The 54428-nt window shown below is 61.1% G+C and carries 60 protein-coding genes, 1 pseudogene and 1 riboswitch (2 of these 62 cut by a window edge); of the genes and pseudogenes, 34 read left to right on the top strand and 27 right to left on the bottom strand.

The window, feature by feature from the left end:
• The 3 genes from AC244_RS24485 to AC244_RS24475 form a co-directional block, all read right to left on the bottom strand.
• A protein-coding gene (locus AC244_RS24485; RefSeq protein WP_234717019.1) for a hypothetical protein crosses the window boundary here: on the bottom strand, positions 1–301 show its 5' portion. It extends 251 nt beyond the left edge of the window; only the first 301 of its 552 coding nucleotides appear in the window; the start codon lies at positions 299–301; the stop codon falls past the left edge of the window.
• A 487-nt stretch (positions 302–788) separates the two neighbouring features.
• The gene (locus AC244_RS24480) at positions 789–1427 is read right to left on the bottom strand and encodes an NrsF family protein (RefSeq protein ID WP_053251427.1); all 639 of its coding nucleotides are present in this window, start codon (positions 1425–1427) and stop codon (positions 789–791) included.
• Between the two features lies 1 nt (position 1428).
• Complete coding sequence (locus AC244_RS24475; protein WP_053251440.1) at positions 1429–1965, bottom strand: sigma-70 family RNA polymerase sigma factor; 537 nt, start codon at positions 1963–1965, stop codon at positions 1429–1431.
• A gap of 297 nt (positions 1966–2262) precedes the next feature.
• On the opposite strand from AC244_RS24475, the gene AC244_RS24470 reads away from it, so the two are divergent.
• The 5 genes from AC244_RS24470 to AC244_RS38290 all read left to right on the top strand — a co-directional run bounded on the left by AC244_RS24470 (position 2263) and on the right by AC244_RS38290 (position 5584).
• On the top strand, positions 2263–2586 hold the full coding sequence (locus tag AC244_RS24470; RefSeq protein ID WP_053251426.1) for a DUF2282 domain-containing protein: 324 nt from the start codon (positions 2263–2265) through the stop codon (positions 2584–2586).
• A 32-nt stretch (positions 2587–2618) separates the two neighbouring features.
• Complete coding sequence (locus AC244_RS24465) at positions 2619–3545, top strand: DUF692 domain-containing protein (RefSeq protein ID WP_053251425.1); 927 nt, start codon at positions 2619–2621, stop codon at positions 3543–3545.
• Positions 3532–4332 carry a DNA-binding domain-containing protein gene (locus AC244_RS24460; RefSeq protein WP_053251424.1) on the top strand — a complete coding sequence of 267 codons (801 nt, stop codon included), beginning with the start codon at positions 3532–3534 and terminating at the stop codon, positions 4330–4332. Before AC244_RS24465 ends, AC244_RS24460 begins: the two co-directional genes overlap by 14 nt.
• Before the next feature lies 1 nt (position 4333).
• Positions 4334–4852 (top strand): DoxX family protein, encoded by a 519-nt coding sequence (locus tag AC244_RS24455; protein WP_234717018.1) that lies wholly within the window; start codon positions 4334–4336, stop codon positions 4850–4852.
• 462 nt (positions 4853–5314) lie between these two features.
• The gene (locus AC244_RS38290) at positions 5315–5584 is read left to right on the top strand and encodes a hypothetical protein (RefSeq protein ID WP_234717017.1); all 270 of its coding nucleotides are present in this window, start codon (positions 5315–5317) and stop codon (positions 5582–5584) included.
• 356 nt (positions 5585–5940) lie between these two features.
• Here AC244_RS38290 and AC244_RS36685 read toward each other — a convergent pair whose 3' ends face one another.
• Positions 5941–6183, bottom strand: a complete 243-nt coding sequence (locus AC244_RS36685; protein WP_152976083.1) for a hypothetical protein — start codon at positions 6181–6183, stop codon at positions 5941–5943.
• Positions 6184–6245: 62 nt separating this feature from the next.
• On the opposite strand from AC244_RS36685, the gene AC244_RS37240 reads away from it, so the two are divergent.
• Entirely contained in the window at positions 6246–6752 is a 507-nt protein-coding gene (locus AC244_RS37240) for a hypothetical protein (protein ID WP_161807896.1), read from the top strand.
• Here the strand turns inward: AC244_RS37240 and AC244_RS38905 are convergent.
• Positions 6701–7077 (bottom strand): annotated as a pseudogene (locus AC244_RS38905) (chloride channel protein); the annotation flags it as partial. The gene AC244_RS37240 and the pseudogene AC244_RS38905 overlap by 52 nt on opposite strands.
• A 198-nt stretch (positions 7078–7275) precedes the next feature.
• Here AC244_RS38905 and AC244_RS24435 point away from each other — a divergent pair.
• Positions 7276–7752 carry a HupE/UreJ family protein gene (locus AC244_RS24435; protein WP_234717016.1) on the top strand — a complete coding sequence of 159 codons (477 nt, stop codon included), beginning with the start codon at positions 7276–7278 and terminating at the stop codon, positions 7750–7752.
• Between the two features lie 72 nt (positions 7753–7824).
• Here AC244_RS24435 and AC244_RS24430 read toward each other — a convergent pair whose 3' ends face one another.
• A complete protein-coding gene (locus tag AC244_RS24430; protein WP_053251420.1) occupies positions 7825–8196 on the bottom strand; it encodes a hypothetical protein in 372 nt (123 codons plus the stop codon).
• Between the two features lie 247 nt (positions 8197–8443).
• On the opposite strand from AC244_RS24430, the gene AC244_RS24425 reads away from it, so the two are divergent.
• From AC244_RS24425 to AC244_RS24380, 9 genes are all read left to right on the top strand, one after another.
• A complete protein-coding gene (locus tag AC244_RS24425) occupies positions 8444–8764 on the top strand; it encodes a helix-turn-helix domain-containing protein (protein ID WP_053251419.1) in 321 nt (106 codons plus the stop codon).
• Positions 8761–10782: a hydrogenase 4 subunit B gene (gene hyfB, locus AC244_RS24420; RefSeq protein ID WP_053251418.1), complete on the top strand. Its 2022-nt coding sequence runs from the start codon at positions 8761–8763 to the stop codon at positions 10780–10782. Before AC244_RS24425 ends, hyfB begins: the two co-directional genes overlap by 4 nt.
• Complete coding sequence (locus AC244_RS24415; RefSeq protein WP_053251417.1) at positions 10773–11729, top strand: respiratory chain complex I subunit 1 family protein; 957 nt, start codon at positions 10773–10775, stop codon at positions 11727–11729. Before hyfB ends, AC244_RS24415 begins: the two co-directional genes overlap by 10 nt.
• Complete coding sequence (locus tag AC244_RS24410; protein WP_053251416.1) at positions 11729–12394, top strand: hydrogenase-4 component E; 666 nt, start codon at positions 11729–11731, stop codon at positions 12392–12394. The genes AC244_RS24415 and AC244_RS24410 overlap by 1 nt, the downstream gene beginning before the upstream one ends.
• The gene (locus AC244_RS24405) at positions 12391–13854 is read left to right on the top strand and encodes a hydrogenase 4 subunit F (protein WP_053251415.1); all 1464 of its coding nucleotides are present in this window, start codon (positions 12391–12393) and stop codon (positions 13852–13854) included. Before AC244_RS24410 ends, AC244_RS24405 begins: the two co-directional genes overlap by 4 nt.
• A 16-nt stretch (positions 13855–13870) precedes the next feature.
• On the top strand, positions 13871–15385 hold the full coding sequence (locus AC244_RS24400; protein ID WP_053251414.1) for an NADH-quinone oxidoreductase subunit C: 1515 nt from the start codon (positions 13871–13873) through the stop codon (positions 15383–15385).
• Between the two features lie 12 nt (positions 15386–15397).
• Positions 15398–15931: an NADH-quinone oxidoreductase subunit B family protein gene (locus AC244_RS24395; protein WP_053251413.1), complete on the top strand. Its 534-nt coding sequence runs from the start codon at positions 15398–15400 to the stop codon at positions 15929–15931.
• 13 nt (positions 15932–15944) lie between these two features.
• A complete protein-coding gene (locus tag AC244_RS24390) occupies positions 15945–16991 on the top strand; it encodes a DUF4365 domain-containing protein (RefSeq protein ID WP_053251412.1) in 1047 nt (348 codons plus the stop codon).
• 163 nt (positions 16992–17154) lie between these two features.
• The gene (locus AC244_RS24380) at positions 17155–17820 is read left to right on the top strand and encodes a YbgC/FadM family acyl-CoA thioesterase (protein WP_414735947.1); all 666 of its coding nucleotides are present in this window, start codon (positions 17155–17157) and stop codon (positions 17818–17820) included.
• A gap of 324 nt (positions 17821–18144) precedes the next feature.
• Here AC244_RS24380 and AC244_RS24375 read toward each other — a convergent pair whose 3' ends face one another.
• Together AC244_RS24375 and AC244_RS24370 are read right to left on the bottom strand one after the other, a co-directional pair.
• On the bottom strand, positions 18145–18357 hold the full coding sequence (locus AC244_RS24375) for an alkylphosphonate utilization protein (RefSeq protein ID WP_053251410.1): 213 nt from the start codon (positions 18355–18357) through the stop codon (positions 18145–18147).
• Positions 18354–18563: a hypothetical protein gene (locus tag AC244_RS24370; protein ID WP_053251409.1), complete on the bottom strand. Its 210-nt coding sequence runs from the start codon at positions 18561–18563 to the stop codon at positions 18354–18356. The genes AC244_RS24375 and AC244_RS24370 overlap by 4 nt, the downstream gene beginning before the upstream one ends.
• Before the next feature lie 103 nt (positions 18564–18666).
• Between AC244_RS24370 and AC244_RS35645 the strand changes: the two genes are divergently transcribed.
• Positions 18667–18939 (top strand): helix-turn-helix domain-containing protein, encoded by a 273-nt coding sequence (locus AC244_RS35645; RefSeq protein WP_082367088.1) that lies wholly within the window; start codon positions 18667–18669, stop codon positions 18937–18939.
• A 378-nt stretch (positions 18940–19317) separates the two neighbouring features.
• Entirely contained in the window at positions 19318–20520 is a 1203-nt protein-coding gene (locus tag AC244_RS24360; RefSeq protein WP_053251407.1) for a sensor histidine kinase, read from the top strand.
• 167 nt (positions 20521–20687) lie between these two features.
• On the opposite strand, the gene AC244_RS38280 is transcribed toward AC244_RS24360, so the two are convergent.
• The gene (locus AC244_RS38280) at positions 20688–20891 is read right to left on the bottom strand and encodes a hypothetical protein (RefSeq protein ID WP_082367086.1); all 204 of its coding nucleotides are present in this window, start codon (positions 20889–20891) and stop codon (positions 20688–20690) included.
• A 238-nt stretch (positions 20892–21129) separates the two neighbouring features.
• On the opposite strand from AC244_RS38280, the gene AC244_RS24350 reads away from it, so the two are divergent.
• The 5 genes from AC244_RS24350 (at position 21130) to AC244_RS36680 (ending at position 23452) form a co-directional block, all read left to right on the top strand.
• On the top strand, positions 21130–21393 hold the full coding sequence (locus AC244_RS24350) for a hypothetical protein (protein WP_234717015.1): 264 nt from the start codon (positions 21130–21132) through the stop codon (positions 21391–21393).
• A 381-nt stretch (positions 21394–21774) separates the two neighbouring features.
• A complete protein-coding gene (locus AC244_RS24345; RefSeq protein ID WP_053251405.1) occupies positions 21775–22113 on the top strand; it encodes a helix-turn-helix domain-containing protein in 339 nt (112 codons plus the stop codon).
• Positions 22114–22240: 127 nt separating this feature from the next.
• The gene (locus AC244_RS35635; RefSeq protein WP_082367085.1) at positions 22241–22669 is read left to right on the top strand and encodes a hypothetical protein; all 429 of its coding nucleotides are present in this window, start codon (positions 22241–22243) and stop codon (positions 22667–22669) included.
• A 202-nt stretch (positions 22670–22871) separates the two neighbouring features.
• On the top strand, positions 22872–23144 hold the full coding sequence (locus AC244_RS24340) for a DUF5334 family protein (RefSeq protein ID WP_053251404.1): 273 nt from the start codon (positions 22872–22874) through the stop codon (positions 23142–23144).
• 119 nt (positions 23145–23263) lie between these two features.
• Complete coding sequence (locus tag AC244_RS36680; RefSeq protein ID WP_234717014.1) at positions 23264–23452, top strand: outer membrane protein; 189 nt, start codon at positions 23264–23266, stop codon at positions 23450–23452.
• 161 nt (positions 23453–23613) lie between these two features.
• Here the strand turns inward: AC244_RS36680 and AC244_RS24335 are convergent, their stop codons facing one another.
• The 8 genes from AC244_RS24335 to AC244_RS24300 all read right to left on the bottom strand — a co-directional run bounded on the left by AC244_RS24335 (position 23614) and on the right by AC244_RS24300 (position 33441).
• The gene (locus AC244_RS24335) at positions 23614–25146 is read right to left on the bottom strand and encodes an FGGY-family carbohydrate kinase (RefSeq protein WP_053251403.1); all 1533 of its coding nucleotides are present in this window, start codon (positions 25144–25146) and stop codon (positions 23614–23616) included.
• A 54-nt stretch (positions 25147–25200) separates the two neighbouring features.
• Positions 25201–26019, bottom strand: a complete 819-nt coding sequence (locus AC244_RS24330) for a class I fructose-bisphosphate aldolase (protein WP_202596113.1) — start codon at positions 26017–26019, stop codon at positions 25201–25203.
• Positions 26016–27764, bottom strand: a complete 1749-nt coding sequence (locus AC244_RS24325) for a glycerol-3-phosphate dehydrogenase/oxidase (protein WP_053251401.1) — start codon at positions 27762–27764, stop codon at positions 26016–26018. The genes AC244_RS24330 and AC244_RS24325 overlap by 4 nt, the downstream gene beginning before the upstream one ends.
• A 12-nt stretch (positions 27765–27776) precedes the next feature.
• A complete protein-coding gene (locus AC244_RS24320; RefSeq protein WP_053251400.1) occupies positions 27777–28772 on the bottom strand; it encodes an aldo/keto reductase in 996 nt (331 codons plus the stop codon).
• The gene (locus tag AC244_RS24315) at positions 28769–29779 is read right to left on the bottom strand and encodes a sugar-binding transcriptional regulator (RefSeq protein WP_053251399.1); all 1011 of its coding nucleotides are present in this window, start codon (positions 29777–29779) and stop codon (positions 28769–28771) included. Before AC244_RS24315 ends, AC244_RS24320 begins: the two co-directional genes overlap by 4 nt.
• 2 nt (positions 29780–29781) lie before the next feature.
• Positions 29782–30771: an ABC transporter permease gene (locus tag AC244_RS24310; RefSeq protein WP_053251398.1), complete on the bottom strand. Its 990-nt coding sequence runs from the start codon at positions 30769–30771 to the stop codon at positions 29782–29784.
• A 28-nt stretch (positions 30772–30799) separates the two neighbouring features.
• On the bottom strand, positions 30800–32347 hold the full coding sequence (locus AC244_RS24305) for a sugar ABC transporter ATP-binding protein (protein WP_053251397.1): 1548 nt from the start codon (positions 32345–32347) through the stop codon (positions 30800–30802).
• A gap of 65 nt (positions 32348–32412) precedes the next feature.
• On the bottom strand, positions 32413–33441 hold the full coding sequence (locus tag AC244_RS24300; RefSeq protein ID WP_053251396.1) for a substrate-binding domain-containing protein: 1029 nt from the start codon (positions 33439–33441) through the stop codon (positions 32413–32415).
• Positions 33442–33674: 233 nt separating this feature from the next.
• On the opposite strand from AC244_RS24300, the gene AC244_RS24295 reads away from it, so the two are divergent.
• Entirely contained in the window at positions 33675–34661 is a 987-nt protein-coding gene (locus AC244_RS24295) for a LacI family DNA-binding transcriptional regulator (protein WP_053251395.1), read from the top strand.
• A 79-nt stretch (positions 34662–34740) separates the two neighbouring features.
• Here the strand turns inward: AC244_RS24295 and AC244_RS24290 are convergent, their stop codons facing one another.
• The 5 genes from AC244_RS24290 to AC244_RS24270 are packed head-to-tail and all read right to left on the bottom strand — an operon-like array spanning position 34741 to position 39768.
• A complete protein-coding gene (locus AC244_RS24290) occupies positions 34741–36006 on the bottom strand; it encodes an ABC transporter substrate-binding protein (protein WP_053251394.1) in 1266 nt (421 codons plus the stop codon).
• A gap of 22 nt (positions 36007–36028) precedes the next feature.
• Positions 36029–36865 carry a carbohydrate ABC transporter permease gene (locus AC244_RS24285; protein ID WP_053251393.1) on the bottom strand — a complete coding sequence of 279 codons (837 nt, stop codon included), beginning with the start codon at positions 36863–36865 and terminating at the stop codon, positions 36029–36031.
• Positions 36862–37776, bottom strand: a complete 915-nt coding sequence (locus tag AC244_RS24280) for a carbohydrate ABC transporter permease (protein WP_053251392.1) — start codon at positions 37774–37776, stop codon at positions 36862–36864. The genes AC244_RS24285 and AC244_RS24280 overlap by 4 nt, the downstream gene beginning before the upstream one ends.
• Complete coding sequence (locus tag AC244_RS24275) at positions 37769–38935, bottom strand: ABC transporter ATP-binding protein (protein ID WP_053251391.1); 1167 nt, start codon at positions 38933–38935, stop codon at positions 37769–37771. The genes AC244_RS24280 and AC244_RS24275 overlap by 8 nt, the downstream gene beginning before the upstream one ends.
• Positions 38932–39768, bottom strand: coding sequence for a metallophosphoesterase family protein (locus AC244_RS24270; RefSeq protein ID WP_053251436.1), 837 nt, complete (start codon positions 39766–39768; stop codon positions 38932–38934). Before AC244_RS24270 ends, AC244_RS24275 begins: the two co-directional genes overlap by 4 nt.
• Positions 39769–40203: 435 nt before the next feature.
• Here AC244_RS24270 and AC244_RS24265 point away from each other — a divergent pair, with 435 nt between their 5' ends.
• From AC244_RS24265 to AC244_RS24245, 5 genes are all read left to right on the top strand, one after another.
• Positions 40204–41292, top strand: coding sequence for an ABC transporter ATP-binding protein (locus tag AC244_RS24265; protein ID WP_053251390.1), 1089 nt, complete (start codon positions 40204–40206; stop codon positions 41290–41292).
• 31 nt (positions 41293–41323) lie between these two features.
• The gene (locus AC244_RS24260) at positions 41324–42622 is read left to right on the top strand and encodes an ABC transporter substrate-binding protein (protein ID WP_053251389.1); all 1299 of its coding nucleotides are present in this window, start codon (positions 41324–41326) and stop codon (positions 42620–42622) included.
• Between the two features lie 89 nt (positions 42623–42711).
• Positions 42712–43626 carry an ABC transporter permease gene (locus AC244_RS24255; protein WP_053251388.1) on the top strand — a complete coding sequence of 305 codons (915 nt, stop codon included), beginning with the start codon at positions 42712–42714 and terminating at the stop codon, positions 43624–43626.
• A 1-nt stretch (position 43627) separates the two neighbouring features.
• Complete coding sequence (locus AC244_RS24250) at positions 43628–44449, top strand: ABC transporter permease (protein WP_053251387.1); 822 nt, start codon at positions 43628–43630, stop codon at positions 44447–44449.
• Between the two features lie 5 nt (positions 44450–44454).
• The gene (locus AC244_RS24245) at positions 44455–45192 is read left to right on the top strand and encodes an aspartate/glutamate racemase family protein (RefSeq protein ID WP_053251386.1); all 738 of its coding nucleotides are present in this window, start codon (positions 44455–44457) and stop codon (positions 45190–45192) included.
• On the opposite strand, the gene AC244_RS24240 is transcribed toward AC244_RS24245, so the two are convergent.
• Positions 45150–46094, bottom strand: a complete 945-nt coding sequence (locus AC244_RS24240) for a LysR substrate-binding domain-containing protein (protein WP_053251385.1) — start codon at positions 46092–46094, stop codon at positions 45150–45152. The genes AC244_RS24245 and AC244_RS24240 overlap by 43 nt on opposite strands.
• 773 nt (positions 46095–46867) lie before the next feature.
• A riboswitch (cobalamin riboswitch) is annotated at positions 46868–47093 on the top strand.
• A 301-nt stretch (positions 47094–47394) separates the two neighbouring features.
• Here AC244_RS24240 and nrdH point away from each other — a divergent pair.
• From nrdH to nrdF, 4 genes are read left to right on the top strand one after another with little or no spacing between them, the layout of a single operon-like run.
• Positions 47395–47616, top strand: coding sequence for a glutaredoxin-like protein NrdH (gene nrdH / locus AC244_RS24230; protein ID WP_053251383.1), 222 nt, complete (start codon positions 47395–47397; stop codon positions 47614–47616).
• 17 nt (positions 47617–47633) lie between these two features.
• Positions 47634–48050, top strand: coding sequence for a class Ib ribonucleoside-diphosphate reductase assembly flavoprotein NrdI (gene nrdI / locus AC244_RS24225; protein WP_053251382.1), 417 nt, complete (start codon positions 47634–47636; stop codon positions 48048–48050).
• The gene (nrdE, locus tag AC244_RS24220; protein ID WP_053251381.1) at positions 48020–50173 is read left to right on the top strand and encodes a class 1b ribonucleoside-diphosphate reductase subunit alpha; all 2154 of its coding nucleotides are present in this window, start codon (positions 48020–48022) and stop codon (positions 50171–50173) included. Before nrdI ends, nrdE begins: the two co-directional genes overlap by 31 nt.
• Before the next feature lie 16 nt (positions 50174–50189).
• Complete coding sequence (gene nrdF, locus AC244_RS24215) at positions 50190–51179, top strand: class 1b ribonucleoside-diphosphate reductase subunit beta (RefSeq protein ID WP_053251380.1); 990 nt, start codon at positions 50190–50192, stop codon at positions 51177–51179.
• A 104-nt stretch (positions 51180–51283) separates the two neighbouring features.
• On the opposite strand, the gene AC244_RS24210 is transcribed toward nrdF, so the two are convergent.
• The gene (locus tag AC244_RS24210; RefSeq protein ID WP_053251379.1) at positions 51284–52480 is read right to left on the bottom strand and encodes a multidrug effflux MFS transporter; all 1197 of its coding nucleotides are present in this window, start codon (positions 52478–52480) and stop codon (positions 51284–51286) included.
• A gap of 208 nt (positions 52481–52688) precedes the next feature.
• Between AC244_RS24210 and AC244_RS24205 the strand changes: the two genes are divergently transcribed.
• Positions 52689–53393, top strand: coding sequence for a TetR/AcrR family transcriptional regulator (locus tag AC244_RS24205; RefSeq protein WP_053251435.1), 705 nt, complete (start codon positions 52689–52691; stop codon positions 53391–53393).
• Between the two features lie 89 nt (positions 53394–53482).
• Here AC244_RS24205 and AC244_RS24200 read toward each other — a convergent pair whose 3' ends face one another.
• From AC244_RS24200 to AC244_RS24190, 3 genes are all read right to left on the bottom strand, one after another.
• Complete coding sequence (locus AC244_RS24200) at positions 53483–53767, bottom strand: acylphosphatase (RefSeq protein ID WP_053251378.1); 285 nt, start codon at positions 53765–53767, stop codon at positions 53483–53485.
• Between the two features lie 86 nt (positions 53768–53853).
• The gene (locus AC244_RS24195; protein ID WP_053251377.1) at positions 53854–54174 is read right to left on the bottom strand and encodes a cupredoxin family copper-binding protein; all 321 of its coding nucleotides are present in this window, start codon (positions 54172–54174) and stop codon (positions 53854–53856) included.
• Positions 54175–54182: 8 nt separating this feature from the next.
• Positions 54183–54428 carry the end of a DUF4142 domain-containing protein gene (locus AC244_RS24190; protein ID WP_053251376.1) on the bottom strand. The gene runs 279 nt beyond the window's last position, so 246 of the gene's 525 nt are visible here — the last part of the coding sequence; its start codon lies beyond the right edge, outside the window; the stop codon is at positions 54183–54185.

The raw sequence follows: 54428 nt of genomic DNA, 5'->3' as shown, positions 1-54428 counted from the left end.
TCAGAAGTTGACGTAACTCGCGACGAGCCCGCTTGCTGCGGCTTTCGAAATTGTAGCGCATCGCGTCCTGAACGACACGCGTGACCGCCGGGTCGGCTTCCCCCGGAGGCAACTGCACGACGATTACAATTGGCCGATCTTTGGGAGCCTCTTCAGCCCACTCGACAATGAACCGCTCCGCATCCTCGTCCAGATCCCGCTCACGGAAGGGTGTGGGATCAAGCGAATTGAACAGCCGCGCCAACTGATCGATGCGGATCAGGATCGTATGGTGGTCGCCGGTTGATGGTATCGCGTCCAACGTGCCTACTCCACGCCGCATTCCATGGTCGTTGGCCGGCGAAGGTGGCTCAAGCGTCCTCGTTCAGTGCCCGCCGCATGCGGCGGATGACCACGCCTCGGCCCCTATCGTCGGCAGCATTGGCCAATTCCTCGTGCAAGCGAGTACGAGCGATTGAAAATCGTTGTTCCAGTCCATCTGCCCTGCGCGAAGCGGATCGATACGTGGTCGGGACACGCCCTCGGATATCGCGACCGCTCCTATGGTTCCAAGCGAAATGCAGCATCCAAACGCGGACGAACCACCTTGTCGCCCGGCAGGAACGTCTGGAGCCTTGCCTCAGCCCCTGCGGAACCCGTCGATCCGCTCCGGATCGCACCCCTGAGCTGATGCTCGAAAACCGGTTCGCTGCCGCCTGAAATCTGCAGGCGGTTGTGGAGCGATCGACGATGGCGGCACCTTCCAAATCAACGATCTATCGCGATGGAGATTCCAGTTTACCCCGGCGTCACCAGCGCACGAAACGACGCGCGCCGATAGCGCCAAGGAGCGTGAGAGCCGCAATGGCAATTGTATACCATGTCGCCACGAACAGAGGTGAATCGTCCGTGCAATGGGCGGCATAGAAGGTCGCGGCAATGCCGCCGGCCGCCAGGCCTGCCATCGCACCCGCGAGCGACGGGTAAGACGGGGCGCCGTGGCGCAGCGCCAGCAGCAGGAGCACAAGCGGACCGATGCCGATCAGCGGAATGTAGGTCAGGCACACAAGGCTGTTCGTTCCGACGAGCTGCGCCGACCATGTGCCCGGCAACGAGACGACAATTTCGGCCACGACACCCGCCACCAGCAGCGCCGGCGCAACGACGAGGCGCGGTAGCGACCGGCGTACGTCGGCATCCGGCCGTGACAGGATATGCAAGAGGCCGAAAGCGCTCGCGGCAAGGGCGGTCGTCACCACGAACTTGAAGAGGAAGCGGACGGTTTGCGCTGCATCGGCAATATCTGGTCGCGCGCCGAGCAGGGCGAAGAAGACGACCGCGGCGACGGCAACGGCGGCGAGACCCGCACCCGACCAGGCGCCGGCCATCGAAATACCGCTTCGCCTCGTGTCTGCTGCAAGAGCCTTGATGAGTTCGTCTGTTTCCATTTCAGTCACGTCCAAATCGCCGGGCAATGGCAGCAAGGCCGCGGTGAAGCGCGACACGAACTGCGGTTTCATTCATTTCGAGGCTTCTGGCTGCCTCAGCTATCGTTCGACCCTCGACCGATATTGCGGTGACCACCGAACGCTGGCCGGGGGTCAGCGTTTCAAGCGCGCGGCCGATCTCCCAGTCCCTGACCGATTCCGCCTCCTCAGCCGCGAGCCGTCCTTCCACCTCGCTGATTTCAATCCGAGGGTGGCGGCCCTGCCGCCGTAAAGCATCGACAAGCTTGTGCCTGGCGATCGCATAGAGCCATGGCGCCACCGGGCCGTCGCTGCGCCAGGTATGCCGCTTCACATGGATCGCCAGCAACGTTTCCTGGACGATGTCCTCGGGATCCAGACCGGAAAACGTTGTCCTCCGCCGCGCCCACGCGCGGATCAGACCCGCTGTTTTGTGCAGGAAGTCGCCGTAGGCCCGCTCGTCGCCTTCAAGTGCCGCGCGGAGAAGCCGGGCGATATCCCCGTCGTCCACATCGCTCAACCGTCCTTCCTCCCATTCGCTGGTCCCCGCCATTTGTTACATTTCCGCTCCGCAGATTTCGCCGCCGTCGCGGGGTGAGGGAAATGCGGCAGCGCCCGCTTCCCGCTCCACTTTACGGGAGGCCGATCACGCTCATGATCTTCGAGCGAGTCAATCCACAATCATCGTGATCCGGCACCGCAATGCGTTCACGAAACCGTGTAGCCGGGCAATGTAACATATCGTCCTTTGGCTGCGAACGAAGCTTCGTGTGGCCTTGATCACAAGCCGCACGGGACCTCAAAATGGAGAGACGTCATGTCTACGAAATCAACGATCAATGCGGCCTTTCTGGCAGGTGCCGTGGCGGCTGCCTTGTCGTCGTTTGCGATCGCCGCACCGCTCACAGAGGAACAGGTCAAGGCTGCGATGGATGCCGGCAAGGAGAAATGCTTCGGCGTCGCCCTGAAGGGCCAGAACGATTGTGCCGCCGGCCCGGGCACGACCTGCCAGGCCACCTCGACGGTCGATTACCAAGGCAACTCCTGGAAATTCGTCGATGGCGGCACCTGCGCGACGATGGAGCTGCCCGACGGCCGCAAGGGCTCGCCGGAGGTGCTGTCGCGCGACCTGCCCTCTTAAGCCTGTCGAGATACCGGAAAGTGGAGGTAACGATGCCCAAATTTGCAACTCACGCGGATCCTGCCGCGTCAGGAACTCTCCGCTTTCCGGCGCATCCGATCGACGGCCTGGCTGGCACCAGCTTCAAGCATCAGCATCTGCCGTCCATCCTTGCTGACGATGGACGGGATGGAGGCTTCTTCGAAGTCCATGCGGAAAACTATATGGGCGCGGGCGGCCCGCCGCATGCCGCGCTCACGCGCATCCGCGAGGACTATCCTGTTTCGCTCCATGGCGTGTGCATGTCGATCGGTGGGCCACAACCGCTGGACAAGGTGCACCTGGGGCGCTTCGCGGGGCTGGTCGAACGATATGAGCCTGCGCTCGTATCGGAACACCTGGCCTGGTCGACCCACAACACAACCTACTACAATGACCTGTTGCCGTTACCCTACACCGAAGCCACCTTGCGGCGCGTCATCGAACATATCGATGAGGTGCAGGAGGTGATCCACCGGCCGCTTTTGCTGGAAAATCCTTCGACCTACTTGTTGTTCAAGGATTCGACGATGAGCGAGACCGCGTTCATCCGGGAGATCGTGCAACGCACCGGCTGCGGCCTGTTGCTCGACGTCAACAACGTCTTCGTCTCGGCGACCAACCACGGCTTTTCCGCTCTCGACTATCTCTCCGACTTCCCGCTCGAACATGTCGGAGAGATTCATCTGGCCGGTCATGCGGAGCAGGAGGACGACGAGGGTGATCTCCTCCTGATCGACAGTCACGACGGACCGGTCGCCGATGCGGTCTGGAAGCTTTTCGACATCGTGATCGGCCGGTGCGGCCGCATCCCGACGCTTATCGAATGGGACAGTGCCATTCCCGACTGGCCGGTGCTGAAGGGCGAGGCGCAGGCGGCGCAGGCGATCCTCGACCGGCATGCGGTTCTGCGACAGGAGCGGATCCATGCACGCGCTTGAGGAATGTCATGCCGGTGCTGCCAAGGAGTTCGGCTATCCGGCAGGTTTCGTGCCTGGGCTGCTCGATCCCGACCGGGCAACACCCGCGCTCGTCGCCGGCCCGAACGGTAAAACTGCCGACAAGCGCTACAACGTCTACCGCAACAATGTAACCGTCAGCCTGATCGATGCGCTCGCGACCGTATTCCCCGCCACAATGCGCATCACTGGAGAGGCATTCTTTCGCGCAATGGCTCGCTTCCACGTCCGCGAGACACCGCCGACGTCGCCGCTGCTGTTCGAATATGGCCGGGATTTTCCGGATTTCATCGAGCGTTACGACTATGCGCAATCCATGCCGTGGCTCGCCGATGTCGCGCGCATCGAGCGGGCCTGGCTCGATGCCTATCATGCGGCCGACGCCGCTACGTTGCTGCCGGATGTCCTTGCCTCGATCCCGCCGGAACGGCTCTGTGACGTCGTTTTCGAGGCGCATCCGGCAAGCCGCATCGTGTGCTCCGCCTATCCGGCGGTGACGATCTTTTCGGCGAACCGGGCGAGCGGCCCGGTCGGCCGCATCGACACGACCGCGGCGGAGAGTGCATTGGTGACACGGCCGATGCTCGAGGTGGAGGTTCGCCGCCTTTCGCCGGGCGCGGATATCTTCCTCCCCCACCTCATGGCGGTCGAACCATTGGGCAAGGCTGCGGCGACAGCGAGCGAGCACTGCCCGCAATTCGATCTCGCGACCGCTATTGGCACGATGCTTGAGGCGGGTGCGCTCACGGCGATCCGCCATGGAGGATGAGATGCTGACTTCCATACAAAAATTCTTCGACAATCCCGTACCCCGGGGGGCGACAGGCTGCCCCGCCCGGATCGATGGCCTGATTGCCGCGGGGGCACCCGCCTCGCTTGCCCAGCTTGCCCTGCGCTTCGGCCTTGCGGTGCCTTTCTGGCGCTCCGGCATGAGCAAGTGGGACGGCGTCCTGCAACTGAACGATGTTGCCATTCTTCTCTTTACGTCGGAGTTCAAATTGCATCTGCCGGGCGGGCCCTATGATTTCCCGGCCCCGGCCGTGATGGCCTTTGTGGTCGCTTGCGCGGAGGTAATGTTGCCGACCCTGCTGGTCCTGGGATTGGCAACGCGGCTTGCCGCGTTCGGTCTGCTCGCGATGACGATCGTCATTCAGCTCACCGTGCCCGACGGATGGCCCATTCATCTGACCTGGGCGGCGATGGCTCTCGGTGTCATTACCGGGGGGTCGGGCAGGTTGGCGTTCGACAACTGGATCGTGGGCCGCCCCCTCTCGACGAGTAACCGCTGAAGTCTGCGATTGGCAGCGGTCGTGTGCCAAAATTCACAATAGCGGCTTTTACATGCGTCGCGCCGGACTTCTGGCTGAAAATGGGGCCTGCCTGCATCAGAACGCTGCCCGCAAGCCAAACCAAACGCCCGCGGGAGAGAAGCAAAGGCTGGGTGAAAGACGTCGACTGGATGTCGCCGCATGGCCGCGGCACGATCGTTTGGCCCAGGAACGTGCGGACCTTCTATGCCGCGCAGGACGTAAAGCTGCCGCCGATCTCGCTAAAGGCACTGATCTGCCTGCACGATCCCGTTGAGGCTCATTCGGACGCCGAGGCCGCCGCGGCGCTGCGCAGAGCCGATCTTGCTGGTCTAGTCGGCCACCTTGCCCAAGAGGGTCGGGCCAATCAAAGCTGGGACCAGCTTCGGCGGCCAAAAGCAAAAACTCATCCTATCGCGAATCTTGCTGCAGCGTCCGGGGCTCTTGCTTCTCGACGAACCGACCAGTGCGCTCGATATCGACGCGACGGTTGCGTTTCACGAGGCCATCCGGGACAATTGTCCGGGCGCGTCGGTAATCAGCGTCATGCACGACGCCACGCCCCCGAAATCCTCAAACGGTGAAGAATTCTTCGACAGCGTGCTCTCCATCACGGAGGGCACGGTGACGAAGACGTCATTGTCGAACCTCAAAAGCCGCCCCGTCGGTCCCGCGCGCGTGGAACCGCGTCCGGAAAAGCGGCCGCTCGATTGAACGCATGGCGAGGAACGTACGATGAGAGAGCCGCACGATGGGCGCAACTCCTTTGGTGGCTAATCATCAGCAAAATAGACGGCTGATTAGCCGCGAGTCGCGATAGAGCGGGCGTTGTCGCGCATCCGGGACGGCGAGTACGGGTGTTGCACCGACTGCCGGGAAGCAATCGAGGTGCGGCGGCGGGAGATCGACGCGCCATCCGAACGATGCGTGAGGGATGCACCGTGAGCCGCTCGATTCAGGGAACGCCGAAAGTCGCGGCGACCAGGAAGCGACAGACAATTTTCATCGTCATTTACCTCACGGCGCGTCAGTCGGACGAACGTTGCTGTGCCAATGGCAGAACCTGAGCTTCAGGAGACCACCGGCGACCGAATCAGAAGCGCGCTCCGGCACCCGAATTCCGGCCCATTGAAGAAGCCGAAGATGAAGGAGCAAGGCTCGTCAGCCTGATGGGTATCTACCCGCAGACTTTCTTGCCGAAGCCCGTGAGCTTGCAGGAAATATGCGACATGAACGGCGGTACCGGACCGCAAATGGATGACGACTTCATCCGATATCCCTCGTATCCGCTCGGCGGCGGTCAGCAGTGACATCAACGGGTCTGCTACCAAACAGCAGAAACTCCCGTATTTGCGTCAGGACTTTCGGTTGATGCATGTCGAACATCAACGGAAGCTGTCTCGAACGATCGCACCCTCCCGGCCACATCGAGCACCACGTTTCTCCAGAGCCCATCTATCGCCTCGGCTACGTCGATCCAGGCCTGATCGGTGCCAGCGACTTCCATATCGGTGACGAGATGCTCGAGCCTCGCGATGCAGTCGTCGATGTGACCGCGAAGTCGAGACAGCTGATCGAAGGTGACTGCTGGATGCGCCAGCATTCTGGGCACTGTCACAGCCGCTCGCTTCGCAAGATCCTCCTCGGTCAGGAGAGTTTTCTGCCACTCGTAAGTCATTTCTACCCCATTCTTCAGCCCGCGACAGCATCGCCGATGGATGCGGAATTAGTCAATGAACAAGCACGCCGAATTTGCGCGCTCCTCTGGTCGAACAGATCGGCGCGGCAAGCGGCTGTTCCATCGGTTCGCTGGCGAAACTCGGGCGCTCATCATACCTCCCCCGACAGTTCGCGCCGCCGCTTCTCAAGCTCTTCGCTGTAGCGACGTAGTGTATGACTTTCCGTCAACAGACCGATCACTCGACGTTCAATGTTGTTATTGATGACGGCGAGCTCTTCGCTCTCGGCATCGTCGAATATCGCCGAGGCCTGCTTCGCATTCATATTTGGGAGCAGGAGAGCATTCTTATGGCGGCGAGTTCGGCGATGCGCCGCTCCGGGTCGGAGTGTAGATCAGGCACTATGATAAGGCCGGCGTATTTTCCCTGCTCGTCCACGATGATGACGCGCTGGGTCGATCCGATCGGAAACGCGGCCCTGAACTCTTTCACGGTCACATTGGCATTTGCCGTCCTCACGTCGGACCTGGCAGCGTCGCCGAACCCGAGCCAGTTGGCAAAAGCCCTGCGGGAACTCGGCCGCATCGAGCGATCCTTGTTCATGAAAGCCTGTCCGGCGCGGAAACCGGCCCATGACGCAGCTTGGCGCACTGCTGGCCGTGCTCATCCCGGCGGTTGCTGGCCGCACCCGGCATGGCCCATGAGATCCGGCCGGCCTAACTCGACATGCGCGAAACAGCGAGTGACGAGTTCGCCGTCGTCTGGAAGGTGTCGGCGCAGGGCGACATGCGTCTTGGACTCTATGCAAGTCTGCCGAAGCCGTGCATCGAAAAAGCCGAACCGGCGAGGTCGATCGAGGGCGGAGCCTATCTGGAGCGATGGACCGTCGCCTGCGCGGGGGGATTGAGGGGCGGCGAGATCGGCATCAACGGCGTCAAGTCGACTATGACCGAAGCGCTCGTCCGCATCGAATACGAGAACGGCAACACGGAGGTCGTACGCCTCATGCCGGACGCGCCCTCGTTCACCGCAGCCGGCGCACAGACCAGCCTCGAGGCCGCCCAGACCTATTTCCTGCTGGGCGTCGACCACATACTCTCGGGCCTCGATCATCTGCTTTTCGTGCTTGCGCTCATGCTGCTCATTCGAGGCCGCTGGCCGCGCCGAGGGCCACCAGGAAAAGTCCGTGATTGGCCCGCTTGAGGCCGCAGGACAAATCTTTTTCCCCGATGGGCGCCGCGAAGCCGAGTTCACTGAATCCGGCGAACTATCAAACTACGAGACGGGAAACACGCAGACCGCCCTCCAGAGATCGGCCTTCCAGTCGCCCGGACTTCCCGGGTCCGACGTCCGCACCGGGTAGTCGACACCGCGGACGGAGACCCTGGCGGGATCGCCACATCTGACGAGTGCCCGATGCTTTCCTGGGTCGTTGTAGATGGTCCCGTCCGTGTCATGTTTCGATGACAGCGATATCAGGACGTCGAAATCATAGCCTGGCCGTTGCGCAGCCTGATTGCTGACGAGACCAAGGCTGACGACCGTGTCGTCGTTGAAATGTGCCGTGTGGAAGACATTTGGTTCCTCCGCCGCCGCGTCCGAGACGAAAAGCATTCCGACAGCAAGGGCGAGTACAAGACTACGCATTCCCACCTCCCATGGTTCGGCGAAGTTGACATCATATCACTTCCGCCTTGGCATGATACCGGCGTCCTGATCCATTACGCTCGCCGGGCGGTCCGGTGGGCGGGACAATTGAGCTTACATTCATGGCTTTTGCGGCGCGCCAAGCGCGCGTAATCTTCGCGACCTCGCAATATTGATTTGAAACATCAATAAGGAGGCCGTAGACTTCAAATATCAGAGCCTGAGTAACATAAGCGATGGTTGAATCGTGATTACTGCCGCTCAGTTGCGGGCCGCCAGGGCCCTTCTCGGCATCGACCAGCGCCATCTGGCCGACTTGGCCGGGGTTTCGGTGCCGACCATCCAGCGCATGGAGGCAAGCGCCCATGTGGTTCGCGGCAATGTAGATACGCTGATGCGGCTGCTTGCAGCCTTGGAGGCCGCCGGGATCGAGGTGATCAGTGAGGGAGCGGTCAGCGAGGGTGGTGGACGCGGGGTGCGGCTGAAGGCAAACGCCAACGTCGAGCCCTTGCAGCGGAAACCCTCCAAATTGCCGGGAACAGTGCGCAGACCGAGGGCGCACCCATGACGCCGGCTGTCGTCATGCTGTTATGTGCGACGGCTTTTTTGGGAACGGCGATCCTGGCGATCCTAGCTGCGCGGTCCGACCGGGCGACACAGGTGATCTACGGCACAAGCCTTGTTGTTTCGAGTATCGCCGTTGCGACCGCGCTCGTCCAACTTGTTGCGGCTATCTCTCCCACCTCGGCATCAACGCTCACCCTCCCCCTCGGTTTGCCTTGGTTGGGAGCCCATTTCCGGCTCGACGCGCTTGCCGCCTTCTTCCTCGTGGTCATCAATTTCGGGGGCGCTCTCGCCAGTCTCTACGGCCTCGGCTACGGCCATCACGAACATGCGCCGCAACGGGTGCTGCCATTTTTCCCAGCCTTTCTCGCTGGCATGAACCTCGTGGTTCTGGCGGACGATGCCTTTACCTTCCTGCTCTCGTGGGAATTCATGTCGCTGGCCTCGTGGGCACTGGTGATGGCGCACCATCGGGCCGCCGGCAACCGGAACGCAGGTTACCTCTATATCGTCATGGCGAGCTTCGGCACGCTGGCCCTGCTCCTAGCATTCGGCCTGCTTGCCGGTCCCGAAGGCAGTTACGATTTCGCCGTTATGCGCGCTACCGAGCAGACGTCGTCTACAGCCGGTATCGTGCTCGTTCTCCTGTTGCTCGGCGCCGGCTCCAAGGCAGGGCTCGTGCCATTGCATGTCTGGTTGCCGCTGGCACATCCGGCCGCGCCGAGCCATGTTTCGGCACTCATGAGCGGTGTCATGACCAAGGTCGCCGTCTACGGCTTCATCCGGGTTGTCTTCGACCTGCTCGGCACACCAGCGGCGTGGTCAAGCGTTGTCGTGCTGCTCTTCGGCGGCGCGACCGCAGTCCTGGGCATCCTGCACGCGTTGATGGAGAAGGATCTCAAGCGCCTTCTCGCCTATAGCACGATCGAGAATATCGGCGTTATCTTCGTCAGCCTCGGGCTTGCACTCGCCTTTGCCGCGAATGGCATGGGATTGGCGGCGGCATTGGCGCTCACCGCTGCTCTGTTCCACGTTCTCAACCACTCGTTCTTCAAGAGCCTACTCTTCTTCGGCGCCGGCGCCGTGCTGGTGGCGACCGGCGAACGGGACATGGAGAAACTGGGCGGTCTCATCCATCGCATGCCGTTCACCAGTTTCGCGTTTCTTGTCGGCTGCGTAGCAATCTCGGCTCTGCCGCCGCTCAACGGTTTTGCTTCGGAATGGCTGGCCTTCCAGGCCGTCCTTCAAAGCCCCGAGCTGCCGCAATGGGGGCTGAAGATCATCATACCGGCTATCGGTGGCTTGCTGGCATTGTCGGCGGCACTCACAGCTGCCTGTTTCGTCAAGGCATTCGGCGTGACCTTCCTTGGGCGCCCACGAACGCTCGTCGCCGGGCAAGCGCGGGAGGTCGACCGCCTCTCGCTTGCCGCCATGTTCGTGCTGGCTGCATTGTGCCTTCTCGCCGGCATTCTGCCTGGGATCGTCATGGACGGTCTCGCACCTGTCACTCTCTCCCTGATCGGCGCCAGGATGCCGGTGCAGATGGGGGTGCCATGGCTTTCGATCGTACCGATAACTGAGACCCGCAGTTCCTATAATGGCCTGCTCGTTTTCCTGTTCACCGCATTCTCGGCGTCGCTTACGGCCTATCTCGTCCACCGCTTCGCCTCGCGGGCTCTGCGGCGGGCGCCCGCCTGGGACTGCGGCTTCCCCGAAGCCGACCCTGCAACGCAATATACCGCCGGCAGCTTCGCCCAGCCCATCAGGCGGGTTTTCGGCACACTCGCCTTCCAAGCCCGCGAACGGGTCGACATGCCGGCGCCGGGCGATCTGCGGCCGGCGCGTCTTGCCGTCGTATCACGTGATCTGATCTGGGACGGGCTTTACGTACCGATCGCCGGCGCCGTCGGATTTATCGCAGAAAAGCTCAATCACCTGCAATTTCTCACCATCAGGCGTTATCTGAGCCTGGTCTTCCTGGCGCTCGTCGTCCTGCTCCTGGTGCTGGCGCTATGGTCGTGATCTCCGCCCTCCTCGTCCAGGCAGTCCAGATGGTAACGGTCGTGTTGCTGGCACCGCTGCTGACCGGCTTCATCCGCAAGGTCAAGTCGCGATTGCTGCGCAGGCAGGGGCCGTCCGTTATCCAGCCCTACCGCGACATCTTGCGGCTTCTGCGCAAGGAAGTGGTGCTGGCAGAGAATGCGTCCTGGCTGTTCCGGGTGACCCCTTATGTGATTTTCGCGGTCACCTGGGTTGCGGCGGCGATCATCCCCACCTTCGCTACGGGCCTTATGTTCAGCTGGACCGCAGACCTGATCGCCATCATCGCCCTGCTTGGCAGCGGTCGCTTCTTTCTGGCACTTGCCGGCATGGATGTCGGCACTAGCTTCGGCGGCATCGGCTCGAGCCGCGAAGTGATGATCGCGACGCTTGCCGAGCCGGCGATGCTGCTCATCATCTTTACGCTTGCCCTCGTCGCCGGCTCGACCCAGCTTTCCACCATCGCCGCCTTCATGACCTCTCCACAGGTGGGGTTACGCGTTTCGCTCGGGATCGCGCTGATCGCTCTCATCATGGTAGCGATTGCCGAGAATGCCCGCATCCCAGTCGACAACCCGGCGACACACCTCGAACTCACCATGGTGCATGAGGCCATGGTGCTTGAATATTCCGGGCGGCATCTCGCGATGATCGAACTGGCCGCCTCTCTCAAGCTGCAGCTCTACATCTCCCTGATCGCCTGCATGTTCGTCCCCTGGAAACTTGCTGTCCTGGAGGCCGGTCTCGCCGCCTACCTGGTCGGCCTGCTCGCCTACCTCGCCAAGCTTGCGGTCGGCGGCACGCTGCTTGCCCTGTTCGAAACCGCCACCGCCAAGATGAGGATCTTCCGGGTGCCGGAGTTCCTCGGTGCGGCACTCATGCTTGGCCTGCTCGCCACCCTCCTGCTGTTCGTCTCGAGGAGCCTGTGATGAGCGGCCTTGTTTTCGATATTGCGCACATGTTTGCCGGTGGCCTGGTCCTGGTCAGCATGATGATGCTGTATCAGGATCGCCTTTATGCGCTGCTCAACGTCTTTGCGTTGCATTCAATGGTGCTGACGCTGTCGGTGGCCTGGCAGGCTTTCGTCCAGGATGCTCCACATCTCTATGTGACGGCAGCGATTGCGCTCGTCTTCAAGGCCGTCATCATCCCCGTTGCGCTCCACCGCATGATCCGGCAGCTCGGCATCCACCGTGAGATCGAGACCGTCGTCGGTATCGGCCCGACGATGCTGGCCGGTATCGGACTTGTCGCACTGGCGATGGTGGTCATGCTGCGCGTCACGCCTGAAGCCAATCCTTTGGCGCGCGAAGATCTTGCCTTCGCGCTGTCGGTTCTGCTTCTCGGGCTCCTGGTGATGGTCACGCGCCGCAACGCCGTCAGCCAGGTCGTCGGGTTCATGTCGCTCGAGAACGGGCTCGTGCTCGCCGCGACCGGCGCAAAGGGCATGCCGCTGGTCGTCGAGATCAGCGTCGCCTTCTCGATCTTGATCGCCTTCATTGTGATCGGCGTTTTCCTGTTTCGCATCCGCGAGAGGTTTGACACCGTCGATGTTCGTGCGCTCGATGATTTCAAGGGGAGAAGGCGGAAATGAACGCTCTCTTCCCCCTCTTGGCATTCGATGCGGTCACCGCCGTTCTCCTGATACCGGTCGCCGCCGCTGTCCTGCTGGCGCTCCTGCCCGGCTATCGGCTGACGGCTCGGCTGAACGTCATCGCGAGCCTGCTGACCCTGCTTGCCGCTCTTTCGCTGCTCGTGACCGCAAGGCCGATACCGGGACTGTATCTCCTCGTCGACGATCTCAACATCGTCTTCATCGTCCTCAACGCCTTCGTAGGTTTCACCACCAGCATCTTCAGCGCCAGCTACATCGCACATGAACTGGAAACCGGCCGGCTGACGCCCGCAAACCTTCGCTTCTACCACGCCATGTATCAGATCATGATGTTCGGCATGAATCTCGCATTCGTGTCGAACAATATCGGCCTGATGTGGGTCGCTGTCGAGCTTGCGACGCTGACGACCGTGCTGATGGTCGGCATCTACCGCACGCACGAAGCGCTCGAAGCCGCGTGGAAATATTTCATTCTGGGAAGCGTCGGCATCGCGTTTGCGCTGTTCGGCACCATCCTCGTCTATATGGCCGCGCAGCCTGTCGTCGGCGAAGGCTATGATGCGATGGTCTGGACCCTCCTGATTACGCACGCTGCCGCCTTCGACCCGGCTCTCCTCAATGTCGCCTTCGTGTTTCTGCTGCTCGGCTATGGCACCAAGGTCGGGCTTGCGCCCTTGCATGCCTGGCTGCCCGACGCGCACGCCGAGGGGCCGACACCGATCTCGGCGGTGCTCTCGGGCCTCCTGCTGAATGTCGCGCTCTATGCCGTCCTGCGCTTCAAGATCCTGCTTGCCGCCAGTCCTGAGGCGATCGCCGCCGGGCCGTTGATGATGACGATGGGGCTCATATCACTCGTCTTCGCCGCGTTCATGCTCTACCGCCGCCGCGACATCAAACGCCTGTTCGCCTATTCCTCCATCGAGCATATGGGCATCATCGTTTTTGCCTTCGGCATGGGCGGGCCGGTCGCCAATTTTGCCGGACTGCTGCACATGGTCATGCACTCGCTCACCAAATCGGCGATCTTCTTTGCTGTCGGCCACATCGCACAGATCAAGGGAACGCAAAGGCTTTCCAGCATCCGCGGCCTCACCGAAACGCATCCGGGGCTTGGCTGGGGCCTGGTGATCGGTGTCGTTGCCATTGCCGGCTTGCCGCCGCTGGGGATTTTCATGAGCGAGTTCCTGGTCGTGAGCTCCACGTTCGCCCGGCAGCCCCTGCTTGCCATTCCGCTCGTCTTCGGCCTTCTGATCGCCTTCGGTGCGTTGCTGCTGCGGCTCACCGGGGTCGCCTTCGGACAGCCGCGCGGCAGCACGGCACCGGCCGAGGCTTCCTACATACCGATGTATTCCCATCTGGCGCTCGTGCTGGGCGCAGGCATCTACCTGCCGCCGCCGCTGGTCGCCTGGTTCCAGCATATAGCCACCCTTCTTCGATGATAGGGAGAGCCGTTCGATGCAAGCCCTGGCCGATCTCATTCTGGAAGGCCGTCCGGTTCAACACCATCGCCCCTGGCCGCGGACGATTGTCGATCCAATGGTCTGGACATCGGCAACTGTGGCCCTTGCGGAGGGCCACTGGACCTTGCTTGGGCTTTGGGGCGAAACCGCTGCGATCCATATGGCGCTGCTCGAAGAACCAACGGGCACGATCGGCGTCATCAGTCTGGAAGAACTGGAAGGCGGCTATCCCTCTGTCGCGCAATACCATCCCCCGGCCCTCCGTCCGGAGCGCGCCATCCACGATTTGGTCGGGCTAGTATCAAAGGATTTGCCCGATCCGCGCCCATGGCTCGATCACGGCCGCTGGGGCCTGCGGTTTCCCCTGGGCGACCGCCTGCCCCCTCCACCCGAAACCGCTCCCTATGCGTTCCTGCGCTCAGAGGGTGACAGCCTGCACCAGATCCCGGTCGGGCCGGTGCATGCCGGCATCATCGAGCCGGGGCATTTCCGCTTCACGGCCAACGGCGAGACGATCGTCCGTCTCGAGGAACGCCTCGGATATGTCCATAAGGGGATCGAGGCGCTCATGGTCGGAGCGAGCCTCGACCGGGCGGTGCAACTTGCGGGACGAACGTCCGGCGACAGCACGGTCACCTATGCCTATGCCTTTTCGCGAGCGGTCGAGGCCGCCCTGCAGCTCGAAGTCCCTTCACGTGCAGGTTGGCTGCGCGCGCTGATGGCCGAACTCGAGCGACTTGCCAACCATCTCGGCGATATCGGCGCCATCTGCAACGACGCCGCTTTTCCACTCATGCATACGCATTGCGGCGTGCTGCGCGAGCGCGCGCTGCGTGCTGCCGACACCGCGTTTGGACATCGCCTCATGCGCGACCGCATCAAGCCCGGCGGCGTCATCGCCGATCTGGATCATGAGGGAGCGGCTGCTCTGCGGGCCGTGGCCACCGAGATCGGGCAGACGTTCCCGGCATTAGTCGAGCTCTACGACAATACCGCCTCGCTTCAGGACCGAACGGTCGGCACCGGTATGCTCAGGCCGGAACTTGCCCACCAGTACGGTGCTGGCGGCTATATCGGGCGGGCCTCCGGGCGCGGTTTCGACGTCCGGCGCGCTCTTGGCTACCCGCCCTATAACAGCCTCCTCTTTGAGATCCCGGTCCTGCACGAGGGCGATGTCAATGCCCGGGTCTGGATCCGCATCCGCGAGGTTGAACAGTGCCTGTCGCTGATCGCGCAGATCCTGGATCAACTGCCGGCTGGCCCGGTATCCATCGATATTCCGGACATTGGTGAGACACGGGAAGGCATGGCGCTCGTCGAAGGCTTTCGCGGCGATGTGTTCGTCTGGCTCCGCGTTGCCGAAAGCGGCAGGATCGACCGATGCCATCTGCGCGATCCGTCCTGGTTCCAATGGCCGCTTCTGGAAGCCGCGATCGAAGACAACATCGTCGCCGACTTCCCGCTCTGTAACAAGTCGTTCAACTGCTCCTATTCCGGTCACGATCTCTGAAGGCAGGCCAACATGCGCAAGCTCCTCTTCGAAAGCATGATCCGAGTGCCCCTGACCGAACGCGCGCCTTCCCGCTCGGACGCTGCTATGGAAGAGCTCGCGTCGGCTGTCGACAACGCTGCCCGCCGGCATCTCGGCCGCAGCCTGTCGATCCGCGCCGTCGATGCAGGTTCCTGCAACGGCTGCGAACTGGAGATGCACGCGCTCAGCAATGCTTTCTACGATATTGAGCGCTTCGGGATCCGCTTTGTTGCCTCGCCGCGGCATGCCGACGTGCTTATGGTTACCGGGCCGGTAACAAGGAATATGCGCGAGGCTTTGGAGCGGACATATAACGCCACGCCCGGTCCAAAATGGGTTGTCGCGCTCGGCGGCTGCGCGCGCGACGGCGGCTGCTTTGCGGGTAGCTACGCCGTCGTGGGCGGGGTTTCGGCAGTCATACCGGTCGATCTCCATATTCCAGGCTGCCCGCCATCACCTGCAGACATCCTCAAAGGTTTGCTCGCACTGCTCGAGCATGTGACTATGGGAACCCACGCTTCGTGACGGCAATCTTTCAATGGTTCGACTTTTCCAGGCTGGACTTATCGCAATAGGTGCTCGGATCGCCGCCGCGACGACGACGGTGCTTGCAACGGTTCGACACGGGATCAATCCACTGGCCGCGCCGCGCCGGCCGCGCAAGAGCAGGCCCGATATCTCTGAGGAAGATTTGACTGCGCGCCAAGGTATAGACGCCGTCGAGAAAATATTCCGTCGAGATCCAAGGTGGTTTTTCCGCAAGCGGTGCGAGCCGGATATCGGCGTCGATGCGCAAGCGGAAATCCTAAATGCCGGCAACCCGACAGGAAGATTCATAGCGCTGCAAATCAGGTTCGGGCAGGCTTGGTTCAAGACGAGTGACGGCGACTATATCTATCACGGGGAAAACAAGCACCGGGAATACTGGACGAAGCATTCATTGCCCGTCTGCGTGGTCATCGTGAACCCCGAAACGGGGCTTATGCTGTGGCAGCGGGTTGACGAACAGCTTTGTCAGAAAACCGGAACGGGATGGTCGATTGTCATTCCTGCAACGAATGTGCTGGATGCGTCTGCCAAGCTTTCTTTCGATGAGGCCATTTCCTCGGATCCAGAGTCGTTGATACGCTCTGTTTTTGCGCTCGACCATGCGCTTATGGAGGAAATACAGGATCAGACGACGTTTTTTGTATGGGATGAGTGGCTGAACCGGAACCTGTCGTTCCGCAATCTTCGCATTTACATCGGCGAGGACGAAGAGCAGGAGCTGGTAGCAACGATTGACTACCAGCTGCGTGCGCGTAGCCTCCATGAGATCATGACCAAGCTTTTCCCTTGGGCGATCTACTCATATGCTGAGCCAATTTCAGAATATTCCGGGGTAGTCGCAGTGCATATTTTGGATGTCGAGCTCAGACCCGCAGCTCATGCGTACTTAGAGGCCGAGAGTTTCTTTGAGGCGGGCTATCCGGAGGATGACGAACCATTGCCTCCGGAACCCGAGGACTTCGTAACGGAGGAAGAGGAACAAGAATTCTGGCGCAGCCGACGTGGGTCTCGCGATCCGCATGATAGGGAAGATTAATTCGTTTCACGAAGCGGGTTCACACAGATATCGCGGAATAAAACGCGGCCGTGTTGTCAGCTTGCTTGATGTATCTCGGCGTGAAAGCGTTACGAGCGAATTTCAGGCCAATCTTGTGGTCACGGCTTTCCATTGCGGCACGGCGCGCTGGCGGTGAACATGGATGGCAAATGCTGAGCGTCTGGGATGGGACGGAACGAAGAGATTTCTGAAGGCGGAGACGATCGACACAAAGCGTTGCCGTGCCGGTGCAACATCGACCGCTTGGCCATCGATGATGAGCATTGGCATGACATGTTCTGTTGCTACGCACATGCCGCGATGGGGGATTTTGATGCCGTCGGTAACTAACGAAACGGAGGAGCCAGACGGTTTGGCGACCGGTGAAACAGCTACGCTCGCCGGAGCACTAACCGAGACAGGTCACTTGCTTGAAGCACGCGTCTATTATGCAGACACGGATTTGTCTGGCTCTGTTTATCACGCACGTTATCTTGAGTTCCTTGAGCGCGGGCGGATCGAGTATCTGCGGCTAGTGGGCGCACGCCGCGCTAACCTTACCGACCGAAAACAAGGTGATGGAGTCGTTTGGATCATCCGGCGACTGGAAATTGAGTACCGGCAGCCGGCACGATTGGACGATACTCTGACCATAGAAACAAAGACCGCCGATATTTCTGGGGCCAGGGTATTTGTGGCACAGACGATCAGGCGAAGCGGCAAAATTTTGGTCAATGCGCAGATTGAATGCGCACTCATTGATCAATACGGCCGCCCTCAGCGTTTCCCAAAAGAATGGAGGCGGCTTTTCCGCCCGCAAAATATGTAAGGCCTATCTCGCTTCACCGACAATCAGGGCATCATGCAAATCTCGAGGATATCCATTCGAAATCGCAGTAAAATACAGCGAATGGAATGGAGGGCTAGAAGATGAGATCCTCTCATATAAATACGAGAACCCAGTACTGGAGAAATGTTAGCGCAGACGCACTGCTCACGCTATGCGTCGCCATACCCATCGCAATGCTGGTCTTCATCATGTTGAGAATGTAGAGGGAGACTGAAGCGATCATCGCCACAGCACCTGGACGAGATCTCTCGGCATGAGAGGTAGTCCGCTAGCGTTCATTGCACTGGCGCGGGCGGCGTCAGTTCAGGCTTTCTTCAGGAATTCTGTCCGCAGCACCAGATTCTTCACCTTCTCTGCCCGGCACTCGATTTCTTCCTCATTGCCGGTGAGGGTGATGTTCTTGATCAACGTTCCCCGCTTAAGGGTGATGGATGTACCCTTCACCTTCAGGTCCTTGATGAGCGTGACCGAATCTCCGTCACTGAGCGGCGTGCCGTTGCTGTCTTTGACTTTCATGATCCTGTGTCCTGCTTCTGTGCATCCAGCCTACTAAAGAGTTCGGCAAACTCCTCAGCGTCCTGCTGGTTCATACCGATGACGGTGCGGCTGCCCATTTCGGCGGGCCGCTCGGAGCGAGCGTCGATGACGGTCCAAGTACCGTCCGGCTCCTTATGGGGTTTGTAGCGTTGGGTCATGCGGGCAACGATAATCGCCGACGTCATTCATGCCAAGTGTCGATCAACATTTTACTGTTTTATATTGATGTTTTTACATCAATAATAATGCTATTAATTCCATTCCTCATATGCAAACACGGACGCCTCGTTGATTACCGCCGCCCAACTTCGTGCCGCCCGCGCACTCCTCGATATCGATCAGAAAACCATGGCCGAGATGGCTGGGGTCTCCCTGCCAACAATCCAACGAATGGAAGCCAGTCGGGGCAACGTGCGAGGCATCGTCGATAGCCTGACGAAAGTCATCGAAGCGCTCAACCGCGCCGGCATCGAACTGCTTGGCGAACATATGCATAGCAACGGCTGCGGACGGGGCGTCCGGTTCCGGCATGCAGAGCCGCCCGTGGACGGGCTGAACTAGATCGAACGGTCCACCATAGGCCCTGCGATCGATCTTGCCATCCTGCAGGATGAGAGGCATCCGAGCCTTTCGGCACAAAAGAGATTGGGGCCGTGTCCGGTATAGACCGTTTGCCCGTACGATATTGATCCGCGACCAGGGATAGGGCCCGCAGGAGATTCGCAGCCACGGCGTGACCATGGAATACGAGGTTTGAGAGGAATCGCGGCGCCATTTTCCGAATCGTCGGATAGCGCTGGAGCATTTCGACGTCGCCGTCGATGACATCCGGCGCGATCAGCGTATCGACCGCTTCCACACTGGTCGTGAAGGCCGGCCACTGTATGGCACGTTCGATGGCTTTGGCGATGTCCTCGCCTTTCTCCCTGGCCTCGATGATTGCATGTACTTGATGCCAGTTCGGCTTCGATCGCCGCCGGCGCCGTTACGCCCGACCAGAAACTGGCGCTGAAAGATACGCCCGAGCTGCGGGCCGTGCTCGCCGAGACGCCCGGCTTCTGGTTCATCGTGCGCAACGAGCGCGGCGAAACCGTCCGCAGCGGTCCGGCGCCCGACGCCTATCGCAGCATTGGCGAGCATCTCGACCGCGTGACCTTTGCCGACATCCGGGACGGCATGGAGCCCTACATGCTTTCGGCGATCGTCCGCGCGATCGAGGCCGAGAACGGCACCTATACGGTTCTGACCGGGGGCGGACGCCTTTGGCGCACCTCGTTCGCCGTATTCTTCCTGACGAACCTCCTGTTGCTGCCGATCGTGCTGATCCGCGTTCTCATCCCCGCATTCGCCATTCCGATCATCGGCCGCGCCTTTTCCAGCCTTGCCGAAGTCGCCGACCACGCCAGGAGCATCGACGTCGACCGCCGGGGCGCCCGCCTGCCCGATGGCCGCGTCCCCGGCGAAGTCCGCCCGCTCGTGGAAGCGGTCAACGGTGCGCTGCAGCGCTTGGACGATAGCTACGAGCGCCGGCAGCGCTTCATCATGGATGCCGCCCACGAGCTGAGGACGCCGGTCGCGATCCTGCAGAACCGCCTTGAGGGCATGGATCTCAGCCCCTTGCGCAGCGGTCTTCTGGTCGATGCCGCCCGCATTGCCGGTCTTGCCGAGCAATTGCTGGACCTGGAACACATAGACCGCGACGGCACTCTTTTCGTTCCCCTTGATCTGGTGGCACTTGGTCGCGATGTGGCAGCCGGTCTCGCCCCTCTGGCACTTTCGGCCGGCTGCGATATCTCCTTTACCCATGGCCCCGAACAGGTCGGCGCGCACGGGGACGCAGGCGCCTTGGAGCGTGCCGTCACCAATCTGGTGCGCAACGCGATCGAGCATGCGGGCGGCATGATCTCCGTTCACGTCGAGCATGGCGGCATCATCGAGGTCAGTGACGAAGGCCCCGGCATTCCCGAAAGCGAAAGGGAACGGATCTTCGAGCCGTTTCACCGGTTGCAGCCGCGCGACCATGGCGCAGGCCTTGGCCTGCATCTGGTCAGCGAGATTGTCAGTCGCCACAAGGGCCACATATCGGTGGTCTGCGCTCCGACCGGCGGCGCCTGCTTCCGCATGACGCTACCGGCGGCTTGAGACGGTCGACGGCTGCCCGCCGCCCCATCTTCGCCGAACGCTTTCGCTTGAGCCACAGTGTCGTCCGCCTCCACGATCATGACCGGGATCATCTTCACGTATGGATTGGAGGCGGCGGCGATGGCGGTGTGTTGCTTCACGTTGGACGAAAACGAAGGGGCATAGCGCTATTTCTGCTTCCGCAAGTTGGGAAATGGGTCTCGCCCCAACGCACTGGCAACCTTCCGCCAATCACGTCCGCCCATCCCAGGTATCCGCAGCGCGTCTGTGACGGAGAGATGTTGCATATCTCCGACCGTCTCATATCCAAGCTGGTTAAGCTCGGCGAGGAGCCATGGCTTCAGTTTCAAGTCTGCGAGTTTCGTGTCCATGTCCACATAAGATCAGGCCGACTCGTAGGATGCGGCTGCAGCGCGCCCGAAAAAACCAAGCAGCCGATGATCGAGCACTCTCCGGCGGAGCCCATTGTTGGGGACATCTGCGCTGGCCCCGTCGTCACCTTTCGGGCTGTTTCTTTCGGCACCTACCCCTAAATCTTGCTAGCATTTCTGTCACTAGCGGCCCGATCGGATCTCGTCCTAGCCTGCCGGTTGTAACGGAGGACCTGACATGACCGGAAACCAAAGGCGCCTGATGAAGGCGAGCGAAATTCCTGACTTCGTGGACGAAGTGATCGCTGCTGGGTGCGACATTAGCGCCGTGGCGCACAATATGTATGTCATTGGCGATGTCGAGGAGCAGGAGCAAGCGAAAGAGGAGCTCGACCGAATAGGAGAGAAGTACGGCGACCGCGACTTTCTGAAACTGGAAATCGTCGCTTACCTCCGGTCGATCGGAACGTTCGTGGACGTCATGCCGGAAGCGCGGCACTAGCCGCGGCGTCGGCCGACCTCCTACCGCGTCATTTCCTCTTCAAAGTCACGAATTGCCTGCTCAGCCCAGGGATCATCAAAAATCGTCGCGCTGGCAGCGTCGGCTGTCCGCCTACGTCCAACCAACCACCTCCTGATAAGACGCAAGATCCACATCTGGTCGCCTCCCCCTGTACCGAGATCCAACCTTAGCCCCTCGTAGACTTCGGATGGATCTCGGCCGCCGCAAGGCGTTGCGGCGCGGCCTGATCGCATCTCCGCGGTGAACCTAACATGAATGCAGGGTACCGCAGACACTGGGGGCGCCACCCGCAGATCTGCGAGTTGCCAACAGAGGTGCATGGCACCATATAGGCCCGATCCAGCGGCGGAGGGTGTATACATGGGCAAGACGATGACCGAAAGCTCGATGGCGCTTTCCCTGCAGATTGGTGAGCGTCTGAGAGCAATTCGCCAAACGCGGGGGCTTTCCCAGGAGAAGGTCGCGACAGCTCTTGGCCTAACGTTCCAGCAGCTACAGAAATATGAACGCGGGACGAACCGCATCTCCGTGCCCACACTGATTCAAATCTGCGAAGTATTGAATGCGCACCCCATGGAGATCATCGGAAACTTTCCGGAGGATGACGGCGCCGAGAAACCGAACGTTTTGCTTCAGCGTCTAGAGGCTGCGCAGCGGAAACTGGATAAGATTCGGAAAGTGCTCGCTGATCGAGACTGACGCTGACCGGCAGCCTTTCCCGCGGCGTTTTTTTGACCGAGAAGCGCACAACAACGCTAATTTAGCGCCGAGGGCTCGACTCTTCGTTAAGTTGTGCGATGATCCCCTAGGGTATTGGGGAAAACAATTGAAATCTGATATTTTGGCGCGGCTTGGTCTAGCCGCGGCGATAGCATTTGCCTTGTCGAACTGCACAACGACACAGGCAGATTTTCGCAAGAATCCCGCGGGTGTCAGTAAGTCGGCACTCTGTCGGACTTTCATAACGAACACTGATCTTAACTTTACGCAAGAACTCACCGGCGAGCTCGCACGTCGCCGCATCGACCCAATCGAATGCGTCAACATGGTACAGCAGGAGAACCAAGCTGCGGCCGCTGTCGTCGCTGTCGCACTGGTGGGAACCGCCATTGCCGTCTGCGCAAACAATTACTGCGGTGGCGGCTACTATCCCACGCGAACTTACACCGGAAATTGCCAATACAATTGGCAGCGGGACGCCGCCGGCAACCGTTGTGGCAGAAGAAGCGCTTACTCGAAGCCAGGAGGATGGTAATGCGGTTTGAGAAGTTTCTTAGCCTCACGCGATTTGCATTGGCTATAGCGCTGGCTGTCACTCCTGCCAGCTTCGCAACGGCACACGGGGGTGGATGCCGAAAAAGCTCGCCTTCTGGTCAATGCTGCCACATGGACAGGCAAGCTGGATCTGTGCATTGCCATTGAGATTAGGCTGCAACAGGCATGAGAGGGAGAAATGGATGAACCGCGTAATTTTGATCGTACTAGCTGCTGTGCTTTCCGGGCCTGCGTACGGTTGGGACGGTACCGACACAGAAACGGGTGCGTCCATTGAGATCGGGAAGGGCAACTTGGTCCGCGAAGGACGGGATATCGAGATCTACGACAACGAGACCGGCGACTATCGTGACGTGACCATCGAAGACATCAATCGCCATGGATCGGGCGTCGAGATCGAAGTGTACGACAGCGAAAGCGGCGAGTACCGCACCTTCGAGATGGAAGACGACTGATTGTCCGCTATCTGCACTGATGTGTAATGATATTGCCTGATGCCGCTTATCAATGCCCGTCTACGGCACCGCCGGTTATGCCATGACAAACTACAAGAAGGGCGGCGGCGTCCAGAACGATGTCGGCTTCAAGGATGGTTATCTCCTACGGCGCTGGCGTCGAGCAGGCCTTCGCTGGCGGTCTCTCGGCGAAGATCGAGTACAACTACATCACCACGCCCGACGTCCGTACCAACACGGCCTTCGGATCGAGCGAAAAGGACATCAACAGCCACGTCATCAAGGCCGGCGTGAACATGCGGTTCTGATGCCTCCCCGGTGATTGCAGTGCCGTTGCCCAATCCTCCCGAGGCGGCGGCGCTCAGATCGGCGCGCAGCGATCAAGCCGATGGCCGGTCCCGGCCCTCGGCCCTACTGCTTCGGTTGTCTGGGCGACCGACGGCTACGTTGTCTGGTCGCCCTTCCAGCGCTAGGCGGCCGCCTCGGAGACTTCAACTTCGGCATTCGAAAGACGCCGCCAGATCGGCGCCATCGCCTCGGCGATATCCCGATAAAGCTCGTATCGTCGGGTGTAGTGGCGTGCCATGGCCGCGTTCGGGCGGTAATGACGTTCTGTCCTTACCATGGCAGCAGCTCCCTCCGAGAAATCGGCGAAAAGGCCTGCTCCGGTGCCCGCGGCAATTGCAGCGCCCAGCGCACCGGTTTCGCGCGAACGGGCGACCGACACCGGAACCCCAAGCACGTCGGCAAAGATCTGCGGCCAGATCAGGCTGCGCGATCCACCGCCCGAAAGCACTGCCTCGTCGAAGGTCGCTCCCGCCGCGCGCATGGTGGCGATATGCTGGCGATGGCCGAAGGCGACACCTTCGAGAACTGCGCGCACTAGGTGACCCTTCGTGTGCCAGCCGGCGACGCCGTAAAAACCGGCGCGGGCATTGCCGTCCTGCTGCGCGCCATAAAGGAACGGATGATAGATCGGGTCGTTGGCGACCGGCTCGATATCGGCTGCAAGCGAGCAGCAGACATCGAACGGCGATCGCCCGTCTTCAATACCGCTATCGGCAAAGAACTCGCGCACCAGCCATTCGAGATTGGCCGCCGACGTCGCGCTCGATTCGATTGCCATATAGCGGCCGCGATCGAAGGTGGACGACATGAACACCGGGCCGGAAAGGTCGGGGCCATCGATGATCACCTGGTTGATGCTCCAGGTCCCGGCAATGATGGAGGCAGCACCCGTGCGCGTGACGCCCGAGCCGATTGCCGAGGCGACGACATCGAAGAGACCACCGACCACCGGCGTGCCCGCAGCGAGCCCTGTCTGCGCTGCCGCCTCAGGCGTGACCGTGCCGACGACATCGGCACTTTCGGCGAGGTCAGGCAAGAGGCCGGTTGCCTCGCCGAGATCGAAGGCCGCCATCAGATCGCGATCGTAGCGGCGGTTGACGACGTTCAGCAGACCGCAGCCGGTCATATCCGAGACGTCGCTAACCCGCTTGCCGGTCAAGCGGTTGACGATGAAGTCTTTGCACAGAAACACTGTGCCGATCCTGGCGAAGGTCTCCGGCTGGTAGCGCTTGAGCCAGGCGAGCAAGGTTGGCGTCTGCGACGGCCAGGGGCGTTGCCGGCCGATGGCATAGGTGCGGTCTCCAACGCCTTGCGCCTTCCATTCCTCGACCAGTCCGGCGGCACGTGTATCGAGCGACTGAATGCCGAGAAGCGGCTCGCCGCCCTGATCGAGCGCATAAAGTCCGTTGCCGTGACCGGCGCAACCGATCGCGACGATCTCTTCAGCACGGATGCCCGCACGCTCGACGCATTGGCGGATGACTGCCCGGGCATGGGTCCACAGCTCTTCGAGCCCCCGCTCGACATGCCCGGGCCGCGGAACCCGGCTGTGCCCCTCCTGCGCAGCCGCCGCGATCTCGTTGCCCTCAAGGTCGAAAATCACCGCCTTGATGACGGTGTTTCCGGCGTCGAGTCCCAAAAGATAGTCTGCCATAAAAGAACCCCTCCCAAGGTTCGGATCGTCGTCCTCATACCAGCCTGGCTGATATTAGCCTTGCTGATACAATGCGAAGGCGGCTTCGCCATCGGCGTCTTCATGCACGATGGCCATCAATCCACGGACGACGGCGCTCGGGTTTGCATGCTGGTAGATATTGCGCCCATAGACCATGCCCACAGCACCCTGCCGCATCAAGGCTGCGGACTTGTCAAACACGGCGCGCAGGTCCTCCTTGCCGCCACCACGCACCAGAACCGGGCAGCGAGCCGCCTCCACCACGCGGTGGAAATCCTCGGCATTCGTCGTTGGATCGGCCTTGACGATGTCGGCGCCCATCTCACGGGCGAGCCTCGTAAGCGTGACGATCTTTTCCGCATCTCCATCGACCATGTAGCCGCCGCGTTCGGTGACCGGCTGCATGACCAGCGGCTCGATCATCAGCGGCATTCCGTATTTTTCGCAATCGGCGCGCACGCGCGAAATGTTCGTGACGCACTGGCGGAAGAGATCCGGCTCGTCGGGCAACATGAACAGGTTGACGACCACGCAGGCGGCATCCATCTCCAGTGCCCCGATCAGCGGCTCGGCCTCGTTTTGCAGCACCGCCCACATGTCGCGGTGGCGAATGCGATTGTAGGGGTTGCCCATGTCGATGCGCATGACGAGAGCAGGCTTGTCCTTGCCGGGAAGATCCTGGAGCAGATCGGCTTGGCCATAATTCATCTGGATCGCATCAGGCTTGGCGTCGACCAAGGCCTTGACGACGGATTGCATGTTCTCCAGACCGTCGAGGAACGACGGCTCGTTGCAGACGCCATGGTCGATGGCCACATCCAGGCAGCGCTCTGCGCCAAAAAGACGGTTCATCCGGACCTTGCGGTTGTTTCGCATAATGCACTCCTTTGTTCGTTCCGTGCGGAAAGCGTGTCTTCGTCGACGCCGTGGCGTTCGAGGAGAAGGGTGAGAAAACGGGCGCGCTCATGTGCCTGGCGGGCCACGGGCCAATGCTTTTCGGCGGCCAGCAGCGCGAGCACGACATCCGTCATTTCGAGCGAAAGCTCGCCGGTGATCGCCAGCGTCGTGCGGCGAAGCAAGAGGTCGTCGAGGTGCTCCACCTTCTCGCTGCGGATCAGCAGTTGCACTTCCCGCGTAGAATAGGCCGGATGCGGAAGCGGGGCGTCGGGGGCAGCCGCGACGAACGCGGCGACGCGCTCGGCGTCTGTCCCGTAGCGCTCGAACAGCGTAGCCACGCGTATCGGAGAAAGCGCCGTCGCCGCGGCAACCCGTGCGATCCAGGCTTCGCGGTCGGCGGGAAAGTCCCGACCGCCACCGATCGCCCGATCGACTGTCGCCACGCGGCGAGGCCGGACCAACCGTTCCAGCACGAGATCGGCCGCCAGTTCGCCGAAGGAGCGGAAGGTCGTCCATTTGCCACCGATCATGCACAGCACCGGGGGGCCGGCATCGGCGGTCTCGACGAAGGTGCAATAATGATCGCGTGGAATGCGGCCGGTAAAACTGTCCTTGCTCGCAGGCAGCGGCCGCACGCCGGAAAACTGGAAGACGATCTCGTCGGTTCGCACCTTGATCGTCGGCAGGACGAAGGCGAGCGACTGCAGGATATAGTCCCGTTCCGCCGTCTCGCAGCGAACGGTTTCCGGATCGTCGACGCGAATGTCGGTGGAGCCGACCAGAACCTTGCCGAGATAGGGAAACAGGATGCAGATGCGCCCGTCCTCGTTCTCGTAATAGATCATGTGGCCATCGAGGGCGCGCGTCAGATCGTCGTTGTCGATAATGAGATGCGACCCCTTGGTGCCACCCATTAATGGCGCCGGCCGCACTGGCCCGGAAAACAGGCTCTGATTGGCGATGTCGATCCAGCCGCCGGTGGCGTTGACGACCAAGGTCGGCTCGATCGAAATCTCCGTGCCGGAAATATTGTCTCGCACGGCGTAGCGTCCCGGGGCGGTCAACTTGAGCTCGCCATAGTTGACGGCGCGTGCATGCGCGCCGGCCGACAGACCGTCCTGAAGCAGTTCGATGCCCAGGCGCTCGGGTTGACTGACCCAGGCGTCATAATAGGTCGCGGAATTCTTGATCGCGGGATTGAGCGCCGGCCATCGGCCAAGCGTCGAGCGCCGCCCGCGAAACTCGTGACGGGGCATCAACGCGCGCTTGCGTGTCAGAAAATCGTAGATGGCGAGCCCCGCCTTGATGACGACGGCCCCGCGGCGGCTCGGCCGGCGGGAAAGCCCAAGAAACCGGACGGCGCCGTTGGCAAGGCCGGAAAACACATCGAAGACCGGAACCGTCGTCGGCAGCGGACCGACATAGTGCGGCGCGTTGCGCAGCAACCGGTCGCGCTCGACAAGCGATTCCCGCACCAGGCTGAATTCACCGTTTTCGAGATACCGCAGCCCGCCATGAACCATTCGCGACAGCGCGGCGCTGGCACCGGAACAGAAATCGTGTTTCTCGACGAGCACGACATTGACGCCCTGCAGCGCCAGTTCGCGAAAGACGCTGAGGCCGTTGATGCCGCCGCCGAGGACGCACACGTCCACCTTCGGGCTCTGGCGGAGCCCGTCAAAAATCTCTTCTCGGTTCATGATGGCGGTCCGTTACCTATCCATATCAGCGAGCTTCGCCGCTATCGCTTCGTCGATCGTCGCGAGATCCTGACCATCGAGCCGGATCGTCCCCGCGCGGGCGTTGTCGAGCGCCTGCGCCGGATTGCGCGCGCCGCAAAGGGCAAAGGTCACGCCGGGTTGGGCGAGCGTCCAGGCAATGACCGTTTGCGCGATACTGGCCGCATGCTTCTCGGCGATGGGCCGTATCGCCTCGGCAAAGGCCGTCGCCTTCTCGCGGTTATCGACGGAGAAGCGCGGATTGTCGCGGCGCTGATCGTCTCCGGAAAACACCCGGTCCGGTCCAACGGTGCCGGACAGCAGTCCCAGGGCCAACGAGGAGTAGCTCAACGTCGCAATGCCGTTGCCAGTCGTCAGCGGCAGCAGTTCTGCCTCAATCTCGCGATCAATCATGCTGAAGCGCTCCTGGATCGCATCGAGCCGGCCGGTCGCGATATAAGCCTCCAGCTCTGCCCGGTCGACGTTGCTGGCGCCGATCGCCCGGATTTTGCCGGCACTTTTGAGGTCTTCGAGCGCCCGCACCGTTTCCTCGATCGGCGTCGTCGGATCCTGCCAATGGGTGATGTAGAGATCGATATAGTCCGTCGCCAGCCGCCTCAGGCTCTCTTCGACCTCGTGAACGATGGCGTCACGGCCGAGATAGCGGTGAACCGGCTTGCCGTCCTGATCGAAGAAATGCCGGCCCTTCGTCGTGTGCCAGACGAGGCCGCATTTGGTCGCGATCACCGCCTTGTCGCGACGACCGGCCAGCGCCTTGCCGACGATTTCCTCGGAGCGCCCGAGGCCATAGGCGGGTGCCGTGTCGATCAAGGTCACGCCAGCGTCGAGCGAGGCCTGGATCGCGGCGATCGATTCGCCTTCATCCGTACCGCCCCACATCCAGCCGCCGATCGCCCAGGTACCGAGACCGACGGCGGATGCCTTGACACCGGAGCAGCCGATCTCGCGCGTCAACTGTTCACTGCTCATGCCGAAAGTCCCTTTTCGCTTGCCATGGCAAGGATGCGCTCGCCGGTCGCCTCGTCGGTCACGAGTGTATCGAGATGCCTGCCACGCAGGACGCTGAGAATGGGTCCGGCCTTGTTGGGCCCGCTCGCCACGCCGATCTTGGTCGGGATCGATGCGAACTCGTCGAGCGTCAGCGAAACGAGCGAGCGATTGAGGCTGTAGTCGCAGACCCGGCCCTGATCGTCGAGCAGGTGCGCGAGCAGTTCGCAGCTTGCGCCCGACCGCTCGATCGCGGCGCGATCGGTACTGGAAGACGGGTGCAGGTCGTAGTAGCTCGAATCGTCGGAAAGGATCGAGCCGATGCCGACGATCGCCACCTTGGCTTCCCTGGCGCGTTTGAACACGTCGGCCACCGAGCGCATGTTGATCAGCATGGCGCGCTCCGCGGCGCTGTCGGCAAAGAGCGGCGCATGGATCTGATAGGACCGTCCGCCGAGCCGATCCGCCATGAGGGTCGAGACGTGGTTGACGTCGGTATAGTGCTTGCCCTGCACGCAGCCCGTCGCCGGGATCACCTCGACGTTGAGGCGCCGTGATGGCTGCAGGCCGGCAACAACGGCGCTGACGCCCTTGCCACCGGTGATGCAGATGGTGTCGCCGTCGGCGATTTCTTCCATCAGCAGTCGGGCCGCGGCTTCCCCCACCGCCTGCAGCGCCGTCTGCGGGTTGTCGGACACGGTGGGGACGACGACGGCGCGGCTGATGCCGCCAAGCGCGAGCAACTGCTCCTCCATGTCGACGAGCGGTTCGATCGGTGACTTGATCTTGATTTCGACGAGACCGAGCTGGCGTCCGCGCTTGATCAGACGGTTGACCGTCGGCTGGGAAATGCCGAGCCGGTCGGCAATCTGCGACTGTGTCAAACCTTCGAGGAAGTGCAGCACCAGGGCCTGGTGCATCTGCCGGGCGACGACAAGTTCCTCGCGTGCGCTGGAGATGATGTTTTGCTTGGGGTTGGCGATCGGCATGTTCAGATGGCCTTCCGCTTATGCAGGAAATGATCGATGGATACGGCGGCAAGTAGAATGCAGCCTTTGATCATATCCTGCCAATAGACCGAGACGTCGAGCAGGATCAGCGAACTGGTGACGACCGACAACAGGGCGATGCCGAGGATGGCGCCGAGGATCGTGCCCGATCCGCCATTGAGCGACGCGCCGCCGATAACGGCAGCCGCAATGATGTTGAGCTCCATGCCGACCCCGAAAGTGGGGGTGGCGGCGCCGAAGCGCGACATGTAGATGACGCCGGCGACACCGGCGAGCGTCGAGCAGAGCACTGTCACCCAGAACTTCACCTGCTTGGTCTTGATCCCGGAATAGAGCGCCGCCTTTTCGTTGCTGCCGGTGTAGAACACCTTGCGAAATGCGGTCGCCCGGCGCAGCAGGAAGTCGAACAGGATGACGACGGCGACGAAGATCAGGATGACATAGGGGATGCCCTGGAACGTGCCCTGGCCGACGGCCTTGAACGATGCCGGCAGGGTGAACAGCGACAGCGGCGTGCCCTTGGTGATGACGAGGCAAAGTCCGCGCACGATCACCATTGCCGCAAGCGACGTGATGAAATGGTTGAGCCCGACCACTGTCACGAAGAAGCCCATGATGGCGCCGATGAGGCTGCTTGCGAGGATCCCGAAGAGCGAGGCCGTCCAGGGGTCGAGGCCGGCGAGGAACAGCGATCCTGCCAGCACCATGGCAAAGCAGACGACTGAGCCTACCGCCAGATCGATGCCGCCGACGATCAAGAGGATCGTCATGCCGACGACGACGATGCCTTCGACCGAGAAGCTCATCAGCATCGCGCGCATGTTGCCGAAGGTGAGGAAATGCGGCGAGGCGAAGCTCATGACGATGCCGAGCGCGAGAATGATGGCAATCAGCCCTGCCTCGCGCATCGTGCCGATCCGTCGCCAGGCCGGAACCTGCACCTGTGTTGCAACCACCGTATCGACTGCCATTTCCACCTCCCCATTCACTCTGCTTGTCTCAGGCAACATGCTCGGCCGCCTTGATTTTTTGTGGTTCGCCGCCCTGTCCGACCCCGGATGCAAGGCGGATCACCGCCTCTTCGCTCATCTCGGCCTCGCCGAGTTCGCCGGCAATGCCGCCTTCGCGCACGACCAGCACCCGGTCGCACAGCCCCAGAAGTTCGGGCAGTTCCGACGAGATGACGACGATGCCGATGCCCGAGCGCGCGAGATCACGCAGCAGGCGGTGAATTTCCGATTTCGCACCGACGTCGATGCCGCGCGTCGGTTCGTCCATAAGAATGACCTTCGGCCGGACGGCGAGCTGCTTGGCGATTGCCACCTTCTGCTGGTTGCCGCCCGAGAGCGACGATACCGGCATGGCAATGCCGCCCATGCGCACCCCGAGCCGCCGGGTGAAATCGCGGGCGAGGTCCGCCTCCGCCTTCGCATTCATCAAGCCCAGCGGCCCGGTCAGTGCCTTCAGATCCAGCACCGAGATGTTCTGGGCAATCGACATGTCGACGAACACGCCGGACCCCTTGCGATCTTCCGAGAGATAGACAATGCCGGCATCAACAGCGTTTCGGTAGTTGCCGATCGCCTGCTTCTTGCCGTGCAGCAGCACGTCGCCGCGAACCTTCCGGCGCAGGCCGCAGATGGCTTCCGCGATCTCGGTGCGGCCGGAGCCGATCAGCCCGCCGATCCCAAGAATTTCTCCCTTGCGCAGGTCGAAGCCGACATCATCGATACGTTCGCCATCGCCAAGGCCACGAACCGACAGGATGACCTCGTCGGATTGTTCGCCCTGTGCCTGCTTTGGCGGATAGAGCTGGGTGATCTCGCGGCCGACCATGCGGCGAACGACGTCATCCGGCGTCACATCCGCAACGCGCTCCGTCGAGACGTGGCGACCGTCGCGAAAGACGGTGACGCGGTCGCACAGGCTGAAGATCTCGGCCATGCGATGGCTGATATAGATGATGGAAATGCCCGCGGCCTTCAGGTCGCGGATGATGCCGAAAAGCGCCTGCGCCTCGGCCTCTGTCAGCGCCGCCGTCGGCTCGTCGAGGATCAGCACCCGGCAATCGAGCGTCAGCGCCTTGGCGATCTCGACCAGCTGCTGGCTGGAAATGGTGAGCTCGGCGACCTTGCGGCGCACGTCGATCGGCGCCAGCCGGTTCATTACCGCCTGCGCATCTCGGGCAAGCGTGGCGTAATTCATCAGCGGCGAGCGCCGCCGGTTGGTTGCGGCCATGAACATGTTTTCCGCCACCGTCGCGTCCGGGCAAAGCGCGATCTCCTGATGGACGAGACCGATGCCGAGCGACTGGGCTGCGGCCGGCGAGGAGATCTTCGTCGGCGTGCCGTCGACGAGGATTTCTCCCTCGTTCGGCTGCAGCACGCCGGCGATGATGTTCATGAGGGTGGATTTGCCGGCGCCATTCTCGCCGCAAAGCGCATGGATCTCGCCCTTCTCAAGGTTGAAATCCACATTGGTCAGCGCCTTCACCGCTCCGAAGTGCTTGGTGACGTTGCGGACCTGAAGGACCGGCTGCGATATCATCGCCTTCTCCACTCTCGATCTTTCGGCCGGCTATCCGGACACCCGGATAGCCATGTCAAAGCCCCTTACTCGTCAATGCCCTTGGTGCCGCGACGCTTCAGGTACTTGTCCCAGTAGAAGTCGTCCGCATTGGCCGCGGTGACGATAGAGAGACCGTTGTCGACGAAGGGAATGCTCATCGGGTTGAAGCCGGAACGCTTCGCGTCGTTCATCGGGTCGATGAGCTCGGGGTGCTTGGCGAGCCACAGCAGCATGAAGCCCATATAGCCCTGCATGCCCTGGTTCGGGTTGATCGAGCCGAACACTTCACCGGCCTTGATCATGTCAAGGATGTTGGCGTTGACGTCCGCGCACATCACGAGAACCTTGCCACCGCTTTCCTTGCTAGCCTGTGCGGCACCGATCGCCGAGTTGGCTTCCGGCATGAAGACGGCGCCGAGGTTCGGGTTGGCCTGGATCAGGCTCATCAGGCCCTGATAGGCCTTGTTTGGATCCTGGTTGGATGCAGCGCGGCCGACGAATTTCATGTCGGGCCACTTTTCAGCCATGCGGCCGACGAAAGCGGCGATGCGCTTGTCGTGGTTGTCCTGGCCGGGGTTTTCCAGAACAGCATACTCGCCCTTGCCGCCCATCTTCTCGGCGATCGCGTCGGCGGCGTAGACACCTTCGCGGGTATTGTCCGAGGTGATGAACGAGATGCGCTTGGAGAGCGGCGAGTCGGCGGCAAACGTGACGACCGCGGTGCCCTGGTCGATCGCCCGGTTGATCGGCTCGATGAACGGATCTGAGTTCATCGGATGAACAAGGATGCCGGCCGGGTTCTGCGCCAGCGCCTGATCGAAGGTGGCGATCTGCTTGTTGACGTCGTATTCCGGGGTGCCGGTATATTCGGTCTCGCAGCCGAACTGCTGGCCGGCCTGCTTGAACATTTCATAGACCGGGAACCAGTATTCGACGCCCGATACCATGACGTTCATGACGTATTTTTCGCCGGGTTCGCAGCGAAACGGGTTGGCCGTCTCCGCGCTGGCAGCGCCAGCCAGAAACGTCGTTGCAATGACCGCCATTGCGGTCGTGCTCAAAAAAGTGCGCAAGCGTCCTCCTCGAGGCCGAAGCCCCTCCCAAAAACCAATCGTGCCGTCAGAAATGACCGCTGATGTGTGAGTTTGCCGGAACTCCTCCTCGACTTCCGACTGTGGAGATTAAAACCATGGCCACGGCTTCTGTCAATATAATTCATAGCATGAATAATAATTCACGACAGGGCAATCCTGTAGGTGCACAATCGGTTCAATTTCCTGTCACGGACGTTCGCTAGACACCGGCGATGGCAACCCTTCAGCAAATCGCCTTTCAAGCCGGCTGCTCATTGGCAACGGTGTCGCGCGTCCTCAAGGGAGACGGCCCCGCGAGCGACGAGATGGTCCGCCGCGTGCGGCGAGCAGCGGCCGAACTCGGTTACCGATCAGCTGCATCGAACGGACGCAGCGCCGGACGCAACAGTCCGGTCGTCGGCGTGCTCGTGCCGAGCGTGACGAATCCGGTCTTTGCAGCGTCGCTGGCCGGTATCCAGCACCGCATGCAGGCGGCCGGCCACGGCGTGCTGATTGCCCAGTCCAACTATGATCCGTCGTCCGAGGCAAAAGCGGTAAGCGCATTGCTCGAGCAAAGGCCAACGGGATTGATTGTCACCCTGTGCAATGCACATAGGAGCGAGGCGCTATCGGCGGCCCTTCCGCCGACGGTGTTGCTCAACAACCTGCCGATCGCGCGGTTTCCGGCAGCGGTGACGGTCGACAATTATCGCGCGGGCCGCGACATCACCCAGCATATCCTCCAGCACGGACACAGCCGCATCCTCTACGTCTCCGGCCATTTCGTCTCCTCCGACCGGGCGCAACTGCGATATGAAGGGTATCGGGCGGCGATGAAGGACAGTGGGCTCGACCCGCTCGCCTCCGTTCAGATCCCCTTTGTCGACGGCTATGAGCACCTCGAACTCACCGCCGCGATCGAGCGGCATCGACCAACGGCGATCATCGCTTCCAACGATCTGCTGGCGCTCGGCGTCATCAGCGCCCTCAGGCGCGAGGGCCTGTCGGTGCCAGGCGACGTTTCCGTCGCCGGCTTCGACGGCATCGCTATCGGCCGGCTGATGAACCCGTCGCTGACGACGATGACCATGCCGGATGGCGACATGGGGGTGGCGGCCGCAGCCATGTTGCTCGACATCGCCGAAAACGCCTCGCAATCCCGCCATCTGCGCCTCGGCCATCGGCTCTATGTCGGCGAGACGGTGCAGCAATTGCGCTAGGCGAAATTGAGATCATCACCCCGCGAGATCTCGCGGGGTGATGTCGGTGTCAGCGACCGAGCTGGCCGGTTCGTGGGATTTAGCTGCGCGGCAGCAGACCTTCCACTTCGGCTGCGGCGTCCTCGAGCGCCTCTTGCGGCGTGGCCGTCTGCTCGACGACACGCGAGAGGTTTTCGACGATCGATTGCGTCACCTTCACGCCGTTGGTACCGGGAAAGGCATACCATGGCATCATGCGCGGCATCTGCTCGAGGCCAGCGCGAAACAGCGGGTTCTCTTTGTAGAAGTTGGCGAGATAGTCCGGCGACGTCGCGGCCAGCTCGTTGTTCGGCACGTAACCGGTGCCGGGCACCACGACCGATGCGCCGTAGGGGCCGGCTGCGAACTTCGCAAACTTCCACGCTGCGCCCTGCTTTTCGGCGTCTCGGGTCAGGATGACCACTGCGTTCCCACCCGTCGGCAGCTTGCCGTTTTCCGGATCGATCAGCGGAATATGCGCGGTGCGCAGGTCGAACTTGCTGCCGACGTTCTTGATGGTGTTGCGAAGGGCGCCCGTGGTCTGGAACGCAAAGCCCACCTTGCCGGCAACGAAAGCCTGCTCACCGGCCTGCTTGGTCAAGACCGGAAGCCCGCCCTCCTTGACCATGCGGTCAAGCACAGTGATCGCCTTCTCGCCTTCCGGGCCGTTGAACGCAACCTTGCTCTCGTCGTCGTTGAGCATGTGTCCGCCCGCACCGAAAAGCAGCGCAGAGAACATCCAGTCATCGCCCTGCCAACGGAAGTCGATGCCTTCATTGCCGTCGCCGAGCGCCTTGATCTTGCCGCCGAGCGCAATCACCTCGTCCCAGGTCTTGGGCGGGCTGTCCGGGTTGCCGCCGGCTTTGCGAACGAGATCGGCGTTGTAATACATGATCGGATTGGATGTCGCGAAAGCGAGGCCAACCTGTTTGCCGCCGACCTGGGCGAGCTTCAGGATGTTGTCCGAAAAGCCCTGCTCGGCCATGTTGCCGTCCTTGGCAACGAACGGGCCGAGGTCGACGGGAATGTCGCGCTCATTGACCATGCGCAGGCGATTGAGGCCAATGAAGGTTAGATCAGGCATCTCGGCGGTACCGGCCTGACGCATGATCGTCTGAATGCCTTCTTCATAGGTCGCGGACGGATTGGCAAAGGTGATCTTGATGTCGGGGTTTTCCTCCATGAACTTCTTGGAGATCGTGTCCATCACGTCCTTGAAGAAGCCCGGCATCGGGTAGTGCACCGTCAGCACCGTTTCGGCATGAGCCGGGACGGTGAAGGTCATCGAGATCGCAGCCGCCGCGAGAAGCTGTTTGAACTGTTGCATGACATTCTCCTGGTTGGACCGGTCAGCCTTTGAGCCCGGTCATGGTGATGCCCTCGACGAAGCGTTTCTGCGCAAGCAGGAAGGCGGTGACGAGAGGAAGGGTAATGATCAACGTGGCCGCCATCAGCGCGCCGTAGTCGTCGCCGGCTTCCGCCGCACGGAAGTAGAGAAGGCCGAGCGGCGGCGTGGCGTAATCCTGGTTGGTCACGACGATCAACGGCCAGAACAGATCGTTCCAGTGGGCGACGACCGAGAAGATCGCGAAGGCGGTGATCGCCGGCCAGGCATTGGGCACGACCACCCGCACAACGATGCCAGCTTCCGACATTCCGTCGAGCCGGGCGGCCTGGATGAGATCGTCGGGAATGGCGCGGAAGAACTGCAGGAACAGGAAGATCGCAAACACCGATATCGAGAACGGAGCAACCAGCGCCAGATAGCTGTTGAGTACCGACAACCGGTCGAAGGCGACATAGAGCGGCAACGCCGTCGCATGGATCGGCACCAGCAGACCGATCATGACGAGCAACATCATGGTGCGCGCCGCCTGGAACCTCAGCTTGGCCATGGCATAGGCGCAGGGGATGGCGACCACCACTTGCACAACGAAGATGAGGGCGCAGACGATGACCCCGTTGATGAACAACGTCGACATGGAGACCCGCGACAGCGCCTTCGAAAAGTTCTCGATGTAGGACCATTGCTGCGGGATCAGCGAGAGCGACGACGAGAAGATCTCGCTCTGCGCCTTGCCGGCGGTCGAAATCATGAAGATGTAGGGCGCGAGAAAGATGAGCGCCCCGAGCGACAGGACGGTGAGCCGCGCGACGCGACCCATGGAAAGGGAGGTCGTGATCATGCGTAGTGCACCTTCCGGTCGAGGACGCGGTATTGCAGGAACATGAGGGCAACGAGTATGGCAAGGAACACCACGGTCATCGCCGAGGCATAGCCGACACGCAGATAGACGAAGCCTTCCTGGTAGATGGTGAAGAGCAGCACTTCCGACGCCTTGTTCGGACCGCCTTCAGTCAGGGTTTTCACCGTCTCGAACACCTTGACCGAATTGATGACGCTGATCGTGGTGACAAAGAGCGTCGTCGGTCCAAGCATCGGCCAGGTCACGAGCCGAAAGCGATCGAACCACGACTTGGCGCCATCGATCTGCGCTGCCGCATAAAGCTCCCGCGGGATTGCCGTAAGACCGGCCAGGAACAACACCATGTTGAAGCCGACCGATTGCCAGACGCCGATGATGGCAAGCCCATAGAGAACCGTACCCGAGGCGCCCAGCCAGTTCGGGCCGGCGATGCCGAAGGTAGCGAGGAAGGCGTTTACCGGGCCGATCGTCGGGTGAAACAGGAACTGCCAGACGGTAGCCATGGCGACAAGCAGGGAGGCCACCGGCAGGAAGTAGACAGTGCGGAAGAACGCCCTGCCCCGTGTTTCGGCTTCGATCAGCATGGCGATCGCCAGCGCGAGAATGATCGATGCCGGAGCGACGATGATCGTATAAACGGCGGTATTCCAGAGCGACCGGAGGAAGGTACGATCACTGACAAGCTCGGCATAGTTCTCGAAGCCGACAAACCGGAACCCGGCATAGCCGAGTTCGAAATCGGTGAAGCCAAGGACGATGACGGCGAGCGTCGGCAGAAGGATGAAAAGGAACAGCAGGACGATCGCCGGCAGTGCCAGCAGCCAGGCGACGCGTGCCTCGCGTGCCGCCGGTTCGATGGCAAAACGATCCACGGTCGCAACGCTAGCCATTGGCCGTCTCCAGCACCGTCATCATGCCGATCGGCTTTGCCGCCAACCGCTCTCCGTCCCGACCGAAGAGCATCACACGCTCCGGTGTAACATCGACGCCGACCGGCATTCCTGTCGACAGAGAGGCAGCCTCGGACGGTGTCGACTTGATCGTGACGGCGCCGCCGATCGCATCGAGGCGCGTATGAACGATGACCTCTGAGCCCAGAAACTCCATCCGTTCAACACGCGCGCGCAGCATCCCGCCATTGTCGGCCCGGACCCGTACAAACTCTGGCCGCACGCCGACCATGACGGGTGTCTCTGCTGCGCTGCGATTTTCCCCAGCGAGCACCAAGCCACCGAAGCGCACGACACCGGATGCGTCCATGCGCGTTTCAAGCACATTGATTTTCGGCTGGCCGAGAAAGCGCGCGACTTCGATGTGAGCCGGGTTATCGTAGATCTCCCTGGGATCGGCCAGTTGCAGCAGATTTCCCCCGATCATCACAGCGACCCGATCGGCCATGGACAGGGCTTCCGATTGGTCGTGTGTGACGTAAAGCGTCGGCACGCCCGCACGGCGATGCAAGTCGACGATTTCGCCGCGCGCGTGAACGCGCAGGTTCGCGTCGAGATTGGACAGCGGTTCGTCCATCAAGAACACGCTCGGGCGCCTGACCATGGCGCGCGCCAGCGCCACGCGCTGCCGCTGGCCGCCCGACATCTGTCCGGGCTTGCGCCCAAGCAGGTGATCGATTTTCAGGGATGATGCCATCTCGTCGACCTGGCGCTGAATGTCGGCGCAGATCTGCCGCTGGCCCGGCAACAGGCTGCCGAGAAGCGGCAGGCGCTGCATCGCCGTCAGTCGCCGCATGGCGAGCGGAACGGCAATATTCTGGCCGGCGGTCAAATGCGGGTAGAGTGCGTAGGATTGAAAGACCATGGCGATATTGCGGTCCGCGGCCGGCACCCGCGACACATCGCGGCCGGCGATGGCGATATCGCCATGATCGGCGTGATCCAGTCCCGCCACGATCCGCAGAAGCGTGCTCTTGCCGCATCCTGACGGCCCGACAAGCGCGATGAACTCGCCCGCTTCCGCCTCGAAGGTGATACTCTTCAGGATCGTGTTCCCGCCATAGGACTTGGCGATGCCGCGAAGCGAAAGCACGGTCATCGAACCGCCTCCACGAGCGTCTTTGCAGCGCGCGGATAGACCTCCTCAATCACCGGATCAAGGATGTGTGTCGTCAGCCCAGACACGGCAACGACCTCGCTCGAAACCTGGCGACCCTCGAAACGATGCACGACGGCACCGACCAGCCGCTCGCCTGGCATCTCGCGCTCGAGGGTATCGACGATAAAGGATGTCGGCGGAGCCCAAACGAGGGACGTTCCTTCCTGCTCGCCGGTCCAGGCCCAATGAAGATGGCCGCTGGCATGAAGTGCGACGTTGCGGCCGGCCATCAGGTCGAAGAGCCGTTGGCGTTGACGGGGCCTCACGCTCCAGTAACCGGTATCACCCTCATCCGGATCATCGACGAAAAGCGGTTTGTGCGCGAAGATCGCGACTGGGCGGTCCCCGGCGGTCTGTAATTGCTCGGCGAGCCAGGCGAACTGCCGTTCGTCCTCCTCGTCGTCGAAGCCGAAGAGCTGGCTGTTCAGGCCGATGAAACGCCAATCGCCACGGTCGCAGCACCAGTAATCCTGCCCCACATGTGCTCTCCAGCGGGCAAGACGGATGGGGTCAACCGGCTGCACCGAGCCCGGCAGATGCCCGACATCATGATTGCCGGGTACCATCAGCACCGGCGCGGAAAGCTGCGCCATCAGTTCCATCGCAAAGGTGACGTCCTCGAGGTGATCGGCGCCGTCGATGGTCAGGTCGCCGGTATGGATCACCAGATCCGGCGCCATCGCCTCGATCCATTGGAGGAGAGGATTCCAGTTGTCGTTGAAATGCGGCTTCGACGGGCTGAGATGTGTATCGCTGATCTGGATGATCTTCACGGAATTCGGGCCTCCGACCATGGTCATTGCGCATGTCGTCCGGAAGCCGTGTCGCTCCCGTTCGGTGCTTAGGCCGCACTGTTTAGGGAGCTGTCTTGTCAGTTTGGTAACAGACGTTGTCAGCTGTTTTTCAGTTTCACCATGAAAGCGTCACGTTCCGACGTCCATGCGCGGCCGTGATGGCGGGTGGGGGAAAAACGAACTGGCCTCTCGCCCCAAGGCGGGCGGGGGCTGTGCTCAAAAATTCACATTATCGTATACAATAATTTGCGGATATTGACGACAAAAGCCCATTTCGTGAGCAGAAGGTTGTTGCGCCGGATACCCCGGAATTCGGCGGTGACACCAGATTCCTAAACGAAAATATAGAGTTATCGTCGCCGCACGAGATTGGCACGTTTGATGCTTCTTCCCTGTCATCAGGAGAAAGCCATCATGTCGAAAGCCGCCGAAATCGATATCGTATCTGTTTCCAAGATCTACGGCGCGACAACCGCCGTGCACGCCATCAGCCTCAAGATCCCCGCGGGCAGCTATTGCTGTTTTCTAGGGCCGTCGGGCTGCGGGAAGACATCCACGTTGCGCATGATTGCCGGCCACGAGAGCATTTCGTCCGGCGCCCCCCGTCTCGGCCATGTCGTCGTGACCGATTTCCCGCCGGCCCGCCGCAATACGGCGATGATGTTCCAATCCTACGCCCTGTTTCCTCATCTCGACCTCGTCGACAATGTTGCCTTCAGCTTGAAGATGAAGGGCGTCGACAAGGAAACGCGCCGGGCCAAGGCGCTGGCCATGTTGAGGCTGATGCAGATGGAGGCCTATGCCGGCCGTCGGCCGGCGCAGCTTTCGGGCGGACAGCAGCAGCGGGTGGCACTCGCACGTGCGTTGATCACCGAACCGGAAGCTCTGCTGCTCGATGAGCCTTTGTCGGCGCTCGATCCATTCCTCAAGATCCGCATGCGGGCAGAACTGAAGAAGCTGCAGAAAACGCTCGGCATCACCTTCGTCCACGTCACGCACAGCCAGGAAGAGGCCATGGCATTGGCCGACCTGATCGTGGTGATGAACGATGGCCGCATCGAGCAGGCGGCAGCGCCGCGTATCGTCTTCGAGAAGCCGGCAACGGCCTTCGTCGCCCGCTTCATGGGCGACCACAATGTGCTTTCGGGCCGAGTGAGCGCCATCCGTGACGGGATTGTCGAGATGGGGGTGGCCGGTGGCCAGAGTTTTGCCGTTCGCGACATCGCGCAGGAAATCGGTGCGCCAATCGACATCGGCATCCGCACCGACCGCGTTCGCCTCGATCCTGCCGCGGAAAAGACCCTCGGTTTTCAGGCGGTGGTCTCCAACATCGAATATCGCGGCGCTTCGGTGAAGCTGACCGTCAGTGGCGCCGGCAGCGACGACTTCACAGTGATCGTCAGCGATGCCGACTATTTCAACAAAACCGTGTCGGTGGGCGACGCGGTGTCCCTGAGCTGGACCCTGGAGGATGTCGTCCCCCTCGGTCGCCTTTCAGCATGAGTGACCAACCATCAAAAAAGGGGAACTGCGCATGACGAATGAAATTACATCAAAGACCTCGAAGGAGGGCCTGTCCCGTCGCACGCTGCTCAAGACCGGTGCGGCGGCAATCGGCGCGATTGCCGGGTCCGGGGCGATCACCGGCTTTCCGACGATCTGGGCGCAAAACCCGATCACGCTGCGTCAGTTCGGCACCGGCGTTTCCAACATCAATGCCATTGCCGAGAAGTGCAAACAGGATCTCGGCATCACACTGGAAATGACTGCGACGGATTCGGACGCCGCAGCCCAGCGGGCAGTGACGCAACCCGATTCCTACGACATCGCCGACATCGAATACTGGATCGCCAAGAAGGTCTTCCCGGCCGGTGTGATGCAGCCGATGGATGTCTCGAAAATCAAGTACTACGACAAGATCGTCCCGCTGTTCATCGACGGCAAGCTGAAGCCCGAAAGCGTCATCGCCCAAGGCACCGCCCCGCACACCGTCGGCTTTGTCGAGGCGCAAGATTCTAAGACCTTCGCGAAGTCGCCGACCCAGTGGATGACGCTCATTCCGACGATCTACAATGCCGATACCCTCGGCATTCGCCCGGATCTCGTCGGCCGCGACATCACGAGCTGGGCCGACATCATGGATCCGGCCTTCAAGGGCAAGGCCGCCATCCTCAACATCCCGTCAATCGGCATCATGGATGCCGCCATGATCATGGAAGCCTTGGGCAACGTCAAATATGCCGACAAGGGTAACATGACGACGGATGAGATCGACCAGACGATCGACTTCCTCATTAAGGCCAAGCAGGACGGTCAGTTCCGCGCTTTCTGGAAATCCTTCGACGAGAGCGTCAACCTGATGGCCTCCGGTGAAGTGGTGATCCAGTCCATGTGGTCACCGGCCGTCGCCGCCGTCCGCTCGAAGGGCATCGCGTGCAAATACCAGCCGCTCAAGGAAGGCTATCGCGCCTGGGGTGGCGGCCTCGGCCTTGCCGCCCATCTCCAGGGCGCCCAACTCGACGCGGCCTATGAATATATCAACTGGTACCTGTCGGGCTGGGTCGGCGCCTATCTCAACCGTCAGGGCTACTATTCGGCCGCCATGGACACGGCCAAGGGCTTCATGTCCGAGGACGAGTGGGGCTACTGGGTCGAGGGCAAGCCGGCAAAGGGCGATATCCTCTCGCCGGAGGGCAAGGTCATGGAGAAGGCCGGCGCCGTGCGCGATGGCGGCTCCTTCGAAGATCGCATGGGCAAGGTCGCCTGCTGGAACTCGGTCATGGATGAGGACCGCTACATGATCAAGCGCTGGAACGAGTTCATCGCGGCTTGAGACAGACGAAACGCCCTCGCTGCGGCGCGCCCTCGAATGGGGCCGACCGCAGCGAGCGGGATCTGACTAGCAACGCGAGAGGATGAACAATGGCGGTAGTGGCAATTTCGCAGCCATCGGAGGCCGAGGCCGGTAGACCCAGCAGTGTCCGTGCTAGGCTGCAAAGGCTGGGCGCCTATCTGCAGGCGCTGCCGCTCATCCTCATTCTCGGGTTCTTCTTCGTGCTGCCGATCCTGACCATTCTTGTCGTCAGCTTCTGGGACTACGACTTTGCCGGGCTTTATCCGGACTTCCTGACCATGAACTATGTCGACACGCTCGGTTCGTGGGTGACGTGGAAGACCTATCTCAACACGTTGAAATTCACCGCCCTCGTCTGGTGCCTCACACTCTTGATCGGCTTCTGGGTCGCCTATTTCCTCGCATTCCACGTGCGCACAACAACCATGCAGATGGTGCTCTTCCTCATCTGCACCGTACCGTTTCTAACCTCCAACATCATCCGCATGATCTCCTGGATCCCGGTGCTTGGACGCAATGGCCTCGTCAATTCGACGCTGATCGACCTCGGCATCATTCCGCAACCGATCGAGTGGCTGCTCTATTCCGATTTTGCTGTCGTGCTTGCCATGGTTCACCTCAATACGCTCTTCATGGTGACGCCGATCTTCAACACGCTGATGCGCATCGACCGTTCGCTGATCGAAGCGGCGCGCGACTGCGGCGCCAGCGGCCGGCAGGTGCTCTGGAACGTCATCCTGCCACTCGCCAAGCCCGGCATCGCCATCGGCTCGATCTTCGTCGTCACCCTCGTCATGGCCGACTTCTCGACGGTTCAAGTTATGTCGGGAGGACAGAGCGCTTCGGTCGCGCTGATGATGAAGAACCAGATGTCACTGCTGCAATATCCGGCTGCGGCCGCCAATGCGGTCGTGCTGCTGATCGTCGTGCTCCTGATGGTCGCCGCGATCCTTCGGGTCGTCGATATCCGAAAGGAACTATGAGATGAACCATGAGCGGCGCACCCTGGAATTCTACCTGCTCGCGGGCTTCTTCGCCCTGTTCGTGCTGTTTCTCTACGGGCCGTTGTCGGCGGTGCTGATCCTGTCCTTTCAGGGGCCGAATGGCGGTCTCACATTTCCGTTGAACGGACTTTCGCTGCACTGGTTCTACAATCTCTTCGAGAAACAGGCGGTCGGCGACTTCGGCGCGTCCTTCCGCCGCTCATTCACGCTGGGACTGATGGTGATGGTGGTCAATGTCGTCGTGGCGCTGCTTGCCGGCCTCGCCTTTCGCCACCGCTTCAAGGGGGCGACGGCCCTCTTCTACCTGACCGTTGCCAGCCTGGTCGTGCCCTCGATCATCATCTCGCTCGGGATCGGTGTCGTCTTCCAGCAGTTTGGCCTGAAGCCCGCCTGGTATTCCTCCGGCTTCGGCGCACATCTTACCTGGACCCTGCCCTTTGGCGTCTTGATCATGTTTGCCGTCTTCAACCGCTTTTCGCCTGCCTATGAAGAGGCGGCCCGCGATCTCGGCGCCACCCCGTGGCAGACGTTTCGGCATGTGGTGCTGCCGATGATAGCGCCGAGCCTGATCGGGGTCGGCCTCTTCGGCTTCACGCTTTCCTACGACGAGTTCGCCCGCACGCTGATGACCTCGGGCAGCTACAACACCCTGCCATTGGAAATCTACGGAATGACCACCAATGTGACGACGCCAGTGCTTTACGCGCTGGGCACGGTCACGACGCTCTTCTCCTTCACCATCATCCTCGTCGCGCTTGCCGTCATTCTGACGCTTCGTCGGCGGCAGGCAAAAATGAGCTAGGTTCGATGCGCATTCTGATCGTCAATCCGAACACCACCCAATCCATGACCGAGAAGGCGGCGGCCGCAGCCCGCGCCGTCGCGGGCCTAAACACGGAGATCATCGCGAGGACGTCCAAGTCCGGACCGGCTTCGATCGAAGGCCACTATGACGGCGCGATCGCGCTTCCAGGCCTGCTCACCGAAATCCGGGACGGCGAAGCGGCAGGCGCCAACGCCGCCGTCATCGCATGCTTCGACGATACTGGTCTGGAAGCGGCCCGCGCGCTCGCCCGCATCCCCGTGGTCGGGCTCTGCGAATCCGCTGTGGCGACGGCCGCCATGCTTGCCCAGCGTTTCACCGTCGTGACCACACTCGAGCGGTCGCGTGTGCTTATCGAGAACCTGGTCATACGCTATGGGATGGGTGCCCGGACGAAGGTTCGCGCTGCGGATATCCCGGTGCTGCAGCTTGAGGACAAGGCTTCGCCCGCGTTGGCGAAGCTGCGATGCGAAATCGAGCTGGCGCTCGTTGAGGACGGCGCCGAGGCGATCGTGCTTGGCTGCGCCGGGATGGCCGATCTTGCGCGCGCACTTCAAGCCGAATACGGCGTTCCGGTCATCGATGGCGTATCGGCAGCCGTCAAGCAGGCCGAGGCGTTGGTGTCACAAGGACTGACGACCAGCAAGCGCGGCTCCTATGCTCCGCCGCTCAGCAAATCCTATTCAGGTCTTATGAGCGCGCTCGCACCGATGCCGGCTTGAGACCGTGCCGAGGGAAGCTCTCCGGCCACGGCGGCCAGCAGCACATTCGATGCGGCGGCTTCGGCAATGATCCAGTCGCGGAAAGCCTGGATTTTCTTCTGCCGCCGCTGGCTTTGCGGGTAGACCAGCCAATAGGCACGGCCGTCCCTAACAATATGATTGAAGGGCCGAACGAGTTTGCCGCTTCGAAGCTCCTCGATCAGAAAGGTCGAGACGACCATGGCAATGCCATGATCGAGCAATGTCGTCGCCACATCCATCGCCTGGACGTCGAAGATCAGTTCAGTGCCGTTGCTGACCGGCGGCTCCACGCCCGCTTCGGTCATCCAGCGCCGCCACCAGCTGGCGTTGCCGAAGCGCCTCACCCTGAGAACGTCGGCCGGATCCTTCAGCTGATGTTTTTCCAGGAACCTCGGCGTGCAAACGGGCATGTATTCGATCGGGAAAAGAGGAAACACGTCATTGCCCGACCAGTCGCCGTTGCCGCTGCGCACCACGAGATCGATCGCATCGCGCTTGAAGTCGATCAGCTCCGTGGACATGTGCACGCGAATGCTGATGTTTGGATGGGCTGTCTGAAACGAGGCGAGCCTGGAACCAAGCCAACTTGAGACGACGGTCGGAAGCACCGAGATGTGGAGGTGATGTTCGGTCTTATCGGCAATCTCGGAGAAGGCCGTACCCAGCAGATCGAGCGCCTCGGTCACCCTCGGCGCAAGCTGCCGTCCGGCATCCGTCAGCCGCACCTCCCGCGGCAGACGGACAAAGAGCGGCGTGCCCGTGCGATCCTCGAGCAAGCGGATCTGATAGCTGACGGCGGCTTGCGTCATGCCGAGCTCCTGCGCCGCGCGGGTGAAACTCAAGTGCCTGGCTGCGGCTTCGAACGCGCGCACCGCGCTCATGGGGGGAATCTTGCTCATGTCCTGAGATAAGCATTCTTTATGCCAGCATGCGAGAAATCGCTTTGCGCGAAACCATCAAAATCCTCAATTTTCTGGCGAACACATCACCGCAGAAATGAAGGGGTTAGCAATGCTTAGCGCACTGCGATCGATCATCCGCCATGTCTTGAGCGTGACCAAGAGAGCTGCCGACGCCACCACGACCATCGATGCATTCAGCGAATTCCAGCTGAGAGACATCGGTCTCACGCGCGACAATGAAGGTATCCGGGCGCGCGCTGGCGACCTTGCCGTTCCGTGGCAGCGCGTAGCGGTTTCTGATCCGGGCAACGCGCCCTCGTCTCGCGGACCAGATCGCGACGTGCCGCATCCCGCCGCCTCAAGCCTCGCAAGCCTACGGGAGAAGCAAAATAGAGACGTAAGCACTTCTTTGTGCGATTGATCTTGCCGCTTTTGCGGCGGCATTGTCGAAGACGATCGTGCCGGCAACCTATTTCGGCGCAATCGGCGACAACATACCGACGGCGCTGCCGGTCGCCTGACTGCACGTCGATCTGGTGCGGGCGCCGCAACAGTTCGATCTCGGGCTTCAGGCGGCGTCGGCACAACTCGTGCTGTCGCTTGGCGTGGTCGATGGCCGCAACGTGGGGCGGACCGATCTTGCCGGCCTCTTGCGCCGTCGTTTACTCCCCGTTATCCACACTCGAAAAATATTGTCCGCTCTCCCAGGCTGCTGCGGCATGGAACCTATTGACGTGATTTTCCCGACATATACTATATCTAGTGTTCGAGGTTCTTCCGATTCGCAAGGATTGGGAGCGAAGATGGGAATACGGTGCGTCGTAGCGATTTCGCTTGGCTAAGCCGTGGCTGCCCCCGCAACTGTAAACGGCGAGCGACTGTCCAGCATTCGGCCACTGAAGCATGAGGCTTCGGGAAGGTCCGGACAAAAGCACCGACCCGTGAGCCAGGAGACCTGCCTCGATCGATAAACGTCCACGGGCGGGGTGTCCGGAGAGGTCAGAGGTGTGCTTGAGGCAGGATGAAACCTGCCTGATCGTCTCGACGTCCCCCCGGAAGCGCCGTCTTCAACTTCGGGGTGAAGTCATGTCCGCGTCATCGAATTCCTATCACTCGCCAATGAAGAGGCGCGGGAACCCGCGCATCTGACGAAACCACGTGCTTTGGTCGTTTCGATCCGAGCAAGCCGTAATCATGCCAGCCCTGCATTTTGCCGGATCGCGTTTGCGCGTCCGTATGCTTTTTCATGCCCAGATCAAGCCGACCAAACGAGGAAGAAATGAACGTCACCGTCTACAGTAAGCCCGCCTGCGTCCAATGCACCGCAACCTACCGCGCGCTCGACCGCCAGGGCGTCAACTATGAGGTGATCGACATCTCGATCGACGAGGACGCGCTCCAGACGGTCAAGGGCCTCGGCTACATGCAGCTTCCCGTCGTCGTTGCCGGTCCGGAGCATTGGGCAGGCTTCCGCCCCGACAAGATCAGCGCGCTCTCCTAAAGCTGAGGTACGGCGCGATGGGGCTGATCGTCTATTTCTCCAGCCGCTCGGAAAACACCCATCGCTTCGTCGGCAAGCTCGGCCTGCGCGCCAGACGCATTCCCGTCAGCGCGGCCGATGCGCCGCTCGACGTTAGGGAACCCTATGTGCTCGTCGTGCCGACCTATTGCGGTGACGACGGCAAGGGCGCCGTGCCCAAACAGGTGATCCGCTTTCTGAACGATGCGGACAACCGCTCCCACATCCGCGGCGTCATTGCCGCGGGCAACAGCAATTTCGGCGCGACCTACGGGATCGCCGGCGACGTGATCTCGGCCAAGTGCCAGGTGCCCTATCTCTACCGGTTCGAACTGTTGGGAACCGATGAGGACGTCGCCAATGTCAAAAACGGGATGGAACGATTTTGGACGTCTCAACACTCGAACGCCCTTTGAAGGCGACGGAAGCGGCGCTCGATTACCACGCGCTGAACGCAATGCTGAACCTCTACGACGAGGACGGCCGGATACAGCTCGACAAGGACCGGCTGGCGGCAAAGCAGTACTTCCTGCAGCACGTCAACCAGAACACCGTGTTCTTCCATAACCTGCGCGAGAAACTCGACTACCTCGTGGTCGAGGGCTATTACGAGCAGGAGGTTCTCGACCAGTATTCCTTCAACTTCGTGCGCGACCTGTTCGATCACGCCTATGAAAAGAAGTTCCGTTTCCCGACCTTCCTCGGCGCCTTCAAATACTACACCAGCTACACGCTGAAGACCTTCGACGGAAAGCGCTACCTCGAACGTTACGAGGACCGCGTCTGCATGGTGGCGCTGACGCTGGCGCGCGGTGACGAAGCGCTGGCGCGCGACATGGTCGAAGAGATCATCTCCGGCCGCTTCCAGCCGGCGACCCCGACATTCCTCAACGCCGGCAAGAAGCAGCGCGGCGAGCTCGTCTCCTGCTTTCTGCTGAGGGTCGAGGACAACATGGAGAGTATCGCGCGCGGCATCAATTCGGCGCTGCAGCTGTCGAAGCGCGGCGGCGGCGTTGCCTTGTCGCTCACCAACATCCGCGAGGCGGGCGCGCCGATCAAGCAGATCGAGAACCAGTCGTCGGGCATCATTCCTGTCATGAAGCTGCTGGAAGATTCGTTCTCCTATGCCAACCAGCTCGGCGCGCGCCAGGGCGCAGGCGCCGTCTATCTCAACGCCCACCACCCGGACATCATGCGCTTCCTCGATACCAAGCGGGAAAACGCCGACGAGAAGATCCGCATCAAGACGCTATCGCTCGGCGTCGTCGTTCCCGACATCACCTTCGAGCTCGCCAAGAACAACGAGGACATGTACCTGTTCTCGCCCTATGACGTGGAGCGCGTCTACGGCGTTGCCTTCACCGACATCTCGGTCACGGAAAAATACCGGGAAATGGTCGCTGACAGCCGGATCCGCAAGAAGAAGATCAAGGCGCGCGAGTTCTTCCAGGTGCTGGCCGAAATCCAGTTCGAGTCGGGCTATCCCTACATCATGTTCGAAGACACGGTGAACCGCGCCAACCCGATCGCCGGCCGCATCACCATGAGCAACCTGTGCTCGGAAATCCTGCAGGTCAGCGAAGCCAGCGAGTACAATGACGACCTGTCCTACAAGCACATGGGCAAGGACATTTCCTGCAACCTCGGTTCGCTGAACATCGCCGCGGCGATGGATTCGTCCGATTTCGGCAAGACGATCGAGACTTCGATCCGGGCGCTGACGGCGGTCTCCGACATGAGCCACATCTCTTCGGTTCCCTCCGTCGAGAAGGGCAACGACGACAGCCATGCGATCGGCCTCGGCCAGATGAACCTGCACGGCTATCTCGCCCGCGAACGCGTCTATTTCGGCTCGGACGAAGGTATCGATTTCACCAACATCTATTTCTACACGGTGACTTACCACGCCATCCGCGCCTCGAACCGCATCGCGGTCGAACGCGGAACGAGCTTCAAGGGCTTTGAGAACTCGAAATACGCCTCTGGCGACTATTTCGACAAATACACCGAACAGGAATGGAAGCCGGCAACCGAGCGGGTGCGTGAGCTCTTCGAAACCGCAGGGATCCAGATCCCGACGCAGGAAGACTGGCAGGATCTCAAGAAGGCCGTGATGGCCTCGGGCCTCTATAACCAGAACCTGCAGGCGGTGCCACCGACCGGTTCGATCTCCTACATCAACCACTCGACCTCCTCGATCCACCCGATCGTCTCGAAGATCGAAATCCGCAAGGAAGGCAAGATCGGCCGCGTCTATTATCCGGCCGCCTTCATGACCAACGACAATCTCGACTACTATCAGGATGCCTACGAGATCGGTCCGGAAAAGATCATCGACACCTATGCGGCGGCGACCCAGCATGTCGACCAGGGCCTGTCATTGACCCTGTTTTTCAAGGATACGGCGACGACCCGCGACATCAACCGCGCGCAGATCCATGCCTGGAAGAAGGGCATCAAGACGATCTACTACGTCCGCCTTCGTCAGATGGCGCTGTCCGGCACGGAAGTGCAGGGCTGCGTCTCCTGCGCGCTGTGATATTCCGGGGAACAAGATGAACATCCAAGTGAAGACCAAGGCGCCCAAGCGCTCAGAGGCCGTGCGCGCCATCAACTGGAACCGTATCGAGGACGACAAGGACCTCGAGGTCTGGAACCGGCTCACCGGCAATTTCTGGCTGCCGGAAAAAGTACCGCTGTCGAATGACATTCCCTCCTGGGCCGCGTTGAGGCCGGAAGAGCAACAACTGACGATCCGCGTGTTCACCGGCCTGACCCTGCTCGACACGATCCAGACGAGCATCGGCGCGCCAACCCTGATGGCGGATTCGATCACGCCCCACGAGGAAGCGGTCTATTCCAACATCTCCTTCATGGAAGCGGTGCACGCCCGTTCCTATTCCTCGATCTTCTCGACGCTCTGCTCGACTCCCGACGTCGATGACGCCTATCGCTGGTCGGAGGAAAACGAGCATCTCCAGAAGAAGTCGGCGCTCATTCTCGAGCACTATCGCACCACGGATCCGTTGAAGCGCAAGATCGCCAGCGTCTTCCTCGAGAGCTTCCTGTTCTACTCCGGCTTCTATCTGCCGATGTATTGGTCGAGCCGCGCCAAACTGACCAACACCGCCGACATGATCCGCCTCATCATCCGCGACGAAGCGGTGCACGGCTACTACATCGGCTACAAGTTCCAGAAGGGCCTGGAGCGCTTAAGCGATGAGCGTCGGCAGGAGATGAAGGATTTCGCCTTCGACCTGCTGCTCGAACTCTACGACAACGAGGCGAAATATACCGAGTCGCTTTACGACAGCGTCGGGCTCACCGAGGACGTGAAGAAGTTCCTGCACTACAACGCCAACAAGGCGCTGATGAACCTCGGCTACGAGGCCCTCTTCCCGGCCGACGCCTGCAAGGTCAACCCGGCGATCCTGTCGGCGCTGTCGCCGAACGCCGACGAGAACCACGACTTCTTCTCCGGCTCGGGCTCGTCCTATGTCATCGGCAAGGCGGTCGCGACCGAAGACGAAGACTGGGATTTCTGACGGGCGCGTCGCGCTCAACTGCAGGGCCAATAGCAAAACGGCCGGTGAAGACAAGAAGGTCTTCACCGGCCGCGGTGTTTCAACGCTGCGAGGCGAGGATGGCGTTATTCCGCCGGCACCACGCGGCTGCGGCCGATGGTTGCCTGCGTCAGCAGGAACGCGCTGACGGCGCAGATCGCAATGCCGGCGGCCATCGGCAGCGCAGTACCGTCGAAGAAGACGGCGGCAACGATCATGGCAACGGCAGCCGTGACGAAATGTAACGTTCCCATCAGCGCCGATGCCGTACCGGCAATCTCGCCGTGATCCTCGAGCGCCAGCACCGCGGAAGTCGGAATGACCAGACCGAGAGCGCCGTAGCCGACGAAGAGGAATGCGGCCATCACCGGCAACTGATTGAAGCCGAAGCTCATGACGATGAACATGCTGGCCATGGTCAAGGCAAAGCCGGCGACGGCAAGCTGCATGACACGGACGAGGCCGAAACGATCGCCGAGCCAACCCGTTGCCTGCGAAACCGCGAAGAACGACACCGCATTGATCGAGAAGGCGAAGCTGTACTGCGTCGGCGTCAGGCCGTAGTGGTCGATCAGCACGAAGGGCGAATTCGCGAGATAGACGAGGAAGCTCGAAATGCCGAGGCCGCCGATGAAGGTGAGCGTCAGGAAGTTCCGGTCGCTCAGAAGCAGCCGGTAGGCGGCGATTGCCGTACCGAAATTGCTGTCGGCCCTGTCCTTCTTCGGCCGCGTCTCGGCCAGTTGCGTCGACAGCAGGACTAGGCCGATGAAGGCTGCGATCATGACCGCGTAGAACACGCCGCGCCAACCGTAGAACTCGATGACAGCGCTGCCGGTCAGTGGCGCCAGGATCGGCGAGATGCTGAACACCAGCATCAGCAGCGACATCAGGCGTGCCGCCTGTACGCCGGTGTGCATGTCACGAACAATAGCGCGTGGGATGACCATGCCGGCCGCGCCACCGATACCTTGGAGGAAGCGGAAAACGATGAGGGTTTCGATATCGGTCGCGAGCGCGCAACCGATACTGGCCAGCGCGAACAGGCCGATACCGAGATAGAGCGGCGCCTTGCGGCCCCACATGTCCGACAAAGGGCCGTAGACGAGTTGAAAAATCGCGAAGGAAATGAAGAAGGCGAGCAGGCTGAGCTGCACGACACCGGTCTCCGCGGCAAGATCCTTGCCGATCGATGGTAGTGCGGGGAGGTACATGTCGATCGCGAAGGGCCCGATCGCTGAAATCAGACCGAGGACTATGGCAGTGCGTAGAAAGGACGCCGTCATGGTGATGATCTTTCAGAGGTCGCGAAACGAACGAGGATGCGCGCCTGCATTCGTTGCCGCCGGGATTGAAACTGGAATGAGTCGGTCGTGCCAGGATCGAACGTCTGGGAGACGCATCCTGCGCTGACCTACATAGTCCATAATTTTGGACACAGATGTCAAATTAGACACTATTGTCCAACCGGTCAACATGTCCTATCGTCGGACCATGAAAAAACGACAAGCCGCCATGCCGACCGCCGGTGGCCCCACCCAGAAGGGTCAATGCGCCAAACGCGTCTCGATCCTCGATGCGGCCGCAGAGGTCTTCTGCCGCGAGGGTTTTTCCGGCGCCAGCATTGACGAGATCGCTGCGGAAGCCTGCGTTTCCAGACAAACGATCTACAATCACTATCGGGAAAAAGAGACGCTATTCATGGCGGTGGTGCAGGATATCCTGGATCGCACCAACGCAGCGCTGTTTTCGATCCTCGCGACCTTTCCGAAGCGGGCCGACAATCTCGAAGACGACCTCACCGCCTTTGCCGTGCGCCTCAACAGGAACTGCATCTGCAACCAGGACGGCAAGTTCATCCAGAAGCTGGTGGAGACCGAGGGGGAGCGATACCCCGAACTCATCAAGATCTGGCGCGAACAGGGCCCGGGCAAGATCGATACGGCGCTGTCGGCGCTGTTTGCTCGGCTTGCACACGCTGCCCCGCTCGAGATCGACGATCTCGATCTGGCCGCGCGGCAATTCTTGGCGTTGATCAAGGCGGATATGCAGATGATCAGCCTTTTCGGCGAAGCGCCAACGGAAGAACAGCTGCAGACCTCGGCCCGCAACGCCGTGAAGACCTTCCTTCGAGCCTATGGCAAGGTCAAAACCGAACAAGCCTCGCAAAAAGCCGGAGCCCTCGGCCAACCGGCCTGAGCCATCGGGTCACCGCAGTAATTCTTGTCACCGCGACGTCAGCGGCAAGCGCCTGCCAGCAACCGCGTCGCGCCGGTCTTGCCTGTCTTTTATCCAGTGATCTGGAACCCCTGTACCGGATCGGGCAAGGCGACCGGTTCGGTTTCGACGTTGACGACTGAGGCTGCCGCCGGCCCAATCCAGAGCCGCTCGACCATGTTTGCCAAGGCGGCATCGGAGCCGACGATCATCGCCGCCACCGATCCGTCGCGCTCGTTGCGCACCCAGCCGGTCACGCCAAGACGCTCGGCCTCTCGGCGGGTCCAGATGCGAAAGCTGACGCCCTGCACCCTTCCGCTGACACGAACCAGCATCGCCTTGCGTTCTCTGATCATGATGGCACCTGTTGCCGATACAGAGGAGAAACTGGTGCGTGGACCGACAAAAGCAAGTCACCCAGGCATAGCGGATGCATTCGGCACTAAGGTTTCGTCACCGAAATGCGTCCCTTCATGTTGGGATGGAAGCGGCAATAATAATCCACCTGCCCCACCTCTCGCACGACCAGGCTTGCGGTCTTCTTGGCCGGGATCAAGACTTCCCAGCCGTCCTTCACGGTCGCGGTATGGACGAGGATATCCTTGTTGATCCACTCGATCGTGTCGCCCACCCGCGCCTGGATCTGTGCGGGGACGAATGCCATCTTTTCCACCGTCACGCGGATTGTCTCCGCACGCACGTCACCGGCGCCATTGCCGAGCAGGAGCCCGGCAATGGCAATGAGATGAAATCTGGATCGCATGGCCGCGCCTACTTCAGCGACGCGGCAACATGCTCGGCATGCTGCTGGTGACCCTGAAAAATCTTCAAGCCGGTCTCAAGCAGTGCCTTGAGTTCGGGATTGCTGGCCGACGGAATGAGCAGGGTTTCCAGCGCTCCGTTCACCTGCTTGTGGTAGGCGACTTCATTGTCGACATAGGCCTTGTCGAAACTTGCACCGTCGAGCTTGGCAAGCTTGGCGCGTTCATCCTCGGCCGCTTTCGAAAGCGCCTTGCT

This window comes from Ensifer adhaerens (assembly GCF_001270265.1).
Lineage (GTDB): Bacteria > Pseudomonadota > Alphaproteobacteria > Rhizobiales > Rhizobiaceae > Ensifer > Ensifer adhaerens_B.
The sequence above is the reverse complement of the archived record's forward strand: the minus strand, read 5'-3'. Positions and strand labels throughout refer to the sequence as shown.

What these genes read in the sequence shown, in the direction of transcription:
- AC244_RS24480 (WP_053251427.1), bottom strand. Translation starts at nt 1,427, where the DNA reads ATGGAAACAGACGAACTCATCAAGGCTCTTGCAGCAGACACGAGGCGA.
- AC244_RS24470 (WP_053251426.1), top strand. Translation starts at nt 2,263, where the DNA reads ATGTCTACGAAATCAACGATCAATGCGGCCTTTCTGGCAGGTGCCGTG.
- AC244_RS24465 (WP_053251425.1), top strand. Translation starts at nt 2,619, where the DNA reads ATGCCCAAATTTGCAACTCACGCGGATCCTGCCGCGTCAGGAACTCTC.
- AC244_RS24460 (WP_053251424.1), top strand. Translation starts at nt 3,532, where the DNA reads ATGCACGCGCTTGAGGAATGTCATGCCGGTGCTGCCAAGGAGTTCGGC.
- AC244_RS24455 (WP_234717018.1), top strand. Translation starts at nt 4,334, where the DNA reads ATGCTGACTTCCATACAAAAATTCTTCGACAATCCCGTACCCCGGGGG.
- AC244_RS36685 (WP_152976083.1), bottom strand. Translation starts at nt 6,183, where the DNA reads ATGTCACTGCTGACCGCCGCCGAGCGGATACGAGGGATATCGGATGAA.
- AC244_RS37240 (WP_161807896.1), top strand. Translation starts at nt 6,246, where the DNA reads ATGTCGAACATCAACGGAAGCTGTCTCGAACGATCGCACCCTCCCGGC.
- AC244_RS24435 (WP_234717016.1), top strand. Translation starts at nt 7,276, where the DNA reads ATGCGCGAAACAGCGAGTGACGAGTTCGCCGTCGTCTGGAAGGTGTCG.
- AC244_RS24430 (WP_053251420.1), bottom strand. Translation starts at nt 8,196, where the DNA reads ATGCGTAGTCTTGTACTCGCCCTTGCTGTCGGAATGCTTTTCGTCTCG.
- hyfB (WP_053251418.1), top strand. Translation starts at nt 8,761, where the DNA reads ATGACGCCGGCTGTCGTCATGCTGTTATGTGCGACGGCTTTTTTGGGA.
- AC244_RS24415 (WP_053251417.1), top strand. Translation starts at nt 10,773, where the DNA reads ATGGTCGTGATCTCCGCCCTCCTCGTCCAGGCAGTCCAGATGGTAACG.
- AC244_RS24410 (WP_053251416.1), top strand. Translation starts at nt 11,729, where the DNA reads ATGAGCGGCCTTGTTTTCGATATTGCGCACATGTTTGCCGGTGGCCTG.
- AC244_RS24405 (WP_053251415.1), top strand. Translation starts at nt 12,391, where the DNA reads ATGAACGCTCTCTTCCCCCTCTTGGCATTCGATGCGGTCACCGCCGTT.
- AC244_RS24400 (WP_053251414.1), top strand. Translation starts at nt 13,871, where the DNA reads ATGCAAGCCCTGGCCGATCTCATTCTGGAAGGCCGTCCGGTTCAACAC.
- AC244_RS24395 (WP_053251413.1), top strand. Translation starts at nt 15,398, where the DNA reads ATGCGCAAGCTCCTCTTCGAAAGCATGATCCGAGTGCCCCTGACCGAA.
- AC244_RS24390 (WP_053251412.1), top strand. Translation starts at nt 15,945, where the DNA reads ATGGTTCGACTTTTCCAGGCTGGACTTATCGCAATAGGTGCTCGGATC.
- AC244_RS24380 (WP_414735947.1), top strand. Translation starts at nt 17,155, where the DNA reads ATGGCAAATGCTGAGCGTCTGGGATGGGACGGAACGAAGAGATTTCTG.
- AC244_RS24375 (WP_053251410.1), bottom strand. Translation starts at nt 18,357, where the DNA reads ATGAAAGTCAAAGACAGCAACGGCACGCCGCTCAGTGACGGAGATTCG.
- AC244_RS24370 (WP_053251409.1), bottom strand. Translation starts at nt 18,563, where the DNA reads ATGACGTCGGCGATTATCGTTGCCCGCATGACCCAACGCTACAAACCC.
- AC244_RS38280 (WP_082367086.1), bottom strand. Translation starts at nt 20,891, where the DNA reads ATGGACACGAAACTCGCAGACTTGAAACTGAAGCCATGGCTCCTCGCC.
- AC244_RS24350 (WP_234717015.1), top strand. Translation starts at nt 21,130, where the DNA reads ATGACCGGAAACCAAAGGCGCCTGATGAAGGCGAGCGAAATTCCTGAC.
- AC244_RS24345 (WP_053251405.1), top strand. Translation starts at nt 21,775, where the DNA reads ATGGGCAAGACGATGACCGAAAGCTCGATGGCGCTTTCCCTGCAGATT.
- AC244_RS24340 (WP_053251404.1), top strand. Translation starts at nt 22,872, where the DNA reads ATGAACCGCGTAATTTTGATCGTACTAGCTGCTGTGCTTTCCGGGCCT.
- AC244_RS36680 (WP_234717014.1), top strand. Translation starts at nt 23,264, where the DNA reads ATGTCGGCTTCAAGGATGGTTATCTCCTACGGCGCTGGCGTCGAGCAG.
- AC244_RS24335 (WP_053251403.1), bottom strand. Translation starts at nt 25,146, where the DNA reads ATGGCAGACTATCTTTTGGGACTCGACGCCGGAAACACCGTCATCAAG.
- AC244_RS24330 (WP_202596113.1), bottom strand. Translation starts at nt 26,019, where the DNA reads ATGAACCGTCTTTTTGGCGCAGAGCGCTGCCTGGATGTGGCCATCGAC.
- AC244_RS24325 (WP_053251401.1), bottom strand. Translation starts at nt 27,764, where the DNA reads ATGAACCGAGAAGAGATTTTTGACGGGCTCCGCCAGAGCCCGAAGGTG.
- AC244_RS24320 (WP_053251400.1), bottom strand. Translation starts at nt 28,772, where the DNA reads ATGAGCAGTGAACAGTTGACGCGCGAGATCGGCTGCTCCGGTGTCAAG.
- AC244_RS24315 (WP_053251399.1), bottom strand. Translation starts at nt 29,779, where the DNA reads ATGCCGATCGCCAACCCCAAGCAAAACATCATCTCCAGCGCACGCGAG.
- AC244_RS24310 (WP_053251398.1), bottom strand. Translation starts at nt 30,771, where the DNA reads ATGGCAGTCGATACGGTGGTTGCAACACAGGTGCAGGTTCCGGCCTGG.
- AC244_RS24305 (WP_053251397.1), bottom strand. Translation starts at nt 32,347, where the DNA reads ATGATATCGCAGCCGGTCCTTCAGGTCCGCAACGTCACCAAGCACTTC.
- AC244_RS24295 (WP_053251395.1), top strand. Translation starts at nt 33,675, where the DNA reads ATGGCAACCCTTCAGCAAATCGCCTTTCAAGCCGGCTGCTCATTGGCA.
- AC244_RS24290 (WP_053251394.1), bottom strand. Translation starts at nt 36,006, where the DNA reads ATGCAACAGTTCAAACAGCTTCTCGCGGCGGCTGCGATCTCGATGACC.
- AC244_RS24285 (WP_053251393.1), bottom strand. Translation starts at nt 36,865, where the DNA reads ATGATCACGACCTCCCTTTCCATGGGTCGCGTCGCGCGGCTCACCGTC.
- AC244_RS24280 (WP_053251392.1), bottom strand. Translation starts at nt 37,776, where the DNA reads ATGGCTAGCGTTGCGACCGTGGATCGTTTTGCCATCGAACCGGCGGCA.
- AC244_RS24275 (WP_053251391.1), bottom strand. Translation starts at nt 38,935, where the DNA reads ATGACCGTGCTTTCGCTTCGCGGCATCGCCAAGTCCTATGGCGGGAAC.
- AC244_RS24265 (WP_053251390.1), top strand. Translation starts at nt 40,204, where the DNA reads ATGTCGAAAGCCGCCGAAATCGATATCGTATCTGTTTCCAAGATCTAC.
- AC244_RS24260 (WP_053251389.1), top strand. Translation starts at nt 41,324, where the DNA reads ATGACGAATGAAATTACATCAAAGACCTCGAAGGAGGGCCTGTCCCGT.
- AC244_RS24255 (WP_053251388.1), top strand. Translation starts at nt 42,712, where the DNA reads ATGGCGGTAGTGGCAATTTCGCAGCCATCGGAGGCCGAGGCCGGTAGA.
- AC244_RS24250 (WP_053251387.1), top strand. Translation starts at nt 43,628, where the DNA reads ATGAACCATGAGCGGCGCACCCTGGAATTCTACCTGCTCGCGGGCTTC.
- AC244_RS24245 (WP_053251386.1), top strand. Translation starts at nt 44,455, where the DNA reads ATGCGCATTCTGATCGTCAATCCGAACACCACCCAATCCATGACCGAG.
- AC244_RS24240 (WP_053251385.1), bottom strand. Translation starts at nt 46,094, where the DNA reads ATGAGCGCGGTGCGCGCGTTCGAAGCCGCAGCCAGGCACTTGAGTTTC.
- nrdH (WP_053251383.1), top strand. Translation starts at nt 47,395, where the DNA reads ATGAACGTCACCGTCTACAGTAAGCCCGCCTGCGTCCAATGCACCGCA.
- nrdI (WP_053251382.1), top strand. Translation starts at nt 47,634, where the DNA reads ATGGGGCTGATCGTCTATTTCTCCAGCCGCTCGGAAAACACCCATCGC.
- nrdF (WP_053251380.1), top strand. Translation starts at nt 50,190, where the DNA reads ATGAACATCCAAGTGAAGACCAAGGCGCCCAAGCGCTCAGAGGCCGTG.
- AC244_RS24210 (WP_053251379.1), bottom strand. Translation starts at nt 52,480, where the DNA reads ATGACGGCGTCCTTTCTACGCACTGCCATAGTCCTCGGTCTGATTTCA.
- AC244_RS24205 (WP_053251435.1), top strand. Translation starts at nt 52,689, where the DNA reads ATGAAAAAACGACAAGCCGCCATGCCGACCGCCGGTGGCCCCACCCAG.
- AC244_RS24200 (WP_053251378.1), bottom strand. Translation starts at nt 53,767, where the DNA reads ATGATCAGAGAACGCAAGGCGATGCTGGTTCGTGTCAGCGGAAGGGTG.
- AC244_RS24195 (WP_053251377.1), bottom strand. Translation starts at nt 54,174, where the DNA reads ATGCGATCCAGATTTCATCTCATTGCCATTGCCGGGCTCCTGCTCGGC.